49 protein-coding genes (1 of these 49 running past the window's edge) are annotated in these 57,671 nt (G+C 34.5%); 30 read left to right on the top strand and 19 right to left on the bottom strand.

All coding sequences use genetic code 11. The features are described 5' to 3' along the window. Window positions 1-148: the 5' end (the start) of a TrmH family RNA methyltransferase gene (locus H603_RS0108315; protein ID WP_026708154.1), read on the bottom strand. Its footprint begins 515 nt before the window's first position; only the first 148 of its 663 coding nucleotides appear in the window; its start codon is at window positions 146-148; its stop codon lies beyond the left edge, outside the window. 216 nt (window positions 149-364) lie between these two features. Here H603_RS0108315 and H603_RS0108310 point away from each other — a divergent pair, with 216 nt between their 5' ends. The 3 genes from H603_RS0108310 to H603_RS0108300 all read left to right on the top strand — a co-directional run bounded on the left by H603_RS0108310 (window position 365) and on the right by H603_RS0108300 (window position 4,934). Then, window positions 365-1,057 (top strand): SIR2 family NAD-dependent protein deacylase, encoded by a 693-nt coding sequence (locus tag H603_RS0108310; protein WP_026708153.1) that lies wholly within the window; start codon window positions 365-367, stop codon window positions 1,055-1,057. A gap of 67 nt (window positions 1,058-1,124) precedes the next feature. Next, window positions 1,125-2,471, top strand: coding sequence for an adenylosuccinate lyase (gene purB / locus H603_RS0108305; RefSeq protein ID WP_026708152.1), 1,347 nt, complete (start codon window positions 1,125-1,127; stop codon window positions 2,469-2,471). Between the two features lie 225 nt (window positions 2,472-2,696). Further along, window positions 2,697-4,934, top strand: a complete 2,238-nt coding sequence (locus H603_RS0108300) for a cation:proton antiporter domain-containing protein (RefSeq protein WP_026708151.1) — start codon at window positions 2,697-2,699, stop codon at window positions 4,932-4,934. A 59-nt stretch (window positions 4,935-4,993) separates the two neighbouring features. Here the strand turns inward: H603_RS0108300 and guaB are convergent, their stop codons facing one another. From guaB to H603_RS0108280, 4 genes are all read right to left on the bottom strand, one after another. Continuing rightward, window positions 4,994-6,466 carry an IMP dehydrogenase gene (guaB, locus tag H603_RS0108295; protein ID WP_026708150.1) on the bottom strand — a complete coding sequence of 491 codons (1,473 nt, stop codon included), beginning with the start codon at window positions 6,464-6,466 and terminating at the stop codon, window positions 4,994-4,996. Window positions 6,467-6,775: 309 nt separating this feature from the next. Then, entirely contained in the window at window positions 6,776-8,173 is a 1,398-nt protein-coding gene (locus H603_RS0108290; RefSeq protein WP_026708149.1) for a DUF5723 family protein, read from the bottom strand. Next, window positions 8,170-8,718, bottom strand: coding sequence for a hypothetical protein (locus tag H603_RS0108285; protein ID WP_026708148.1), 549 nt, complete (start codon window positions 8,716-8,718; stop codon window positions 8,170-8,172). The genes H603_RS0108290 and H603_RS0108285 overlap by 4 nt, the downstream gene beginning before the upstream one ends. 85 nt (window positions 8,719-8,803) lie before the next feature. After that, window positions 8,804-9,667 (bottom strand): beta/alpha barrel domain-containing protein, encoded by an 864-nt coding sequence (locus H603_RS0108280; RefSeq protein WP_026708147.1) that lies wholly within the window; start codon window positions 9,665-9,667, stop codon window positions 8,804-8,806. 199 nt (window positions 9,668-9,866) lie between these two features. Here H603_RS0108280 and H603_RS0108275 point away from each other — a divergent pair, with 199 nt between their 5' ends. Beyond that, window positions 9,867-10,478 (top strand): RNA polymerase sigma factor sigma-70 region 4 domain-containing protein, encoded by a 612-nt coding sequence (locus tag H603_RS0108275; RefSeq protein ID WP_026708146.1) that lies wholly within the window; start codon window positions 9,867-9,869, stop codon window positions 10,476-10,478. After that, window positions 10,475-11,179 carry a DUF3307 domain-containing protein gene (locus H603_RS0108270; RefSeq protein ID WP_026708145.1) on the top strand — a complete coding sequence of 235 codons (705 nt, stop codon included), beginning with the start codon at window positions 10,475-10,477 and terminating at the stop codon, window positions 11,177-11,179. The genes H603_RS0108275 and H603_RS0108270 overlap by 4 nt, the downstream gene beginning before the upstream one ends. A gap of 57 nt (window positions 11,180-11,236) precedes the next feature. Here H603_RS0108270 and H603_RS0108265 read toward each other — a convergent pair whose 3' ends face one another. Beyond that, entirely contained in the window at window positions 11,237-12,259 is a 1,023-nt protein-coding gene (locus H603_RS0108265; protein ID WP_026708144.1) for a quinone-dependent dihydroorotate dehydrogenase, read from the bottom strand. Window positions 12,260-12,405: 146 nt separating this feature from the next. On the opposite strand from H603_RS0108265, the gene H603_RS0108260 reads away from it, so the two are divergent. The 6 genes from H603_RS0108260 (at window position 12,406) to H603_RS0108235 (ending at window position 18,177) form a co-directional block, all read left to right on the top strand. After that, on the top strand, window positions 12,406-12,951 hold the full coding sequence (locus H603_RS0108260; RefSeq protein ID WP_026708143.1) for a phosphoglycerate mutase family protein: 546 nt from the start codon (window positions 12,406-12,408) through the stop codon (window positions 12,949-12,951). A gap of 98 nt (window positions 12,952-13,049) precedes the next feature. Then, complete coding sequence (gene pepT, locus H603_RS0108255) at window positions 13,050-14,324, top strand: peptidase T (RefSeq protein WP_026708142.1); 1,275 nt, start codon at window positions 13,050-13,052, stop codon at window positions 14,322-14,324. Window positions 14,325-14,517: 193 nt separating this feature from the next. Next, entirely contained in the window at window positions 14,518-14,982 is a 465-nt protein-coding gene (locus H603_RS0108250; RefSeq protein WP_026708141.1) for a hypothetical protein, read from the top strand. Window positions 14,983-15,057: 75 nt separating this feature from the next. After that, entirely contained in the window at window positions 15,058-15,915 is an 858-nt protein-coding gene (locus H603_RS0108245) for a transporter family protein (RefSeq protein ID WP_026708140.1), read from the top strand. 88 nt (window positions 15,916-16,003) lie between these two features. Next, window positions 16,004-16,705, top strand: a complete 702-nt coding sequence (locus H603_RS0108240; RefSeq protein ID WP_026708139.1) for a response regulator transcription factor — start codon at window positions 16,004-16,006, stop codon at window positions 16,703-16,705. A gap of 2 nt (window positions 16,706-16,707) precedes the next feature. Further along, the gene (locus H603_RS0108235; protein WP_035675718.1) at window positions 16,708-18,177 is read left to right on the top strand and encodes a sensor histidine kinase; all 1,470 of its coding nucleotides are present in this window, start codon (window positions 16,708-16,710) and stop codon (window positions 18,175-18,177) included. A gap of 53 nt (window positions 18,178-18,230) precedes the next feature. Here H603_RS0108235 and yajC read toward each other — a convergent pair whose 3' ends face one another. The 3 genes from yajC to H603_RS0108220 form a co-directional block, all read right to left on the bottom strand. Next, window positions 18,231-18,503 (bottom strand): preprotein translocase subunit YajC, encoded by a 273-nt coding sequence (gene yajC / locus H603_RS0108230; protein ID WP_026708137.1) that lies wholly within the window; start codon window positions 18,501-18,503, stop codon window positions 18,231-18,233. 30 nt (window positions 18,504-18,533) lie between these two features. Further along, window positions 18,534-19,445, bottom strand: coding sequence for a transcription antitermination factor NusB (gene nusB / locus H603_RS0108225; protein ID WP_026708136.1), 912 nt, complete (start codon window positions 19,443-19,445; stop codon window positions 18,534-18,536). Between the two features lie 201 nt (window positions 19,446-19,646). Continuing rightward, window positions 19,647-20,753: a Glu/Leu/Phe/Val family dehydrogenase gene (locus H603_RS0108220; protein ID WP_026708135.1), complete on the bottom strand. Its 1,107-nt coding sequence runs from the start codon at window positions 20,751-20,753 to the stop codon at window positions 19,647-19,649. Window positions 20,754-20,955: 202 nt separating this feature from the next. On the opposite strand from H603_RS0108220, the gene H603_RS0108215 reads away from it, so the two are divergent. The 5 genes from H603_RS0108215 (at window position 20,956) to H603_RS0108195 (ending at window position 25,925) form a co-directional block, all read left to right on the top strand. Next, window positions 20,956-22,716 carry an ABC transporter ATP-binding protein gene (locus H603_RS0108215; RefSeq protein WP_026708134.1) on the top strand — a complete coding sequence of 587 codons (1,761 nt, stop codon included), beginning with the start codon at window positions 20,956-20,958 and terminating at the stop codon, window positions 22,714-22,716. A gap of 71 nt (window positions 22,717-22,787) precedes the next feature. Next, window positions 22,788-23,171 carry a PUR family DNA/RNA-binding protein gene (locus H603_RS0108210; protein ID WP_026708133.1) on the top strand — a complete coding sequence of 128 codons (384 nt, stop codon included), beginning with the start codon at window positions 22,788-22,790 and terminating at the stop codon, window positions 23,169-23,171. Window positions 23,172-23,269: 98 nt separating this feature from the next. Next, on the top strand, window positions 23,270-24,154 hold the full coding sequence (locus H603_RS0108205) for a mechanosensitive ion channel family protein (protein WP_026708132.1): 885 nt from the start codon (window positions 23,270-23,272) through the stop codon (window positions 24,152-24,154). Between the two features lie 589 nt (window positions 24,155-24,743). Continuing rightward, window positions 24,744-25,103 (top strand): DoxX family protein, encoded by a 360-nt coding sequence (locus H603_RS0108200; protein WP_035675716.1) that lies wholly within the window; start codon window positions 24,744-24,746, stop codon window positions 25,101-25,103. Beyond that, window positions 25,104-25,925: a sulfurtransferase gene (locus tag H603_RS0108195; RefSeq protein WP_026708130.1), complete on the top strand. Its 822-nt coding sequence runs from the start codon at window positions 25,104-25,106 to the stop codon at window positions 25,923-25,925. It begins immediately after the preceding gene. Between the two features lie 92 nt (window positions 25,926-26,017). Here H603_RS0108195 and H603_RS0108190 read toward each other — a convergent pair whose 3' ends face one another. Next, window positions 26,018-26,359, bottom strand: coding sequence for a tRNA-binding protein (locus H603_RS0108190; RefSeq protein ID WP_026708129.1), 342 nt, complete (start codon window positions 26,357-26,359; stop codon window positions 26,018-26,020). 96 nt (window positions 26,360-26,455) lie between these two features. Between H603_RS0108190 and H603_RS0108185 the strand changes: the two genes are divergently transcribed. After that, window positions 26,456-27,013, top strand: coding sequence for a thioredoxin family protein (locus H603_RS0108185; protein WP_026708128.1), 558 nt, complete (start codon window positions 26,456-26,458; stop codon window positions 27,011-27,013). 80 nt (window positions 27,014-27,093) lie between these two features. Here H603_RS0108185 and H603_RS0108180 read toward each other — a convergent pair whose 3' ends face one another. The 8 genes from H603_RS0108180 to H603_RS0108145 all read right to left on the bottom strand — a co-directional run bounded on the left by H603_RS0108180 (window position 27,094) and on the right by H603_RS0108145 (window position 38,254). After that, window positions 27,094-28,008 carry a glycerophosphodiester phosphodiesterase family protein gene (locus H603_RS0108180; RefSeq protein WP_026708127.1) on the bottom strand — a complete coding sequence of 305 codons (915 nt, stop codon included), beginning with the start codon at window positions 28,006-28,008 and terminating at the stop codon, window positions 27,094-27,096. 3 nt (window positions 28,009-28,011) lie between these two features. After that, window positions 28,012-28,962, bottom strand: coding sequence for an alpha/beta hydrolase (locus tag H603_RS0108175; RefSeq protein WP_026708126.1), 951 nt, complete (start codon window positions 28,960-28,962; stop codon window positions 28,012-28,014). Between the two features lie 47 nt (window positions 28,963-29,009). Continuing rightward, window positions 29,010-31,514, bottom strand: a complete 2,505-nt coding sequence (locus tag H603_RS0108170; RefSeq protein WP_026708125.1) for a TonB-dependent receptor — start codon at window positions 31,512-31,514, stop codon at window positions 29,010-29,012. A 284-nt stretch (window positions 31,515-31,798) separates the two neighbouring features. Beyond that, window positions 31,799-32,731: a peptidylprolyl isomerase gene (locus H603_RS0108165; RefSeq protein WP_026708124.1), complete on the bottom strand. Its 933-nt coding sequence runs from the start codon at window positions 32,729-32,731 to the stop codon at window positions 31,799-31,801. A gap of 43 nt (window positions 32,732-32,774) precedes the next feature. Further along, window positions 32,775-33,959, bottom strand: a complete 1,185-nt coding sequence (locus H603_RS0108160; protein ID WP_026708123.1) for an MFS transporter — start codon at window positions 33,957-33,959, stop codon at window positions 32,775-32,777. A gap of 134 nt (window positions 33,960-34,093) precedes the next feature. After that, window positions 34,094-34,762 (bottom strand): peroxiredoxin-like family protein, encoded by a 669-nt coding sequence (locus tag H603_RS0108155; protein ID WP_026708122.1) that lies wholly within the window; start codon window positions 34,760-34,762, stop codon window positions 34,094-34,096. Between the two features lie 114 nt (window positions 34,763-34,876). Then, window positions 34,877-35,872 (bottom strand): alpha/beta fold hydrolase, encoded by a 996-nt coding sequence (locus H603_RS0108150; RefSeq protein WP_026708121.1) that lies wholly within the window; start codon window positions 35,870-35,872, stop codon window positions 34,877-34,879. Window positions 35,873-36,130: 258 nt separating this feature from the next. Then, on the bottom strand, window positions 36,131-38,254 hold the full coding sequence (locus H603_RS0108145; protein ID WP_026708120.1) for a M3 family metallopeptidase: 2,124 nt from the start codon (window positions 38,252-38,254) through the stop codon (window positions 36,131-36,133). 246 nt (window positions 38,255-38,500) lie between these two features. On the opposite strand from H603_RS0108145, the gene H603_RS0108135 reads away from it, so the two are divergent. From H603_RS0108135 to uvrB, 10 genes are all read left to right on the top strand, one after another. Next, window positions 38,501-41,023: a M14 family metallopeptidase gene (locus H603_RS0108135; RefSeq protein WP_026708119.1), complete on the top strand. Its 2,523-nt coding sequence runs from the start codon at window positions 38,501-38,503 to the stop codon at window positions 41,021-41,023. A gap of 163 nt (window positions 41,024-41,186) precedes the next feature. Further along, window positions 41,187-41,867 (top strand): tRNA (guanosine(37)-N1)-methyltransferase TrmD, encoded by a 681-nt coding sequence (trmD, locus tag H603_RS0108130; RefSeq protein WP_026708118.1) that lies wholly within the window; start codon window positions 41,187-41,189, stop codon window positions 41,865-41,867. Between the two features lie 156 nt (window positions 41,868-42,023). Continuing rightward, window positions 42,024-42,374: a 50S ribosomal protein L19 gene (gene rplS / locus H603_RS0108125; RefSeq protein ID WP_026708117.1), complete on the top strand. Its 351-nt coding sequence runs from the start codon at window positions 42,024-42,026 to the stop codon at window positions 42,372-42,374. A gap of 273 nt (window positions 42,375-42,647) precedes the next feature. Further along, entirely contained in the window at window positions 42,648-44,870 is a 2,223-nt protein-coding gene (locus tag H603_RS0108120; protein WP_026708116.1) for an NADP-dependent isocitrate dehydrogenase, read from the top strand. A 129-nt stretch (window positions 44,871-44,999) separates the two neighbouring features. Beyond that, window positions 45,000-47,381: a TonB-dependent receptor gene (locus tag H603_RS0108115; protein WP_026708115.1), complete on the top strand. Its 2,382-nt coding sequence runs from the start codon at window positions 45,000-45,002 to the stop codon at window positions 47,379-47,381. 3 nt (window positions 47,382-47,384) lie between these two features. Next, window positions 47,385-48,206 carry a DUF4249 domain-containing protein gene (locus H603_RS0108110; protein ID WP_026708114.1) on the top strand — a complete coding sequence of 274 codons (822 nt, stop codon included), beginning with the start codon at window positions 47,385-47,387 and terminating at the stop codon, window positions 48,204-48,206. 98 nt (window positions 48,207-48,304) lie between these two features. Then, a complete protein-coding gene (locus H603_RS0108105) occupies window positions 48,305-48,967 on the top strand; it encodes a thiamine diphosphokinase (protein WP_026708113.1) in 663 nt (220 codons plus the stop codon). Between the two features lie 101 nt (window positions 48,968-49,068). Further along, the gene (rlmF, locus tag H603_RS0108100) at window positions 49,069-50,013 is read left to right on the top strand and encodes a 23S rRNA (adenine(1618)-N(6))-methyltransferase RlmF (RefSeq protein ID WP_035675711.1); all 945 of its coding nucleotides are present in this window, start codon (window positions 49,069-49,071) and stop codon (window positions 50,011-50,013) included. Between the two features lie 324 nt (window positions 50,014-50,337). Then, complete coding sequence (locus tag H603_RS0108095; protein WP_026708111.1) at window positions 50,338-53,424, top strand: TonB-dependent receptor; 3,087 nt, start codon at window positions 50,338-50,340, stop codon at window positions 53,422-53,424. Between the two features lie 123 nt (window positions 53,425-53,547). After that, window positions 53,548-55,539 (top strand): excinuclease ABC subunit UvrB, encoded by a 1,992-nt coding sequence (uvrB, locus tag H603_RS0108090; protein ID WP_026708110.1) that lies wholly within the window; start codon window positions 53,548-53,550, stop codon window positions 55,537-55,539. Here uvrB and H603_RS0108085 read toward each other — a convergent pair. Continuing rightward, entirely contained in the window at window positions 55,536-55,937 is a 402-nt protein-coding gene (locus H603_RS0108085) for a hypothetical protein (protein ID WP_026708109.1), read from the bottom strand. The two genes, uvrB and H603_RS0108085, sit on opposite strands and share 4 nt — an antisense overlap. 55 nt (window positions 55,938-55,992) lie before the next feature. Between H603_RS0108085 and H603_RS0108080 the strand changes: the two genes are divergently transcribed. The 3 genes from H603_RS0108080 to H603_RS0108070 all read left to right on the top strand — a co-directional run bounded on the left by H603_RS0108080 (window position 55,993) and on the right by H603_RS0108070 (window position 57,239). Continuing rightward, entirely contained in the window at window positions 55,993-56,217 is a 225-nt protein-coding gene (locus tag H603_RS0108080) for a hypothetical protein (protein ID WP_026708108.1), read from the top strand. A gap of 6 nt (window positions 56,218-56,223) precedes the next feature. After that, window positions 56,224-56,592, top strand: a complete 369-nt coding sequence (locus H603_RS0108075) for an STM3941 family protein (protein WP_026708107.1) — start codon at window positions 56,224-56,226, stop codon at window positions 56,590-56,592. A 101-nt stretch (window positions 56,593-56,693) separates the two neighbouring features. Continuing rightward, entirely contained in the window at window positions 56,694-57,239 is a 546-nt protein-coding gene (locus H603_RS0108070; protein ID WP_035675708.1) for a hypothetical protein, read from the top strand. The last annotated feature ends 432 nt before the right edge of the window (window positions 57,240-57,671 follow it).

Here is a 57,671-nt window from a genome sequence, read left to right as displayed (position 1 = left end):
TTACGGCACTGGTATTGTGCATTTGAAAAATGTCTTCAACAGCAATTGTAAAATGATTGGTTCTATTTTCTAGCACTTTTAAGAATTTCTCTTTGCGATTATCAGTTAAAATATTTTCAAGAAATTCTAGGTACTTTAAATCAGTCATACTTTTTTATTTGCTGCAAAAATAGTAAAAAAGACTAGCTTTATACTTTCTAAAGCAAGTTGAGATTACTACTCTTGCTTTATTAAGAACAAAATATAAAAATTCATCCAATTTGCGTGAGGGATTGTCGCGGCATCCTTTATGAGCTTTGTAAGCGAGTAAAGATATAGCAGAAAGCCCGGTCGCCCTTGCGAACACGCCCAAATTAAATATACAATGAAGAAGAAGTTAGTGGTTTTAACAGGAGCAGGAATTAGTGCCGAAAGTGGTATAAAAACCTTTAGAGACAGTGATGGATTGTGGGAAGGACATAATGTACAGGATGTTGCAACACCAGAGGGTTGGCGTAAAAACCCAGCGCTTGTACTCGATTTCTATAACCAACGTCGCAAACAACTCAAAGAGGTAACACCTAATGCTGCGCACCTGATTCTAGCTAAGTTACAAGAAGATTTTGATGTGCATATTATTACGCAAAATGTTGATGATTTACACGAACGAGCCGGAAGTAAAAAAGTATTGCACTTGCATGGCGAACTTTTAAAAGTGAGAAGCACTGTAGATTACAATTATATTCTGGATTGGAAAGAGGATTTAAATTTTGAGGACGTCGATCCTAATAATCACCAACTACGTCCGCATATTGTTTGGTTTGGTGAGGAAGTTCCAGCTCTAGAAGAGGCAGTCGAAATCACAGAACTAGCAGATTATTTTGCCGTAATAGGAACCTCGTTACAGGTATATCCAGCGGCAGGATTAATTGACTTTACAAAAGCCAATACACCCGTTTTTTATCTAGACCCCAAACCAATCAAAATTCCGAATTTAAGAAACGAATTGCATGTGATTACCGATATTGCTTCAAGCGGAATGCTTGAATTACAAAAGATGTTGCATCAATTTATTTAAAAATTATTCCTTTTCTAAATTGCTTTTAAAGGTTTATATTTGTGCTTTTCCAATAAATAACACACCAATGACTACTTTAAACGAATTGAATGCTATATCACCAATCGACGGACGATATAGAAGTAAAACCCTTTCATTAGCGCCATTTTTCTCTGAAGAGGCTTTGATCAAATACCGCGTATTAGTTGAAATCGAATATTTTATCGCTTTATGTGAAGCGCCTTTGCCACAACTTGCAGCTGTAAAACCAGAGTTGTTTGAAAGCTTGCGTAACATTTACAAAAATTTCTCAACTGAGGATGCGCTTTGGATTAAAGAAACTGAAAAGGTTACTAATCATGATGTTAAAGCAGTAGAGTATTTTATTAAAGATGCTTTTGAAAAATTAAATTTATCACAATACAAAGAGTTCATCCATTTTGGATTAACATCTCAAGATATTAATAATACAGCAATTCCTCTTTCGACAAAAGAAGCTTTTGAAAAAGTTTACATGCCATCACTTATTGGATTAACGTCTAAATTAAAAGAGTTGAGTGTAGAATGGGCTGCCGTGCCAATGCTTGCACGCACACACGGACAACCGGCATCTCCTACTCGTTTGGGTAAAGAAATATTGGTTTTTGTTGAGCGTTTAGAAGAGCAAATGCGTTTGTTATTTAATATTCCGTTCGCAGCTAAATTTGGTGGTGCAACAGGAAACTACAATGCACATCACGTTGCGTATCCAAATATTGACTGGAAACAGTTTGGAAGTAAATTTGTAGAAGACAATTTAGGGTTACACCATTCTTTCCCAACAACACAAATCGAACATTACGATCATTTTGCAGCATTTTTTGATGCTTTAAAACGAATCAATACTATTATCATTGACTTGGATAGAGATATTTGGACGTATGTTTCAATGGAATACTTCAAGCAAAAAATAAAAGCTGGGGAGATTGGATCTTCGGCGATGCCACATAAAGTTAATCCGATTGACTTTGAAAATTCAGAAGGGAATTTAGGAATAGCAAATGCTATATTTGAACACCTTTCGGCAAAATTACCTTTATCACGATTACAGCGCGATCTAACAGATAGCACTGTTTTAAGAAATGTGGGTGTACCAATTGGACATACCATCATTGGTTTTGAAGCAACACTAAAAGGCTTGAATAAACTATTATTAAACGAACCTAAATTTCACGAAGATTTAGAGAAAAACTGGGCTGTAGTTGCTGAGGCAATTCAAACTATTTTACGTCGTGAAGGATATCCAAACCCATATGAAGCGTTGAAAGGATTAACAAGAACGAATGAAGCGATTGATAAAAAAGCAATTCACGGTTTTATTGCGACACTTGATGTTTCAGACGAAATAAAAGCTGAATTAATGAAAATCACTCCTAGTAATTTCCTAGGAATTTAAAAATTATTTTGAGAATCGCACAATCACAGATTTCGATTTTTTATATATGATAAAAGTGAGCTAAAACTCAGATTTTAAAAAAATATTCTTTAAAAAAAGCTATCTTTATCGATAGCTTTTTTTATGCTGTTTTAACGCTCGATTAATCGCTATCAGTAGAAAAAGGAACCTTAATATCAATTACTATTTTAGAAAGGGAAATAGTTTTACAAAAAAATAATAAATATGAGTGCCGCAGCAACAGTAGCAGAGACAACGACACATTTAGAACCACTAATAACAGATTTAGGATTAATCCTTATGACTGCAGGAATAGCTGTTTTGCTATTTAAAAAAATGAAGCAGCCATTAGTTCTTGGTTACCTTATTGCAGGTTTTTTAGCAGGAACGCACTTTGACTTTTTCCCATCAGTAAGCGACATTAAAAGCGTCGAAGTTTGGGCAGAAATTGGAGTTATTATTTTATTATTTAGTTTAGGACTCGAATTCAGTTTTAAGAAATTGATGAAGGTTGGTGGAACCGCCTCCATCACCGCCGTCACCCAAATTATATCCATGGTATTAATGGGATTCTTGGTGGGTAAATGGATGGGCTGGAGCCAAATGGATTCCATCTTTCTTGGAGTAATTCTATCCATATCTTCGACCACAATTATATTAAAAACCTTTGACGAACTTGGAGTAAAAGCCAAGAAGTTTGCGGGAATAGTTATAGGATCTCTTATTGTGCAAGACATTGTAGCCATTTTAATGATGGTGCTATTGTCGACAGTGGCAGTTAGCCAGAAATTTTCAGGTACTGAATTGATCATGTCAGTCTTGAAGCTGGTGTTCTTTTTAACTGCTTGGTTTATAGGCGGAATCTTTTTCATCCCGTCATTATTGAAAAAAGCAAAGGATCTATTAACCGATGAAATGCTTTTAATTATCTCACTTGCTTTATGTTTGATGATGGTAATATTAGCATCAAATGTTGGTTTCTCACCTGCTTTAGGTGCTTTTATAATGGGTTCTATTATTGCCGAGACAACACAAGCAGAACATATAGAGCATTTGGTTAAGCCAGTAAAAGATTTATTTGGTGCTATTTTCTTTGTATCTGTAGGTATGCTGATTGATCCTATAATGTTATACGAGCATGCGATTCCCGTAATCATTCTAACTTTTGTAACTATTTTTGGACAATCCATAAGTTCTACTATAGGAGCATTAATATCTGGACAACCTCTAAAACAATCAGTGCAAACGGGAATGAGTTTGTCACAAATTGGTGAGTTCTCCTTTATCATCGCTACTTTAGGAATGTCTATGAACGTAACTAGCGCTTTCTTATATCCTATTGTCGTAGCCGTTTCAGCAATTACAACATTTACAACTCCTTTTATGGTGAAATCGGCGGTGCCATTTTCTGAATTTTTAGAACGTAAATTACCTAAAAAATGGGTTAAGAAGATTGCTAGATACAGCACAAATGCACAAGCAATACGGTCAGTAAGTACGTGGCAAATCGTCATTAGAGCATACCTAGTTCAGATTATTTTGAACACAATAATTATTACGGCAATTATTTTGTTATCAGCAAATTTTGTTTTGCCATTAGTAGAAGAATCTAAATTTGGAAATGCTATAGCTGCATTAATAACCTTAATTGCTATTTCTCCTTTTTTATGGGCTCTATCGTTACGAAGAGTGGCCGTAGAACAAGTTGATGCTTTGTATAAAGAGCGAAAATATCGTGGCCCTATATTGATGATGATTTTCTTCAGAATTGGGTTGGCTATATTTTATATTGGTTTCCTTTTAAACATTTTCTTTTCTCCAGTAATTGCATTCTTCGCTTTAGTAGCTTCAATCGTAATTTATTTTTTCTTTCCGAAAAAGCTACACGCAATGTATCACAGGATTGAAAATCGTTTTTTGAAAAATTTAAACAACCGAGATTTAAAAAAGGTAGACCGTCGTCATGCCAATCTAACTCCTTGGGATGGACATATGTCTACATTTGAAATTGCACCAGAATCAAATCTAGCAGGAAAAACACTGCGCGAATTGCAAGTTAGAGAGGATCTGGGAATCAATATTGCTTTTATAAAACGTGGTGAGTTAACGATCCAGATTCCTAATAAGTTGGAGCGTTTGTTTCCAGGTGACGAAATTTGTGTTATTGGAACGGATGCTCAAGTGGAACAATTTGAATCCTATTTAAAATCGAATGAAATTAAAGATCCCGTAAAATCAGATAATAATTTAGTCTTGAAACAAATCGAATTGAGTAATAATGAATTCATTGGAGTAAGTGTGGGACAATCAAAACTAAGAGAGCGAACCAACGGTTTACTTGTGGGAATTGAGCGAAATGGCCAGCGAATACTAAATCCTGAATCGAATATTGTACTTCAAAAAGATGACATATTATGGATAGTAGGAAACAATAAATTAATGAATTCTTTATTCCCTGAATAAAAACAAAAAAGGCAAAAGTGAAAACTTTTGCCTTTTTTTATATTTACAGAATCTCTTAATTATCTTGAATAATTAGGAGCTTCTTTTGTAATGGTAACATTGTGAGGATGACTTTCATTGATTCCGCTAGCAGTGATACGAACAAAACGACCTGTTTCTTGTAGTGTAGGAATGTCTTTTGAACCACAGTATCCCATTCCAGCACGAAGACCACCAATGAATTGTAACATGCTTTCGTTTAACTCTCCTTTGTACGGTACACGACCTACAATTCCTTCAGGAACTAATTTTTTAACATCGTCTTCAACATCTTGAAAGTAACGATCTTTAGAACCTGTTTCCATTGCTTCTACAGAACCCATTCCTCTATATGACTTGAATTTTCTACCTTCAAAAATGATAGTTTCTCCAGGAGATTCTTTTGTACCAGCAAGAAGAGAACCTAACATCACACAGTCAGCACCTGCGGCCAAAGCCTTAGGAATGTCTCCTGTATAACGAATTCCTCCATCAGCAATTACAGGAACACCTGTACCTTTTAAAGCTGCAGCTACTTCAAGTACTGCAGAAAACTGAGGAAAACCAACACCTGCTACAATACGAGTAGTACAAATTGAACCAGGTCCAATTCCTACTTTTACACCGTCAGCACCATTTTCAACTAAGAATTTAGCCGCCTCTGGAGTTGCAATGTTACCTACGATAACATCAATTTGAGGAAATTTAGTTTTCACCTCTTTTAATGTATTTACTACACCTTGAGTATGTCCGTGAGCTGTATCAATAATGATAGCATCTACACCTGCATTAACTAAAGCTTCAGCTCTATCAATAGCATCACCAGTAACACCAATAGCTGCTGCTACACGCAAACGTCCAAAAACATCTTTGTTAGCAATAGGTTTTTGAGTTAATTTAGTGATATCTCTAAAAGTAATTAAACCAACTAATTTATTAGCTGAATTTACCACTGGAAGTTTTTCGATTTTGTATCCTTGTAACACTACTTCAGCTTGCTCAAGAGAAGTTCCCTCAGCAACGGTAACTAAGTTTTCACTAGTCATTACCTCAACAATAGGACGAGAACTGTTTTTTTCAAAACGCAAATCTCTATTGGTTACAATTCCTTTTAATATTTGGTTTTCATCTACAATTGGAATTCCACCAATTCCGAATTCTTTCATTGCGCTTTTTGCATCAGCAACAGTAGATGTCAGCGGCAATGTTACCGGGTCAATAATCATACCTGATTCAGCACGTTTTACTTTGCGAACTTTAGCAGCTTGTTGCTCGATAGTCATGTTTTTATGAAGTACACCAATTCCTCCTTCTTGCGCCATAGCAATTGCCATTGCACTTTCGGTAACAGTATCCATAGCAGCAGATACTATAGGAACGTTTAGTGTTATATTTCTTGAAAATTTAGATTTGATACTCACTTCGCGAGGAAGCACATTAGAGTAATTTGGAACTAATAAGACATCATCGTAGGTTAAACCTTCGCCGATGATTTTGGAGTTGTGTGCTATCATGGTGCAATTTCTAGTTGAATTGCGTGCAAATATAGCAAATTATTCGATATAAGGGATGCTTTTACTCCTTTTTATAATTATTAGTGGCTGTAACACCACTAAAACGTGAAATTACACTACAGATAATGCTGGTAGTATTGTAATAGCAGACTATGAATTTTAGCCCAGACTGAAATGGAAAGCCTATAAGAAGGAAATACTCCTTCTTTTTCTTAACCAGACAAAGCGACCAAAGGAAGCTCTTGTATTGATAAGAAAAAAGTATTTACTCTTATCGCTTGCAATGTAAGGCTGGAATAGCTCCAAATATTAATAAAAAGTCGTTCGTTCCTTAAGTAGAATATTGAACCCAAATTGCAGTGAAAAAGCATTCGCCTTAGCTATATCTCGCAATTCTAGTAAATTATCTGCAAGTAAATAGGCGTGCACTTTGCCCACATTTCCAGCGATCCCTAGACCTAAATTAGTATATGAATAAGCATCTATTGTATAGGTCGCTTTATACTGAAATCCGCTAGAAACAGTATGCTGATAAAATCCCGTCAAAGCTGCTGTTGGCGATTTTGGAAGCGTTTGGAAAAACAATTGCGCTCCAATAGCATTTCTATAATTGTCACTATCTGGCGAACAATTACAAGATTCGTCGTTTTTACCGTGATACGAATATTGATAGGATGCGTTAAATTTTATAGGACGTAATGTATTGTATTTTGTGGTTGTTGAGTCATAAACGACCGCTCTTTTAAATTCGTCATAGGTACTCCCTGATGTACTAGGCCCTGTAAAATTTGGGTTTATTCCATTGTACTGATAGAAACCCTTGTATGTATAATTTTTAACTTCTTTTGAATGGTTGATGAATCCTATGTCTAGCAGACTAGCCGTAACTTGGATGTTTTTTTTAGGATAGTACGTTGCCCCCAAGTCTAAACCTAAACCCAGATTCCCTCCAAACAATGCTTTTTTAATGATATCATTTGTAGTATTTCCGTCATAGTCGTCTTCGAAATATTTTGCTGCAGCTGAAGTATTTAAAGTAACATTTGAAGCAATCGTTTGGTCGTAAACATTAGGTCCCGTGCCTTCTTCAGTTAGAATGTAGCCGCTGTTTCTCGTTGTCCTAGCATGAGCAATGCTGGAGTAGATTTTTCCTCGAGCGCCTAGAGTTAATTTGTCAGACACTTCTTTTCTAAAGCCAAGATGAAAAACGGTCAATAGTTCTGCTTGTGCATTTAAATGCGACAAATCAAACCGCTTGCCTATATAATTACTGTTTCCATATAATGCCAGTATTGCAGGATCTTTGGGTACAAACGAAACAAAGTCAAACTCTTGATAAACGCCAAAAGACAAGTAATTTTTTTGATCCCAGCGTCCTATTTTGAAAGCTGCAGATAGAATTTCGACTTGCTCATTTATCAGGACACGATCATTGCTAGAAACTCTATCTAAGGTATTTCGTAGCTTATCATTGAAACTAGTACCGTCATTTGCAAATAAGTCATAAGCTGAGAAAGCTGTAGAACCAAAGTTAGCGCTCACTCCAGATAGTAATGGAATACCTACATAGCTGTTATGCTTTAAATCAACACCTGGATTTACCATAGCCGACTGTGGTATTGCAGTAAAATTGTATAATAGTTGCTTATTTTGAGAGGCAGCACTTAAACAACAAAAAAGTAAAATAATAGCATAGCTTTTTCTCATTGTAGTGCTAATTTTATGATTGCACTCGAACGAAACTTCAAAGTATCATTTACAACTGTAGGTGGTGAAGCTGGAGCTATCGAAGCGGTGAAATCGATACTTGTTGCTAATTTCAAGAAATCTAGATCAGATTTTAAGTAGGTAACTTCTTTTGATAATTTATTTACTCCGTCAAAATTATCATTTTGGTCAATTGTAATTCTTTCTAATATTTGATCAGCATCGTCTTTAAATTCGACAATAACTTCATATTTTTTAACATTAATACTTTCAACTTCAAAAAACAAAGTTGCTTCTAAAAGTCGGTTGCTAACTGATGCGTCTCTTAGTATATCGAATTTTGCGTTAACGGGGGTAGATGTAAATGGAGGTAAAGATGATATTGAACTAGGAATAGCTAACTCAAAATAAGCAAGGTTAGCCGCTATTTCAGGTTCAGCGCTAAAATCATTTAGTTGATCGAAATCAAGGTCGCTAGAGCAACTGTTTGCCAGTGCACAAAAAAGAATTACAGCGGCGAGTTTAAGTAAGTATTTTGGGTTCATTCTCTAATATTAATGGCACTAATATATATAATTAGAATGATTTAAGACTGAATTTAGTATTAAGTTATTTTATAATAATCGAAAACTAGTGGTATTCTCCAAATAACTTAGAAGCTTCGTTATATGCGCTCTCAAAGCTTAGCGGATTCAAGTTGGTTTGTACTTTATTTGCGGTGAAATAGGATAGTAATTTCTCTGTGGGCATGTTCCCAGTCAAGTCATCCTTTGCCATTGGGCAACCACCAAAACCTTGAATCGCACCATCAAAACGGGTACAACCTCCAGTGTAGGCAGCATCCACTTTTTCGAACCATTTATCAGTGGTCGTGTGTAAATGAGCGCCAAATTCCATGTCTGGATATTTCGGAATCAAATTGGAATACAAATAGTGAATAACATCAGGAGTTGAGCTTCCCACTGTATCTGACAGCGATAAGATTTTCACTCCCATAGTAGACATCTTTTCTGTCCACTCCCCTACTATATCAACATTCCAAGGGTCTCCATAAGGATTTCCAAAACCCATAGATAAATAAGCTACTACTTCTTTTTTTGACTGATCAGCAATTTCTAAAATTTCAGTAAGTGTCACTAGAGATTCGGCAATTGTTTTGTGCGTATTTCGCATTTGGAAATTTTCAGAAATAGAAAAAGGAAAACCTAAATATTGAATTTCGGGATGTTGTGAAGCCATCTCAGCTCCACGCGTATTGGCAATAATTGCTAGAAGTTTACTTGTTGTTTGAGACAGGTCTAATTGTGATAAAACAGTTGCAGTATCGACCATTTGCGGTATTGCTTTTGGAGAAACAAAACTACCAAAGTCTAAAGAATCAAAACCCACACGCAAAAGCGCTTGCAAGTAGGCAACCTTTTTATCTGTTGGGATAAAGGGCTTGATACCTTGCATAGCATCACGAGGACATTCAATTATTTTTACTTGCTTCATATAGCTTCAAAGATAGAAAAACAATTAACATTACTAAATTTCTCTATTTAAATTTTAATATTTTTAACGAATCTCTATTTTACGTAATAATTCGCAATATTACACAATACCGTAATAATAACATATATTACATAAATATGTAATATATTTACAATTGTAAATACTATGATTTCGATAAAAATTTTAATTACATTTGGATATGACAAGCATCATCACTGGAGACATCATCAATTCACGTAAACAAGATTCCACAGACTGGATAATAGGACTAAAGGCTATATTTAATACTGTAGGAGCTAGCCCACAAGTATGGGAAATCTATCGTGGAGACGAATTTCAAATAGAGATAATTGACCCTAGCTTGGCATTACATTATGCGCTATTAATCAAATCTTACTTAAGAAGTATAAATCTAGATGCTCGAATGGCCATTGGCGTGGGCGATAAAAATTACACTGCTCAATCTATATCTGAGAGTAACGGTAGTGCTTTTGTACGTTCTGGAGCACTATTTGAAACATTGAAAAAACAAAAAGTTAATTTGGCTATCGCTACAGTAGACGATTCCCTTAATGAAGAACTTAATTTAATGCTTCGGCTTTCACTGAGTTTTATGGACTTCTGGTTAGTTCAATCGGCCGAATTTACCTTTATATCTTTGAAAAACCCAGAGTTATCTCAGGAAGAAATAGGACGCTTATTAGAGATTAATCAAGCCGCTGTAAGTAGACGAAAAAGCCGTGCTAAATTTGACCTCGTTTTAGCTTTAGATAATTATTTTCGAAAAAAAATAAAACTACATAACGTATGATATTACTAGTACAATTGTTTTTGGCGCACATTCTGGGTGATTTTTTATTGCAACCTACATCATGGGTTGTTGATAAAGAAACGAGAAAACACAAAAGCAAATACTTGTATTATCACATTGCTCTGCATGGTCTTTTAGCCTGCGTGATTGTTGGAAAATTAAATTTTATCCTCTTTGGAGTTAGCCTAGCTACAGCACATGGAATCATAGATTTTATCAAACTTAAATTTCAAAAAAGTAAAACAAAACGGCTTTGGTTCTGGTTGGATCAACTAGCGCATTTATTTACTATAGCAGTTGTTTTTAGAGTATATACAAATACTTCTATAAACTTATTTGAGTTTATAAATACCAACTTACTTTTAATTACGGCACTAGTTTTCTTAACAAAACCTACATCCATTTTAATTAAAAATGCAATTTCGATTTGGACTCCAGAAAACAAGGACAAAAAGGAGAGTTCGCTCTCTAATGCTGGAAACTACATAGGAATATTAGAAAGATTGTTTGTATTCACTTTTATTATAACAGGGCATTTTGAAGCGATTGGATTCTTGCTGGCGGCAAAATCCATTTTTCGCTTTGGAGATTTAAAGGAGGCCAAAGATCGAAGACTTACTGAATATGTTTTGATAGGAACATTACTCAGTTTTGGGATAGCGCTCGGAACTGGTTTACTATTTGAAATGCTATCTTATTAAATAAAAAAAAGGTCCGTTATGAATTGCATAACGGACCTACTTATATTGTGATAAAAATTACTTCATCTTTTCTAATATCTTTTTATTAATCGCTTTTACTAAGGCTGGACCTTCATATATAAAACCAGTATATAGCTGGATTAAGCTCGCACCGGCATCTAATTTTTCTATAGCATCTTCAGCTGTATGAATACCTCCCACTCCAATAATGGGAAACGCTTTATTACTTTTTTCAGATAAAAAACGAATTACTTCAGTCGCTCTATCTCTTAAAGGCTTCCCAGACAAACCTCCCATTTCGCTTTTATTAACCGACTGTAGCCCTTCTCTAGAAATTGTAGTGTTGGTCGCAATCACTCCCGCAATTTTAGTTTCGGCAACAATATCTATGATATCTAGTAATTGTTCGTTAGTTAAATCAGGAGCAATTTTTAAAAGAATTGGTTTTTGCTTTGGCTTAGCCACATTCTTATTTTGTAGTGTTTGCAACAACTGTGTTAAAGGCTCTTTGTCTTGCAGCGCACGTAAATTTGGTGTGTTTGGCGAACTCACATTCACTACAAAATAATCTACGTGATCATATAATGCATCAAAACATATTTCGTAATCACTTGTAGCATCCTCGTTAGCTGTGATTTTATTTTTACCAATGTTACCACCTATTAGTACACCATTATTAGCTTTTAATCTTTCAACTGCTTCAAGAACACCGCCATTATTAAATCCCATTCGATTAATAATCGCTGAATCTTCTTTTAATCGAAACAAACGCTGTTTTGGATTACCGTCTTGTCCCTTAGGCGTCAATGTTCCTATTTCGATAAAACCAAAACCAAAGTTAGACAACTCCTTATACAATTTTGCATCCTTATCAAAACCAGCTGCTAATCCTACCGGGTTTTTAAATTTCAAACCAAAAACTTCACGTTCTAGTCGTTTGTCGTCTACCAAATAAAGAGAACGATACAGCGCCGAAAATCCTGGAATTTTTGACGTAGCACGAACTAACGAAAAGGTAAAATAGTGAATTTTTTCTGGATCGAAAAGGAAAAATAATGGGCGAATAAGTTGTTTGTACATAGCTTTTTAGTTGTGTGTGCAAAAATAGAATTATCTGTCTAATAAATAGATAATAATGCCTAAAAAAGAAAGCACGCAATTATGCTGCCTTAAATAGTCATGTTTTCAATATTATACAATAAATTAGCATTTCTAAAATCCTTACTATGAAAAAATTTATTTGTTTGTTTTTACTTTTAGCTTCGATTACTGTTTTTGGTCAATCAAATAAAGAAATCAGAATTGTTCTTGTACGCCACGCTGAAAAAATGACTAACGATCCTAAGGAAAAAGATCCTGAACTAACCGAAAAAGGACTTCAGAGAGCGGAAGACTTAGCGAAAGAATTAGCGGATACAGGGGTAGATGCAGTTTATAGTACCGATTACAAACGAACACGCAATACAGCACAACCAACGGCAACTTTGAATAAAATTCAAGTACAAATTTATGACGCTAATAAACTAAAAGAGTTTGCTAAAAAGGTTTTAGAGGAAAATGTAGATAAGACTGTTTTAATAGTAGGACACTCTAACACTATTCTTGAAACAATGGAAGCACTTGGAGGAACGAGACCTATAGAAGCGATTGAAGATCACGAATACGATAATGCTTTTTTAATGTTAGTAAAAGCAGATGGCAGTATAAATGTAGGTATGCTTAAATATGGTGCAACTAGTTCTCCCACAAAAGATCCTCAAACGATGCACTAGGAGTTCGCATACAAGTAATTTAGCGACCTTAAAGACCGTTTTAACACCTCAATTCTAAATAAATATTATCTTTGTTATCCAATACAAAAATAAATTTTATGCAACATATTATTGATCGCTTCATCAGTTATGTAACGGTAGACACTGAGTCAGATCCAAATTCTACAACCACTCCAAGTACTGCAAAGCAATGGGATTTAGCCAATAAACTTGTAGATGAGTTGAAACAAATTGGTATGCAAGATGTTACAATTGATGATAAATCATATATCATGGCAACGCTTCCAAGCAATGTGGAACATGAAGTACCTACAGTGGGATTTGTTGCGCATTTTGATACTACTCCTGATTTTACTGGAGCAAATGTAAAGCCACAAATTGTTGAAAATTATGATGGAAAAGACATTGTATTAAATGCAGCAGAAAACATCATTTTATCCCCAAGTTATTTTAAAGATTTACTACAGTATAAAGGACAAACACTTATCACAACTGATGGTACAACACTATTAGGAGCAGATGATAAGGCAGGAATTACTGAAATTGTTACGGCAATGGAATTCCTAATCAATAATCCTGAAATCAAACACGGAAAAATTAGAGTGGGTTTCACACCTGATGAAGAAATTGGTCGTGGAGCACACCATTTTGACGTAGAGAAATTTGGTGCAGAATGGGCATACACTATGGACGGAAGTCAGATAGGCGAATTAGAATATGAAAATTTTAATGCGGCTGGTGCCAAAATCACCTTTAAAGGAAAGAGTGTACATCCTGGTTATGCCAAGGGAAAAATGATCAACTCGATGCTTATTGCAAATGACTTTATCAACGCCTTACCAGAAGATGAAACGCCACAAGAAACAAAAGGTTACGAAGGATTTTATCACGTTCACCATTTAAAAGGTAGCATCGAGGAAACAGTTCTAGAACTTATTATTAGAGATCACAGCAAGAAAAAATTCGAAAAACGCAAAGAAAAAATCGAAAAAATCACTGCTAAGATCAATAAAAAATTCGCGAAGCAATTTGGCGAAGACATTGTAATTGCTGAGATCAATGATCAGTATTACAATATGAAAGAAAAAGTTGTTCCAGTAAAGCATATCGTTGACATCGCCGAAAAAGCAATGAAAGAAGTAAACATTAAACCTTTGATCAAACCTATTCGTGGTGGTACAGATGGTTGTCAATTATCATATATGGGATTACCTTGTCCTAATATTTTTGCTGGTGGTCACAACTTTCACGGTAAATATGAATATGTACCAGTAGAAAGTATGCAAAAGGCAGTTGAAGTAATTGTAAAGATAGCGGAACTAACAGCGCAGCCTAATTACAGTTTACCAATTCCAAAATCAAAAAAGAAATAACAATACTACTTGTTTTATTTTTAACACAAATGCCCATCAGAAAAGATTCTGATGGGCATTTTTTTTTCATGTCTCTACATTTTTAAAGCAAAATGTGAGAAATATTCTTTTGTTATTCTTTCAGAACATTTTCGTGATACTTCTCGATGATATTTGCATCAATGAAATTAATCACAAACTTAAAATTAGAATTATGAAAAGAATTTTTACTACAATGATCGCATTAGCTTTAGTTTCAATTTCAACTGTTGCTTGTTCTTCTGACAACAATGAAACTGTAGAAGTACAAGTAGATACAGCAAACCCAGTAGGTGCTTTCACGGCAATTAAGACAGGAACTTTAACAGCTCAAAATGGTACTCCAACAAAAGGTTTAATTGAAACTGGAGTTGACAACAGCAACACCACTTTTGTACACTTAGGATCAGATTTTACTACAGAATTAGGAACGGGTACCGCTACAATTTATTTATCTAGAACAGCGACTTTTACTGCTAGTCCTGGTACAGGAAATCCTGATTTAAAATTAATTGGAATTGTAAACAAGAACGGAGAAGCTTTTTACAAAGTTGATGGAACGATTCCAGCAGGATTAGACTATGTAATCGTATGGTGCGGTTCAGCAAACATCCCGTTTGGAAATGGATTATTGAAATAATAATAAACTTTTTTTAAACAAAAGACATTGATTAAACCATCAATGTCTTTTGTTTTTAAAATAAAATAAAAAGACATGAAAAAAATCTCTACTATATTTTTACTGTTAGCTTTCATATTAACGATACCTACTAACGCTCAAAGCGGTTGGACAAAAGCAAAAAATGACTATTTCTTTAAACTAGATTATAGTTCGTATAAATCATCTGATTTTAGAAACAACGATGGAAAAAGTCTCAAAACTAGCGATTTTTCGCAAAAAGCCGTTTCTATCTATGGAGAATATGGAATAACAGATCGTTTGACAGCGATTACATCAATTCCATTATTTAAACAAAACGGTTACGAAACGACAAATAATGTTAGCGGCTTTGGTGATGTTAGATTGGAATTAAAATACCAACTACTACAAAAATCATTTCCCCTTTCTATTTCTGTAGCACCCGAATTACCTACCGGAAGAGCCAATAATTTTGCAACAAACAATCAAAATCCATTAGATCAAATCAACTTACCATCAGGAGATGGTGAATTTAATGTTTGGACAACACTAGCGGTATCACATTCATTTGCACCATCAAAATTGTATGCAAGTGCTTTTAGCGCTTTCAATTACAGGACGACTTATCAAGATCGTGATTTCCAAAACCAGTTTCAATCAGGTGTTGAAGTGGGCTATAAATTATTTGATAAATTATGGATGAATAGTAAAGTACTTATACAAACAGGCGTTGGTAAAGGACCGCAATTTGCTGATTTCATTCGAGGCGATGGAACGACATATACTGCTGTATCTGTAGGAGGAATGTATGAACTAGGAAATAATTTTGGAATCACTGCGCAATATTTTAATACTAATAGTGCAATTGTAAAAGCAAAAAACGTCTATACTAACAATATCCTTTCATTTGGAATTGTTTATAAAAGAAAATAGCTTTTTATAAATAAAATAATAAGTTGTATTTTACCACTCTGATCACCTTAACCGCCTTGCTGCGCATCAATACGTAACTACAAAGACTATGAAAAACATTTTAATTATCGAAGACGACCCTTCTATTGTTGAACTCGTCGAAATTCACTTGAAAGACATACATGCTGAATTAACAAAAGCATACACTGGTTTTGACGGTTTAGACCTAGTGAAAGCAAATCATTATGATGTTATTATTTTAGACTTAATGTTACCCGATATCAATGGCATCGAAATATGCAAACGCATTCGAGCAGATAAAAACACCACACCTATCATGATGCTCACAGCGCGTAGCGAAGAAATTGATAAAATTATTGGATTAGAGACCGGAGCCGATGACTACTTGACAAAACCATTTAGCATTAGAGAATTTATAGCGCGAGTAAAAGCACTAATTAGACGCAACGAAATGTCGACTCCCGAACCTCTGCCGGTGCCTGAAATATTACAACGACATAATTTAACTATGGACACGCTAAAAAGGAAGGTTACTCTAGCAGATGAAGTGGTAGATCTTACGCCTAAAGAATTTGATTTATTACATTTGTTCATGTCCAATCCGGGTATTAGTTATTCTCGTGAAACGCTACTTAATACCGTATGGGGTTACGAGTTTTCAGGCTACGAACATACGGTGAACTCACATATCAACAGACTCCGAACAAAAATAGAACCCAATCTTACCAATCCTAAATTTATATTAACAACTTGGGGAATTGGTTACAGATTTTCAGATGAAATTGTATAAGCATGGAAAAGAAAAAATTTAATCCATTATTTTGGAAAATATCGGTAGTTTTCTTCTTTCTACTAGCGATTGTAGGTGTAGTACATGTGTACATTAGTTATAAATATTCGACGGAATACTTGGAAGAAGTCGACCAACGTTTAAATCGAGATACCGCTAAGAACATCATAGAGAACTCGACTCCTTTTTATAATGGTCAAGTAATAAAGCCCGCTTTAAACGAAATGTTTCATCACGTTAGAGCAATTAACCCCAATCTCGAAGTCTACCTTGTTAATCCCACAGGACAAATACTTGCGTGGTATCCGCCAGAGAAAAACTTAAAATCTACCACAATTGACCTGGCACCTATCAAAAGTTTTATAAATGATAAAGAGAAAAAATTTATAAAGGGTGACGATCCTCTAAACCCTAGCACACAAAAAGCGTTTTCGGCTCATCCGTTGACCATGAACAACATGCTATACGCTTATATTTATGTGGTTTTAAATGGTGAAAAAGAAATGCCCACTACAGATGCTCTTTTTACCAGCTTCTTGTTACAAATTAGTTTTAGAACTATGGGTGTAACGTTATTTTTTACTTTTGTAATAGGGCTTCTAATTATTAATACAATTACTCGAAATTACAGCAAGATTCTTCATGTCATGCAGCAATTTAAACAAGGAGATTTAACTGCTAGAGTTGATTTAGAAACCATTGGTAGCGAGAAACCACTAGCCGAGATTTTTAATGAAATGGCTGATATACTAACTAATAATATCAATAAGCTAAAGGAAGTTGAAAACCTAAGAAGAGAACTCATTGCTAATGTATCTCATGACTTAAGAACGCCAATTGCGATTATTAGAGGTTATCTTGAAACATTGCAAATCAAAGAAAATTCGATATCTGCCGAAGATCGAAAGCGATATATTGATACAGTAAGCAAGAGCTCAGAAAAACTAGAAAAACTGGTGAATGAGTTGTTTGAGTTATCTAAGTTAGAAGCAAATCAAATCAAACCAGAGAAAGAGCCTTTTATCATTAGTGAGTTAGTTAACGATATTGGGACTAAATATAATCTTATTGCTAAAACAAAGAACATCACTATTGAAACTTTTTTATCGAAGGAATTAGCTCCTGTATTTGCTGACATCTCATTGATCGAAAGAGTGATTCAGAACCTACTTGACAATGCAATTAAATTCACCCCTGAAAACGGACACATCACTATAGTAACAGAAAAATGCCATAATGATCATGTCAAAATTTCGATTAGTGATAACGGTATAGGTATTCCTGACAAAGATCGAGAACGTATTTTTGCGAGATACTACCGATCTGATAATTACAGTGACATCAAGAATAGTACTGGTTTAGGCCTCGCAATAGTAAAGAAGATTCTTGACTTACATGATGGTACTCTAGAAGTGCAGAGTATTGAAGGCAAGGGAAGCAGTTTTATTTTTAGATTAAAATGCAGTTCATAAAAACAAAAAAACCGATGCTTGCACATCGGTTTTTTTTATTCCAAATATTGAAATTATTTTTTTGCTAAAGCAGCACTCATTTCCATAGAAATTGCAGTACGCTCCATTTTTAACTTTCCAGCCATAGTTTCAACAACTACAGTACCTTCTGATAGTTCAGCAACTCTACCGTGTAAACCACTTTTAGTAATAATTTTATCTCCTACTTTTAAAGTGCTTTCAAACTCTTTTTCGTTTTTTGCTCTTTTTTGTTGTGGTCTAATCATGAAGAAATAGATCACTACAAACATTAAAATAAAAGGCGCAAATTGAGTTAAGTTTTCCATAGTTTTAAATTCTGTTTTTGTTTATTAATATTACATTAAACCACGACCGGTTTTTTGCATTTTTTTATTCGATTCTAATTCTTTAACTAGGTTATCTAGAATTCCGTTGATAAAAATACTACTTTTTGGAGTAGAGTACTCTTTTGCAAGCTCTAAATATTCGTTTAAAGTAACTTTAACTGGAATTGAGGGAAATTTTAAAAATTCACAGATAGCCATTTTTAAAATGATCGTATCTACCTCAGCAATTCTTTCACTATCCCAATTAGGTGTTTTATCAACAAATTCTTTAGCAAGCTCTGATTCGTTCAGAATTGTTTTTCGAAACAAATCTTTTACAAAAGCCTTATCTTCAGCATCTTTATATACTTTAGGAACTGTAAAATCATCATCCACTATAGGCTTCATTGACTTTAACTGTTTTAAAATATGCGTGTTAACTAAAGGAATATCATCTATCCAAGTTAATTGATCATCTTCTAAAAATTCGTACAATTTCTCATTAGGAGCAATAACTTCACCAAAAAGGTTTGCAATTAGCTGTCTATCTTCTTCAAATGTCGATCCTTCTTTACTCATATAATCAATATAATATGGACTTGTTTTAATTGCAGTCAATAATAAAGAAATATAATCTTCATGAAGTGTCCAAGCATCTATTTTTCTTGTCTCTAAAGCAATACTCAAAGAATTGTTTTCGGCAAGAATTTGGAAGATACTGTTCTTAACAAATTTTTCATTAGGGTTGCGTTCTTGCGGAGTTGCAAGGTGTTTCAGGCTTGATTTGTGTAAAAACTCAGCCTCTTTTTTACAGATTTCCATTAAAGAAGAAATCATCGTAAGGTATAAATCTTGAATATTATCGATACTGTAGAAAAGGAATTTTTCCTCTTTCTCTAAGTTATCTGAGCCATTTTGATGCATCGCATAAATGGATTGCATCACCTTCACGCGAATGTGTCTTCTATTTACCACCTTGTAAGAACTTTTATTAAATTAGGGTGCAAAAATAAGAATTTCATTTTTTAAAATAAAATATATAAATGCTTATTTTAAAAAAGTATTCCGTGCTAGCACTCTTAGAATGACAAATTAATTATCATTTTAAAAGCACCACACGGAATAATAATAAATCATAGCAAATTATTTTCTACTGTTTTCTAGCTTTCTTTGATCAATACGATCTTGTGCAATTTTAAGTGCAGCATGATGAGTAGTGATGTTATTTGCAACAGCATAATCCAAAATTTCTAAAGTCGTGTTGTAAATATTCTCAGTTTTTGTCATAATCTCAGCTTTACCATAATGCTCTAACTCAGCATAAACATTGATGATTCCACCTGCATTAATTAAAAAATCAGGTGCATATAAAATACCACGTTCTTGTAATCTAGCTCCGTGAATATCTTCGTTTGCTAATTGATTGTTTGCCGCTCCAGCGATAACCTTAGCCTTAATTTTATCAATTGTAACATCATTGATCGTTGCTCCCATTGCACATGGCGCATAAATATCTACATCAGCAGTATATAAATCGGCTCCCGTGTATATTGTTGCACCATATTTATTTCCTACTTCGTATAATTTTTCCTCATTGATATCAGCAATTATTACAACAGCACCTTCTTTTGTCAAATATTCTACTAGAGTCTCCCCTACGTGTCCTATTCCTTGAACTAATATTCTTTTTCCAGCAAGTGAGTCTGATCCAAATTTATGTTTTGCAGCAGCTTTCATTCCCATGTAAACTCCGTAAGCAGTAACAGGAGAAGGATTTCCTGAACCACCTCTTTCTTCAGAGATTCCTGTTACATAAGGAGTAACATCTCTCACAATATCCATATCTTTAGTTTCCATTCCTACATCTTCTGCAGTAATGTAACGCCCGCTCAATCCGTGAACAAATTCACCAAACTTGCGCATTAATTCAGGTGTCTTTTTAGTCTTAGCATCACCGATAATTACCGCTTTACCTCCACCGATATTTAATCCTGTGATTGCTGCCTTATAAGTCATCCCGCGAGACAATCTTAAGACGTCGTTTAACGCCTCCCATTCATTAGCATAATCAAACATTCGAGTACCTCCTAAAGCTGGCCCCATAACTGAATTATGAATACCAATAATTGCTTTTAAACCCGTATCTTTGTCGTTGCAAAATACAATTTGTTCGTGATCATTAAATGATAATTGTCCAAAAACTGGATCCATTTTTTGAAGGTCCTTTCCAGTTGCAAAAGTTGCATCCATATAGCTTTATTTTAAAGTGATATTATTATGAATTTGTCAAAAAGACAAATCAAAATTACACAAAATATGCATATCTTTCATTTTTTTATGATAAAAATGCATTTACACTAAGAAAAGTAGCTTTTTTAATAAATTAAAAATTGCAATTCCATAAAGGATTGCACAATAAAACATCAATTTCAATAGAGAATTTCACAAAAAAATGAAAGAACTAAGTTATTTAAATAAATATTTTGTAAAATATAAATACAGCTTTTCACTAGGAATTATATTTACAATCATTGCTCAAATATTCATGCTTTTCACTCCTAAATTGATTAGCCAATCTTTTAAGGTTATTGAGGAGTTTTCAAAAGACACATCTGTATCTTCTACAGTCATTAGAGAAGAGTTAATTTCGAATGTACTATTAATTGTGGCCACTACTATTGTAGCTGGATTACTAACGTTTTTAATGAGACAAACACTTATTGTGATGTCTCGTCATATCGAATTTGATTTAAAAAATGAAGTTTTTAGACAATATGAAAATTTAAGTCAAAACTTCTACAAACAAAGCCGAACAGGAGATTTAATGAATCGCATTAGTGAAGACGTCTCAAAGGTTAGAATGTATGTAGGTCCTGCAGTCATGTATAGTATTAATACAATTATACGTTTTGCAATTGTAATTATATACATGTACAATGTATCTCCGCGATTAACTGCTTATACGTTGTTGCCCCTGCCACTGTTGTCTTATGGTATTTTTAAATTAAGCACCGAAATCAATAAGCGAAGTACTATTTTTCAGCAATACCTTTCTAAAGTCTCTAGTTTTTCGCAGGAGATATTCTCAGGTTTGCGCGTAATTAAAGCTTATTCCTTAGAGCAGCAACATAGCAACAATATGGTTAATCTTGCTAACGAAAGTAAAAGTAAGAGTTTGAACCTAGCAAAAGTGCAATCACTTTTTGGTCCATTAATGATGGCGCTTATTGGAATTAGTAACTTGGTAGTTATTTATTTTGGAGGATTAATGTATATCGATGGAACCATTCAAAGCATTGGTACAATCGCCGAATTCATTTTATATGTAAACATGCTTACTTGGCCAGTAGCTTCGTTGGGATGGGTATCATCCATGGTTCAAGAGGCTGAGGCTTCTCAAAAAAGATTGAATGAGTTCTTGAAAATCCAACCTGAAATTCAGAACAACACTACAGAACGCTCCATAATTGAAGGTGCAATCTCATTTAATGACGTAAGCTTTACCTATGCAGATACTAATATTACCGCATTAAAAAACATTTCATTTACAGTTCAAAAAGGAGAGACTCTCGCCATATTAGGGAAAACTGGTTCTGGAAAATCAAGTATCTTATCTTTAATTTCGAGACTTTACGATGTAACTGATGGCGTAATCAATATCGACGGCAAAAGCATACAAAGCTTGAATTTAAATGATTTACGTAATAACATTGGTATCGTTCCTCAAGACGCTTTCTTATTTTCTGATTCGATAAAGAATAATATAAAATTTGGTAAAGAAGACGCTACAGATGAGGAAGTAATGAATGCTGCGAAAAGCGCTGTGGTACACAATAATATCATGGGTTTCAATAAAAAATACGACACCGTACTTGGTGAACGTGGAATTACCCTATCAGGAGGACAAAAACAACGTGTATCTATCGCAAGAGCAATTATTAAAAACCCTCCTATATTACTATTTGATGACTGCTTATCAGCAGTAGATACAGAAACAGAAGAGACTATTTTAAATAATTTATTCGAAATTTGTAAAGACAAAACAACGATAATTGTAAGCCACCGTGTTTCTTCCGCAAAGAATGCAAACAAAATTATTATTCTAGAGGATGGAAAAATTATCCAACAAGGAGCTCATAATCAATTACTAAATGAAGAGGGCTATTATGCTTCCCTATATCTTAAGCAACTTTCAGAAAAAGAATTGCCTTAATTGTTGTATAATACATTAATTTTTATGATTTTTGGTTACTACTTAACAACCATTAATTGAGAGAACGGATTATGAGAGAAAATGACATATTAGAAAAAGAAGAAATTTTTTCTAAGGTTTTACGTGCAGGAAGAAGAACCTACTTTTTTGATGTAAGAGCGACAAAAGCTGATGATTACTACATCACAATTACTGAGAGTAAAAAATTCACTGAAGAGGATGGCTCTTTTCACTTTAAAAAACATAAAATATATTTATATAAGGAGGATTTCGCCTCATTTTCAGAAATACTAAATGACATGACTTCTTACGTTTTAAATCACAAAGGGGAAGAAGTAATATCAGAAAGACACCAAAAGGATTTTAAAAAAGAATACGTACTTGAAAAAGTAGAGATGGAAGAAGCTATACCAAGCGTATCAAGCTTCACCGACATAGATTTTGATGATATCTAAAATTAATTGATACTAAAACGCATTTTAAAGTCCAGAGACCTAACGGTTTTTAGGGCTTTTTAGTTTAAATGACATTTGAAATTTTAATCGAAAAAAACATGAAAGAAATTTTTGAAAAAAACTTAGAAAAATACAGCGAGTTAATAGTTCCGTGGCTACTTACAAGTGGCGTAAAAATTATTTTTATTACTATCGCAACATTTATAATTCACAAAATACTTGCTAAATTTATAGCTAGAGCAGTTAAAATAGCTGTAAGACCTGATCACTTTGGTTCTCCTGAAGCAGAGGAAAAAAGAGAGAATACATTAATTCAAATTTTTACCACAACGGCTCAAATCGCACTAATCATTATGGCTACCTTAATGATTTTACAGGAATTTGGTATTGAGATTGCTCCTATTCTAGCTGCCGCCGGTATTGTTGGTCTGGCCTTTGGATTTGGTGGGCAATATTTAATACGTGACGTTATTAGCGGTTTGTTTATTATTCTTGAAAATCAGTATCGCATAGGAGACGTTGTTAGTTTTGACAATGCTAGTGGTGCTGTGCAGGAAATTAGCCTGCGCAAAACAACGCTTAGAGATATGGATGGTACTGTACACCACATTCCTCACGGAGAGATTAAAAAAGTATCTAACTTATCTAAGGATTTCTCTAGAATAAATTTAGATATGGGTGTAAGTTATAATTCCAATTTAGAACATGTAATTACGGTCATTAACAAAGTTGGAAACGATTTAGCTGCTGATCCACAATGGCAAACGGTGATTCTCGCACCACCTTTATTCTTAAGAGTAAATGAATTTGCTGACTCAGCTATAATGATGAAAATTTTAGGCGAAACACTACCAAGTAAACAATGGGAAGTAACCGGAGAACTTCGTAAACGTCTCAAAGCTGCTTTTGACAAAGAAGGAATCGAAATCCCTTTCCCTCAAATGGTAGTACATCAGCCTCAGCCTATTGAAGCTGAAAAATAATTAACAATCACACATTATTTTGAATGCCTGAAAACTCAGTTTTTCAGGCATTTTTTTTATCAGCAATTTATTAAATCAACATGTACTTCGTCAAGGAGAATTTTGATTATATAGTAGCAGTGAAATAACTGGTTTTATGCATTACCACCGCTGCCTGCATATCGCTATTTATATATTGTTTTTACAGAATCGTGTTCAAGAAAAGATTAATTGAATACTTGAACCTTTAGCATAACTCCTGCTACTATCAACATAGCGCTGGTTTACTTTTCTTTCTAATAATAGGTATATTTTTAATTGAAGAATAAAACGACATGTTATATTTATAAACTGAATCAGTATATGGAAGTTGAGCATTATTTAATGATATTTGAAACCAATTGTAAGCAGCAGATTGTAACTTGCTTCAATCATTACTTTTCTAACTCTATAAATTCCACTAAATAATATAGATTACAACTAAATCACAATTCTTTTCGTTACAAATAATACCATAACCTATAGCTATTAAAATAGAAGTTTGTAACCTCATCAAGTAGCAAAACAATTAGAAACAAATTTAAAACTAGAATCAAACCTAAAAACTATTATGACAAACAAAATTATTTACTGGACTGCTACGATATTATTATGTTTATTAATGCTCATGTCTGCTGGAATGTACCTTTTTAATACTACCATGGTCGAAGGAATCTTCAAAAGTTTAGGCTACCCTACTTATATCATTTACCCTCTAGCTTTCGCCAAAATTTTAGGTGTCTTGGCAATTTTGATTAAAAAATCCACATTTTTAAAAGAACTAGCTTATGCCGGTTTCTTTTTTGATTTTGTACTAGCTTTTAGTGCGCACATTAATGTTAAAGATGGCGGCCACTTAACTGCTTTGATAGCAATAATATTAGTTATCATTTCCTATATTTATGATAAAAAAGTTTTTAAAAACCTCTAAATGAAATCATCAATTGTATCTGTGAAATGGCTTGCTAATAATTTACAAGACCCAACGTTGATTATTCTTGATGCAAGTCAGCAAGTTAATCAGGCAAAGGTAGCTTCACAATTTCAAGATGTTCAAATTAAAGACGCTCGATATTTTGACATTAAGAATGACTTTAGTGATATAACAAATCCTTTACCAAATACGCTTCCTACTGCGCACATATTTACAGCAGCAGCACAAAAACTCGGAATAAACAGCGATAGTAAGATCGTAATTTATGACAGCTTAGGAATTTATTCTAGTCCGCGAGCTTGGTGGTTATTCACCATCATGGGACATGAAAATGTGTGGGTTCTTGATGGCGGCCTTCCCGCTTACGCAAAAGAGAATCTACCATTAGAACCTACAGCAAAAAGAGTCTATGCACACGGGAATTTTGAAGCTCATTTCAATCCCGAAACCGTTAGAACTAAAGAACAAGTTCTAGAAAACATCCAAACGAAGGAAGCGATATTAATTGATGCGTGTTCTAACGATCGCTTTACTGGAGAAACTGAAGAACCAAGAGAAGGATTGCGTAGTGGTCATATTCCGGGATCAAGTAACATTCCATATCCCAATGTGCTTCGTGACGGTCACTTTTTGACTGAAGAAGAATTGGTTAAAGTATTACCGCAACACAACAAACCAATATATTTTAGTTGTGGTTCAGGCGTTACAGCTTGTATTGTCTTGATGGCTTATGAAATTGTTGCCAACAATAATCCAAAAGCCATATATGACGGTTCCTGGACCGAATGGGGACAAATTGCAAGCCTACCTATTGAATAGAGCTACGAAAGTCAACTAAATTTATATCTTTATATGCTACTTACAAACGACTAATTCTATCTGAATCACTTTGGCGAAAGCCAGAAAATAACTTACCCTATTCGCAATCCGTTTTCTATTTTAAAATCTGGCGCTAGCAAAACAACATCGCCGTTGTCTCCAACGGCACCCAGAATGAGACACTCACTCATAAACTTGCCTATTTGCTTTTTAGGAAAGTTAACAACTGCTACGATTTGACGGTTTAATAAATCTGATTTTAAGTAACGTTTTGTAATTTGAGCAGATGTTTTTCGAATGCCTATATCAGCTCCAAAATCAATTGTCAGTTGGTATGCTGGTTTTCTAGCCTCTGGAAAATCATCTACTGCTAAAATAGTACCTACTCGCATTGCTACTTTTTCGAATTCTTGCCAACTCAAATTATTTTCCATCTCGACTTCTTTATGTATTACAACTAAAAATAATCATTTTAACTTAAAAGCAATCTGTTTTTAGTAACTTTAAGGTTCAAATATAAATACAGTACAATGGCTAGAACCACCTCAAATATGCTTCCGTTAGGAACAAAAGCACCTGAATTCTTCTTGAATGACCGCACCTCTGAAACAGGATGGTTCTCTTTTGCCGATTTAAAAGGTGAAAAAGGTACACTTGTTTTATTTATTTGTAATCATTGTCCATTTGTACATCATGTCATTGAAGAAGTGATTATGATTGCCAATGATTATCGTGTACAAGGATTGGGAATTATTGCAATATCCAGTAATGACGTGGTTAATTTTCCGCAAGATTCTCCAGCTTTAATGACGGAATATGCCTTTGAAAATGATTTTGAATTCCCCTATTTATATGATGAGTCTCAAGATGTAGCAAGAGCTTACCAAGCCGCTTGTACTCCTGATTTCTTTTTATTTGACAACCAAGACAAATTAGTTTACCGAGGCCAACTTGATGATAGTCGCCCCGGAAACGGAATTCCATTAAGTGGTAGCGATCTAAGAGGCGCCATCGATAGCGTAGTATACAATCGCACCTTAAATGAAGAGCAAAAACCAAGCATTGGTTGTGGTATTAAATGGAAATAAAAGGCATTCAAATTAGGATAAAAGATAAAAAGCGTCTCAAAAATTAATTTTGAGACGCTTTTATTTATTTAAACAACATTTTATTTTTTTCTAAATGGCAAAGCCAGATTTGGATAATCACTTATTAACCCATCAACTCCTATTTCTAATAATTCTTGCATTTCAGGTGCAGTATTCACTGTCCATGGAATCACTTTTACATTTTTAGTATGTATGGTTTTCACCTCATCTGCGTTCAGCAAAACATAATACGGACTATAAATTGTCGGCGTAAATCCCAAAAGCTCAATGTTTTTTTCAAAGTTATTTTCGAAAGTTAAGTATGACAGTGTAAATTCGGGATACTTTGAATGAATGTACTGTAATACTCGTATATCAAAACTTTGAATCACTACCCTCTCCTTCGGTACATTTTGTTCAATTTCACGTACTAATAAATCTGAAAACTCGGCAACACTTGGTTGAAACCCTTTTTCTTCATCTTCAATCGTACTCTTGATTTCGATATTGTACAAAATAGTAGGGTTTGCCTTTTCAGCCATTTTAAAAACAGTAGACAGCAGCGGTTTGCTTATTTTCTCTTTTTTCTGCTCTGGAAATAAAGTGTTCCCCAAACTTCCGACATCATAGGTTTGCAAATCAGCAACGTCATGCTGGTAAATATTATAGGCTAGCGCGTCTTGTTCACCAACTTGCTTTCCCGATTTATCAAGAGTAATTTTAGCGTTAAGCCAAGGTTCGTGAGAGACGATGAGTTGTTTATCTTTGGTCACAACCACATCAAGTTCTAGCGTATTTACATTTAACTCTAGTGCTTTTTTAAAAGCGGCTATAGTGTTTTCTGGTGCTAATCCTCTTGCTCCGCGATGTCCTTGCAATTCAAAATCATAGGTTTTCATGACGTTATTTTTAGTAACTGCATTAGTAGTATTTACCACTTTTTGACTACAACTAGTTGCAATAACTGCTGTAGCAATTAGAATGATTTTTTTCATCTTCTATAAATTTAAACCGTCTAAAAACTGTACCGTTTCATTGTACACTGATTTATAATCTTTTGATCTTAGATCTGAAGCTATAACGTGATTTCCAGATTCAGGAAAAGCAAATTTCTTTTTTTCATCTGTCGCAGTACCTAATTCTTCATACATTTTTAATATTGCAGGAACAGAGACCACTTGATCTTGCTCTTTCTCATTTTTATAATAATAGCCTACAAAGACAGGACAATCTACCTTTTTAAAAGTTTCTTTGGTCATGTTATCTTTAAGCATTTTAATTAAAGAAACATACCCATTTACATGATATGAGGTGCTCCAATATTTTGCTTCATCAGCAGCTCGTTTTTGTTTTTGGATTTCGCCACCATTCATTTTCACAAAGCCCTCTTTACCTTCTTTTGTTAATATAGCTGTCATTTGAGGATTTATTAAATCAATAAAAGGCGAGTATAAAACTAAGGCTGCAATATCTTTATCTGCTGCAGCTAACGTCAAGCTCAACGTTCCGCCTGTCGATGTACTTACAACTACCACTTTATTACCTAGTCGTTTTCCTATCGCTACCGCCTCTCTTGCAGAGGCAATATAATTTTCGGGAGTTAGGTATTCAAAACCATTTTCGCGCTCGATTCCGTGTTCCTTCAATCGCGATAAATATACATTGGCGTGGTATTTTTTGGCAAGCAGGCTCATTACGGGCTCGCCCTCTCTGCTACTTGCCCCAAATCCATGTAGGTAAACAAATGCTACTTCCGTTTTTTTATAATTTTTGGCATCAGCCCACAGGATCTTTGCCTCATTATCAGGTTTTACACCTTGGACTTTTGCCTCGCTTAGAGCGATAATGCGATCCATATTTGATAGTTTTTCATTGGGAGCAATCTCTTGACTTTGAGCCATTGTACTACACAAACTTACAAAAGCATAGGCTAATAAATATTTTTTCATTCTATTTTATTATTGAGTTTAGACTTTAATTATTCGAAAATAATACTTTAAAATTTGGCCGATGCTTGCACTCCAAATAATCTTGGCACACCCGCAATAAATGTTGGAATTCCAAAAGCACCACCTGTGTTTCCAGCATCTACAATGTATTTTTTATCGAATATATTGTTCATGTAAAAATTAAGTTCGTACTTTTTATTAATAATTAATCCTACTCTCGAATTCATGATTCCGTAACCTGCTTGCGAAATGTTAGGTAAATTTGTCTCTTCAAAAAACACCTTTGATTTATAAGTGTAAGAAGGTCTAAAAAAGATGTCTGTGCTTTTATTAATCGCCGCAGATAAATCTAATCCCGCTGAAACAGAATGTTTAGGCGTTAATCTAAACGTGTTTCCAGCCAGAGCTTGAGGATTTCCATTGGCATCAGTATTATCAAATGCAGCATCGATGTACCCATAATTTGCAAAAAAACTAGCATGTCTTGATAAAGCATATTGAAAAGCTGCTTCAAAACCAAAAGATGACGCGTTCCCGCTATCCTCTGTAGTCGATTGAAAAACACCATCAACAAATTTGGTTACACTGGTTTGAAAATTCGAATAATTATAAATATACGCATTAACATCAAATTGCAAGCTATTGTTCAAGAACAAAGATTTAGCTCCTACTTCATAAGACCATACAATTTCATTAGCTAAAATATTTGTATTTGCGGCAGTAATATTAATTACGTTAGGGCGACGGCCTCTAGATGTCGTACCAAAAAGTGTCACGTTATCATTAACCATATAATTTACAGCAAACCTCCCCACTACAGATAGAAAATTCTTGTTAGCCTCGATACGCGCACCATTAGTTCCTACAAAAAGATTATTGGGATAAGCTCCTGTCAAATAGCCTACATTAGAAGGTGCTGCAGCATCATCAACTTGGTATCCTGCATTACTGTTTTCCCAAGTTCCTCTCAAACCAGCGGTCACAGATATTTTTGAAGTTAAATCATAAGACGCATCTGCAAAGAGATCTCCTGAAGCATTTTTAGAGTAATTGGTATTTCCTTCAAAATTGCTTGCGCTGAGAGGAAGGCCGGCAGCGGGACCAAAAGTTGCCGGATCGTTTGGAATATTTGGTAAAAATTGCGGTATCCCGTTTACTACAAAATTAGCAGGACTTAATAGTAGCATCGCAAAACTTTGTTCGTTTAATTCCCAAGGAACGTATTGCTTTCCCTTTTCGGCAAAGAAATTACCCCCAAAGAAACCTCTAAATTTAGAATTGTTATCAAAATTGAAACGCAACTCTTGACTAAACTGTTTTCCTTCGGCTATTTCTTTAAAAAACAATGCTGGTGCAGCAGTTCCATCGGCATCAAAGGCTTCGTCAGAATTAAAATCTCTGTATGCTGTGGTGCTCGTTAAATCCCAGTTAGCATTAATATTGTGTTTTACAATCGCGGTTATTCCTTTCACCGATCTATCTACACCTAATTCATTTCCTCTTTCTAGATCAGCAAAACTATTTGGACTCAAATCTCCTCCTAGTGGCGCATAGCTTCCACTTTTAAAGGAAGTTCCTGGAGGTGTGTCTTTTTGCCAGTTTGCAATTACGTCAATTTTAGTTTTATTCGAAAAAATATATTTCAAAGCCGTTCTAAAAGCTAGCGTTTGTTTACCGTTTAAATCTCCTCCCGAACGATTTTCGATATAGCCATCTCTACCATTATAAATACCAGCAGCTCTAATAAATAATTTATCCTTCACCAATGGTGTATTAAAATAAGCTGTTGTTAAAACCTGATTGTAATTTCCGTAACCCACTTTTACTGATCCAGAAGTTTCATTTTTGGCTTTATTTTGAATGATATGCATCGCACCAATCTGGGCACCACGACCAAACAATGTTCCTTGTGGTCCTTTAAGTACTTCTACTCTTTCGACATCAAATAATTCTACAACAGAACCTCTTGATTTGCTAATAGAAACACCATCTTGAAATATTGATACACGCGGTTCTACTCGAGAATCCCCGCTATCACTTGTAATACCTCTAATAACAACGCCTGGATTATTGACACTTTGAATTTGCACTTGAAAACCAGGAACAAAATCAGATAGCGCATCATACTCATATGTTCCCTGCTTTGTTATAAAATCGCTACCATAAGAAGTCATCGCGATAGGCACATCTTTGTTTTTCTGTTCGCGTTTTTGAGCGGTAACAACTATACCTTCTAACATCGACGGAATCTCCTCTAACATAAAAGCGGCGGTATTTTGTCCAGATGCAACTGTAATATTTTGCTCCAGCGGGAAATAATTTTTATAAGTAACCGACAAATTATACTCTCTAGGTTCTAAATTCTCGATGCTGAATCGGCCCTCTTCATTTGAAGTTGTTTTTATCGCTGAACCTACGATTATAATTGTGGCTCCTTTAACTAATTTTCCTTGATCTGTTTTGACCGTTCCTGATAAAACTGCATTATTTTGAGCGTTCATTGTAAAGGCAAATAATAGTCCTATTACTGTAAAGAGATGCTTGAAGTTCATCGTTGTTGATACTGTTTAGATTAATAATTTAATTGCTCCAAAAGTATTTTTTATTGATCGAATGTAAATTAAGTCCGTATTACGGTACCATTAATAAAGTTGCCATTTGCCTAACAGTTTAACCCGTGCTTAACAATTCCCTAAAACTCATACTGATTTGCACTATTTACAGCATAAAAAAACGCCTCAAAATAAATTTTGAAGCGTTCTAATTTTATACTTTATTTTATTTCTTAAATCTGATTATCTCCACAAGTGAAAACTACTAAGATTTAAAAGTGGAATTATTTAACGTCCATTAATTCAACGTCAAAAATCAAAGTAGCGTTTGGTGGAATAACTCCTCCTGCACCAGCTGGTCCGTATCCTAAATCAGAAGGAATAACAAAACGTGCTTTGTCTCCTACTTTTAATAAAGCGATACCTTCATCCCATCCTTCGATTACTTGTCCTTGCCCTAATTTGAATTCGATTGGTTTTTTTCTTGGGTAAGAAGAATCAAAAACTTTTCCAGACTCTAAAGATCCTTCATAGTGTACAGCAACTGTTTTACCAGCTTCTGCTTGTTTTCCATCACCTCTTTGGATGAATTGGTAACGCAATCCGCTTTCTGTTTTTTCAAAACCTGCTGCTAATGTTTCCATTTTTGCTTCAGATTCTGCTTTTAAAGCTGCTTGCTTTTTCAAACGAGCTCCTTTTAAACCTACAAAAGCTTCGATAGCATTCCATTTTTGAGCTTCTTCACCTACTCTTACAATTTCAAGAGAGTCTAATTTGTCTCCTTGTGCAACTGCATCAACAACATCTTGTCCTTCGATAACGTGACCAAAAACAGTATGTTTCCCGTCTAACCATGAAGTTGGTACATGAGTGATGTAAAATTGAGAACCATTAGTCCCAGGTCCTGAATTAGCCATTGCTAAAATACCTGGTTTGTCATGTTTTAAACTTGGGTGAAATTCATCGTCAAATTTGTATCCAGGATCTCCAGTTCCAGTTCCTTGAGGACATCCTCCTTGAATCATAAAATCAGGAATAACTCTATGAAAATTTAAACCATCATAGAATTTTTGTCCTTGAGGTTTTACTTTATTTTCCATGTTACCTTCTGCAAGAGCAACAAAGTTACCTACAGTTCCTGGTGTTAATTCATGCTCTAATTTTACTAAAATCGTACCTTTTGCAGTATTAAATTTAGCATATATTCCGTTTTCCATCTTTATTTATTTTTATTGAATTGCAAATTTACAAATTAATTTTTTATCCTTTAACACTTTCGATACGTTTTGCCTTTGATTTGTACGTGTACGCATAGACTCCAAGAGCTAGCGCTGATAATAGCAAACAACCCAAAGTCACAGCATGCCATCCCCCATATTGCCACAAAAAGAGTCCGTATGCTGATCCAGCGGCAGTTCCTAAAAAACTAAAGGACATAAATACTGTATTCATTCTATTTCTAGCCTCTGGAAGTATCGAGTAAACACGGGTTTGATTAGAAATGTGTACTCCTTGCAAACCAATGTCGATCAATACTATCCCTATAACAATCCCCACAACACTTGCTCCTGAGAAGTAAAAAACACCGAAACTCAAAGCAATTAGCATACAGCCATAACCAACAGCTACTCTTGAACTCCCTTTGTCTCCTAATTTACCAACTAATGGTGCGGCCAATGCTCCTGAAGCTCCTACAATACCAAATAATCCAATGGTTGCGCTATTGAAATTGAAAGGATCAGTTGAGAGCAACAATACCATGGTAGTCCAGAATGCTCCAAACTGAGCAAAACTAAATACATTGATTAACGTTGCTTCACGTAGTAACGGCTGCTCTTTTATAAGTGTAAATAGCGAACTAATTAATTGCCCATACGATCCATTGAAAACGGGTTTGTTGTATGGAAATTGTTTTTTTATAATGAAAAATAAAAGCAAACATAGTCCTGAAGCAATCCAGAACATAGCGCGCCATCCGAGTACATCACCTATAAAACCGCTTAATGTTCTTGATAGCAATATCCCTACGAGGAGTCCGCTCATGATGGTTCCCACAACTTTCCCTCTCTCTTCGGGTGCGCTTAATGCTGCTGCTAATGGTAAAATAAGTTGTGGTACGATTGATGTGATTCCTATTAAAAGTGACGCAATTTCTAAAATCAAATAACTCTGAGCTGTTGCTGCAATAATTAATGCAATAACAGATGCAAAAGTCGTGTAGAGGATTTGGCTTTTTCGTTCTAGCTTGTCTCCAAGTGGTACCATAAAAAATAAACCAATGGCGTATCCGGCTTGTGTGAGGTAAGTGATTGTCCCAGCATCAGCATGGGGTATTTTAAATTCGTCTGCTATTAATACTATTAACGGCTGGCAGTAATATAAGTTGGCTACAATTAAACCTGTAGCCGCTGCCATAAATAAGACATTCTTTTTTGATAAATTCATCGCGCAAAAATACGTTGTAGTGGTAAAATAATATTTTTATAATCCTTGTCATTAATTTGTGTTTGCTTAAGAAAACAAAACACCCTCAAAAGTGAATTACTCCTGAGGGTATTTATTATTATTAAAAACGAATCTTATTTTTTAATTGCATCTAGTGCTGCAAATATATCCTTAGCTTCGGCTCTATTTCTATACTCAGCATCTAAGAAAGTATACACAATCGTTCCATCTTGATCGATTACATAAGTAGCTGCAAGAGGCAACTCATCAGACTCATCACCATTGAAACCGTGTAAATCAAATCCGTTTTGGTATGACTCAGCAACTGCATCTGTTAGTTTAAAAACGATTCCGTAATCCTTAGCTACTTTGTTTCCAACATCACTTAAAACTTCAAATTCTAATTGGTGTTTTTCAGCAGTAGACATAGATTTGTCTGGTAATTCAGGTGTTAAAGCTAAAAGGCTTGCTCCCTTTAAGTGAATTGTAGGCAATTGCTCTTGTAAATAATGTAATGTCATGTTACAGTAAGGGCACCAGCCACCACGGTACCAAGTTAAGACTACTGGTCCTTTTTTAAGGTATTCGCTTAGTTCTACTTCTTTACCAGTTGCATTAGTTAGTGTAAAATTTGGCGCCTTGTCATCATTCTTTTTTGCGTTAGACACTACGTTTTGACGTGTTACATCTGCGATACCTTCTGCGTATATTTCTTTTATTTGCTCAGGTGCTTTTGCTTCCCAAGTATTTTTAGCTTCATCTAATGTTGCCTGTAATCCTGTATTTTTATTTTCTGTGCTCATAATTTTTATTTTAATTGTTAAACAAAGGTAAGCGTATCCTATTTTCTAAATTTGCCTAAAAAGCTTCTTTTGTTGGCAAATTTCCCTGAAAACATTTTCCAAGCCCATCTTTTATTATTTTTCTAAGAATGCAGTTAATGGAGTAATAAATTTATCAAAACTCTCGATGTGTGGCATGTGACCAATGTTTGGTATTTCGACCAATTTAGCATTTGGTATTTTCTTTTGCGTCTCTTTACCTAGATTAGCATATAATCCCATTGTAGCTTGCACTTCTTTTGAAACTAATGGTTTTCCTAAAGCTGTTCTATCTCTAGTTCCAATAATTAGTAAAGTAGGTGCTTTTATATTTTGGAATTCATAGACTACAGGTTGTGTAAATATCATGTCGTATGTTAAAGCTGCGTTCCAAGCTATTCTTTCGAAGTCAGAATTTAAAGTCCAACCTGCTAATAAATTTACCCATTCGTCATATTCTGGTTTCCACTTTCCGTCGTAGTAACTGTCTAATTGGTATTTTTTAATTCGATCATAACTTTGTGTTAGTTCGTTTTTATACCACCAATCTACTTTTTGATACGGCACTTTTAGTTTCCAGTCCTCTAAGCCAATGGGATTTTCCAGAATCAATTTTTCAGTCGTTTCAGGATACATAAGTGCAAAACGTGTTGCTACCATTCCACCCATTGAATGTCCTAGAACTGCTATTTTTTTGATTCCTAACGTATCTAAAATTTGCTTAGTATTCTCGGCTAGTTGCTGGAATGTGTACTGAAAATTATCTGGTTTATCTGATTTTCCAAAACCAATTTGGTCAGGAACCACCACTCTAAAACCTTTTTTAGTCAAGGCATCGATAGTTGTTTTCCAGTAAGCTCCATTAAAGTTTTTACCATGTAATAAAAGAACGCTTTTACCATTGAAGTTCTCAGGTTTCACATCCATATATTCCATTTTAAGTTCCTGTTTTTGCACTTTTAAAGTGATAAAATGTACAGGATATGGATATTCATAGTTGGTTAAATTAATATCTAACCATTTCAATTGGTCTTTCTGCGCAAATGAAGTTGCAGTTATAAAAAAGAGGAGGAATAGTTGTTTTAATTTCATATTAGCTGTTGTTACAATTGTGATTGTAAATTTAAGTAGAAAGAATTCGTCTAAACAGACTTTAGGAAAACTTTACAATTTAGTTACCTTGGATCTTCTCAAGAAATGTAGGTTCTAGCCCAGATTGCAGCGACATCCTTTTATTGCTGTCTTTAAGCAAGAAAAGATAGAGTGAAAAGCTGGAAATTGCTCCTAAAAAGTTTACATAAAAAAAATGGCATCCTTGATGAATGCCATTTAGTTCTTGTTTTGTATTGACTATTTATCTGTTAAACCTGCGTTTCTCAAATAAGGTTCGATTTCCATTTTATGACCAATAAGTTCTTCAAAAGCTTTGTTTAAATCTACACTATTACCAACAGATAAAATGTATTTTCTAAATCTCTCAGAGTTCTCTCTAGTCAAACCACCATTTGCTTTCATCCAGTCATAAACGTTATAATCTAAAGTTTTTGACCAAGTGTAAGCATAATATCCTGCCGAATATCCACCTGAGAAGATATGCGCAAAATAAGGAGAATGGTATCTTGTAGGCACCTCATTTACTAGTAAACCATATTTTTCAAGAGCTTCTTTTTCAAAAACTAACGTTGGTTTAAAATCAGCTTCATTTTCAACACTATGCCAAGCCATATCTAAAGTAGCTGCAGCCAAAAGTTCTGTTACGTGATACCCGCTATTGAAAGATTCTGCTTTTTTAATTTTATCGATTAAATCTTGAGGAATTACTTCCTTAGTTTTATAATGTAATGCATAGTTTTTCAACACTTCAGGATCTAAAGCTGCGTGCTCATTGATTTGAGACGGAAATTCGACAAAATCACGTGGCACAGAAGTACCTGAAAGACTTGCGTAATTTTGATTAGCAAACAAACCGTGTAAAGTGTGTCCGAATTCATGAAACATTGTTGTTACATTATCAAAACTAATCAAAGAAGGATTTCCGTCAACTGGTTTAGAAAAGTTGTAAACGTTTACAATAACTGGTTTTTGTTTCAAGTAATGAGATTGTTTCACAAGGCTGTTCATCCAAGCTCCACCTTTTTTATTATCTCTAGTGTAGAAATCTAAATAGTAAATTGCCATAGATTTTCCGTCATTATCGAATACCTCGTAAGCAACAACATCTGGGTGGTAAACTGGTAAATCTGTACGTTGTTTAAAAGTGATTCCGTACATTTTTTTTGCAGCAAAGAATACTCCTTTTTCAAGCACTGTAGTTAGTTCGAAATACGGTTTTACTTGGCTCTCGTCTAAATCGTATTTTGCTTTACGAACCTGCTCAGAGTAAAAATCCCAATCCCAAGGCTCTAATTTGAAACCTCCGTTTTGAGCATCGATTAAATCCTGAATCTCTTTTGCTTCTACCTTAGCTTTTGCAACTGCAGGTGCAGCAATTTCAGCCAATAAATTCATCGCTCTCTCTGGAGTTTGAGCCATTTGATCTTGTTGTTTCCACTCGGCAAAATTCTTTTTACCCATCAATTTGGCTTTTTGCAAACGCAATTTTGCCATTTGCTCTAAAACCTCACGGCTATCGCCATCATCATTTTTCTCAGCACGTGTCCAAGATGATTTAAAGATTTTTTCTCTAGAAGCTCTGTTTGTCAAATTTTGTAATATAGGTTGCTGTGTTGTATTTTGTAATACGATTAAGTATTTTCCGTCGTGACCTTCTTCTGTCGCTTTTAATTTGGCAGCAGCAAGTTCACTTGCACTCAATCCATCTAGATCTGAAGCATTGTCGAATAAAACCGCTCCATTTTTACGAGCAGTCAATAATTTATCACCAAAAGAAGTACTTAGAGTAGCAAGTTCTCCATTGATTTTTTTCATTTTCTCTTTATCAGCATCTGATAAATTTGCTCCTGCAAGTTCAAAATCTTGAATATAACTTTCGGTCAATTTTTTATCCTCACCTTTAAGTGAATTCAAATCGATTGATTTAAATCGTTTGTACAATTTACTATTCAAATACATTTTATCGCTATGCGCTGAGAAAATTGGTGCATATTCTGCTTGCAAAGCTTGTAATGTTGGATTTGTGTTTGAGCTCGTTAGGTTGTAAAACATCCCTGTTGCTCTTTTTAAATCTTCACCAGATGTTTCAAGTGCTAAAACAGTATTTTGGAAAGTAGGTTTTGCAGCATTGTTTGCAATAGCCAATATCTCTTTATCTTGAACAGCAAGTCCATATTCAAAAGCAGGTTTAAAATGCTCGTCTTTAATCAAGTTAAAGCTAGGTGCTTGATATTGCAAAGCACTTTTTTGTAGTAAAGGATTAGTCATTTTCACAGCTTTATTTTGAGCACTAACCGTCTGTACAGAGGATGCCAGTACAAGCATAGAGCCCGCTAATATTAAATTAGAAAAAATCTTCATAGTTTGAGTTTAATTTATTTTCGATCATAAAAGTAATCAAAAAAAATGGGAGAAGGAGATTTGACAAGGGTTAAAGTTCTAAAATTAACAGCTTTATTGAACCAATTATTAGCTAGAAACTGCTCAAAAAAATAGTGCTATATTTGTCCAAATCTAAATTGAGAAACAGGTATTAAAGAACCAACTCACTGGAATACCAAGCAATTATCGCCCAAATAAATAACCAACACAACCAAATTAACTACTATGAAGCTACTCTACTATTTTACGTTTTTAATAGCATTTACAGCAAGCGCGCAAAAGCAAGAAAAGATTACTTTAGATTACTACCTGCCACAAAATGTTACTTACAATAAAAACATCCCCACTCCTAAAAGCTTTTTCAATTTTGAGTTAGGACAAATGCATACTGATCACACGCAGCTATCTTTTTACATGAAGGAGGTCGCTAAACTATCCAACCGAATTGCGATTGAAACTACCGGATTCACTTATGAAAACCGTCCGTTACAATTGCTGACTATTTCAAGTCCAAAAAATTTGGCTCGAATAAACGAAATCAATATGGCACATCTCGCCAATTTAACTGGAGAAAATAGCCAACAAACATTAGACGATATGCCAGTGATTGTGTATTTAGGATATTCGATACACGGTAATGAATCTAGTGGTTCAGGAGCTGCTATTGCGTTGACCTATTATCTTGCTGCCTGTGAGAGCCAAGAGCTAGAAAAGACACTTGAAAATACGGTGATTTTATTAGATCCTTGTTTTAATCCTGACGGAATTCAGCGATTTTCTACTTGGGTAAACAGTAATAAAAGCGCTAACTTAGTTACAGATCCTAACGACCGTGAATTCAATGAAGGCTGGCCTCGTGGAAGGTTCAACCATTACTTATTTGATATGAATAGAGATTGGTTGCCTGTTCAGCTTCCTGAGAGTCAAGCTCGCATTAAGACGTTTAGAAAATGGATGCCCAATGTACTTTGTGACTTTCACGAAATGGGAACCAATGCTACTTACTTTTTTCAACCGGGTGAACCTAGCAGAACCAATCCTTTAACACCTGAATTGAACCAAAAACTAACAATGAAAATTGCAGGTTATCATGCAAAAGCGCTAGATAATATAGGTAGCTCTTATTTTATCGAAGAGAACTATGATGACTTTTATTACGGTAAAGGGTCGTCTTATCCTGATATTAATGGATCGATTGGTATTTTATTTGAACAAGCGAGTTCTAGAGGACATGCTCAAGAAAGTGCAAACGGAATTCTAACATTTCCGTTCACTATTCGTAATCAATTTACAACTAGTTTGTCTACTTTGAAAGCAACCTCTGAAATGCGAACAGAGTTACTTTCTTATCAACGTGATTTTTACACTAAAGCAAGATCAGACAGCAAGAATAGTAAAGTTAAAGGTTATATCGTAGGTGATGAAAATGATGCTACGCGAGTAAACGAACTAGCAAAAATATTAAGCCAACACAAAGTCGAAATGCTAGCTTTGAAAAATGACATTACGGTAAACAATAAAAAATTCAAAAAAGACAATAGCTACATCATTCCCGTACAGCAGCAAAATAGTAAAATGATTAATGCTATTTTTGACCGAGAAACAAAGTTTAAAGACAGCTTGTTTTATGATATATCGGCATGGAGTTTTGACCTGGCTTTTAACGTGAATTTTGAAGGTTTGAATTCTCTGTCAGATGCAGGTTCGAAATATGAACCTACTCTAAAAGCAGGAATCGTTACCTCTAAAAGTGATATTGGTTATTTAATCGAATGGACAGACTATCAATCGCCTAAATTGCTCAACCAAATCTTATCGAAAGGACTTCGTGTAAGAGCAACATCGCAACCATTTACCCACAGCGGGCAAACATTTTCTTATGGTAGTTTGTTTGTACCGGTGCAGAATCAAGAGATGCAATCAGAGGCTATTTACAGTTACCTAAGCACCATTATTCCCGAATATAATTTTAATATAACGGCCGTTGAAACAGGTTTTACAGAAGGTATTAATTTAGGAAATCCAAATTTTGAAACGATTGAGCTTCCTAAGGTAGCGATGCTAGTGGGCAAAGGTGTTGACCCTTCAGATGCAGGTGAAATTTGGCACTTATTCGATCAAAAAGCAGCTATGCCTTTGACAAAAATTGATACGGATCAATTCCAAAATGTAAACTTGAACAGATACAACACTTTGATCCTAGTAAACGGGAATTACAGCGGTCTCTCTAAAGAATCAGTAAGTAAGATAGAACAGTGGGTACAAAATGGCGGCACTTTAATTGCTTATCAAGATGCGCTTAGATGGCTAACCGCTTGGAAAATGATCGATGTAAACTATATTAAACACAAAGAAGAAGCTAAGAATATCAGTTATGAACAAAGAGCTGATTTTAGAGGAGCACAATTAATCTCAGGAGCTATTTTTGAAACAAATTTAGATTTATCTCATCCTATTAATTTTGGTATGCCTAGAAACAAGTTACCTATGTTTAGAAATACATCAATACTAATTGAACCAAATGTAAATAGCTATGCTAATCCTATAAAGTACACTAAAAATCCATTACTCAGTGGTTATATATCTCCAGGCAATCTGGCTATATTAAAAGAAACAGTTCCTTTTCAAGCTTCAAGAAATGGTGACGGTAAAATTTTAATTTTTACTGACAATACTAACTTTCGAGCTTTCTGGTTGGGAACAGAAAAATTATTTTGGAATGCTGTTTTCTTTAGCAAGTTGATGTAAAATATTTTCCATTTCGCTAGCTTACGTAGTCTTTAGGCAATCTTATAAATGAAAGATACAATTGTGTTTTCATTTATAAGATTGCCTTTTTTAATTAAAACCTTTGTTCGAAAATAAATTTATCCCCGATAAAAAACTATTTTTACATTCGAAAAATAGAATTATGCGAATAGATATTGTTACCCTTTTACCTGAATTATTAAAGAGTCCGTTTGAAGCTTCAATTATGAAACGCGCTATCGACAAAGGACTTGTTGAAGTACATTTTCATAATTTGCGAGATTACACACTTAATAAACAAAAAAGTGTCGATGACTATCCTTATGGAGGTGGCGCAGGAATGGTGATGACAGTGCAGCCTATCGATGCTTGCATCACTCATTTAAAAAGTGAACGTGAGTACGATGAAATAATCTACATGTCACCTGACGGAGAAACATTGAATCAAAAAATGGCCAATAGTATGTCGATGTTCACGAACATCATTATATTATGCGGACATTACAAAGGTGTTGATCAGCGTGTTAGAGATCATTTTATCACAAAAGAAATCTCAATAGGTGATTATGTTTTGTCAGGAGGAGAATTAGGCGCCTTGGTACTTTCAGATGCATTAATTCGATTAATCCCGGGAGTTTTAAGTGACGAAACCTCAGCATTAACAGATAGTTTTCAAGATGGATTACTCTCTGGACCAATTTATACGAGACCTGCAGAGTACAAAGGATGGAAAGTTCCCGATGTGTTGCTTAGCGGTCATTCGGCAAAAATTGACAAATGGCGTGAAGATATGGCATACGAACATACAAAAACAAGACGCCCTGATATACTTGAGGAAGAATAAAATTAGTTTCAAGTTGAAAGCACTGAACGTTTGAATTTTAAATAAAATAAACTTTAAACTTTAAACATTTTTATTTACTTTTGCACCCACTTTAGACTAACCTCTGGCGAGATCCGTGAATGTTACTCTATTTTAAAAACCATAATTACAATTATCATGGCAGATTTAATGAAATTCGTTAAAGACGAATTAGTTACTAAAAAAGAATTTCCTGAATTCGGAGCTGGAGACACAATCACAGTTTACTACGAAATTAAAGAGGGTGAAAAAACTAGAACACAGTTTTTTAAAGGAGTTGTTATCCAAAGAAGAGGTTCTGGTAACACAGAAACTTTTACTATTCGTAAAATGTCAGGTGCAATAGGTGTTGAGCGTATCTTCCCTGTAAACTTGCCAGCTTTACAAAAAGTTGAAATCAACAAAAAAGGTTCAGTTCGTAGAGCTAGAATTTTCTACTTTAGAGAACTTACTGGTAAAAAAGCAAAAATCAAAGACAAAAGAAGATAGTTTACTATCCTTTTATGTGAAAAATCCCAACATTGTTGGGATTTTTTTTTGCCTATAAGTGAACTAAATCGATATCATTGTTTGAAATAAGCCCATTCCATCGTTAAAACAATAAATTCAACACTACCAAGTTAACAATCCTATAATTCAATTAATTCTAACTCAAACTGAGTCTAAATATGGTCTGATTTCATTATATTTGCATCGCTTAATTTTAAGCATACGATTCATTCAACATCCTTTTCATGAGGATACGATTATAAAAATATAAAGATGACACAGAAACCTAAGATTATTTACACGTTAACTGACGAAGCTCCTTTGTTAGCAACTTATTCATTATTACCTATTGTTGAAGCATTTACATCGACTGCAGGAATCGAGATTGAGACTGAAGACATTTCATTAGCTGGTAGAATTTTAGCAAACTTCCCAGAATTTTTGACAGAAGACCAAAAAGTTAAAGATGCATTGACTGAACTAGGGAAATTAGCAACTTCACCAGAAGCAAACATTATTAAATTACCTAATATCTCTGCTTCTGTACCACAATTGAAAGAAGCTATTGCTGAATTACAAGCACATGGTTACAAAGTTCCTAATTTCCCAGAAGAGCCTAAAGATGAGGAGCAAAAAGAAATAAAGAAAAAATATTCTAAAGTATTAGGTTCTGCTGTGAATCCAGTATTGCGTGAAGGTAACTCTGATCGTAGAGCGCCTAAAGCAGTAAAAAATTACGCTAAAGTAAACCCACATTCAATGGGAGCTTGGTCTTCTGATTCTAAAACTTCTGTTGCTTCAATGGAATCTGGCGATTTTTACGGAAGTGAAAAGTCAGTTACAATGAACGAAGTTACAGATGTAAAAATTGAATTCGTAGCCGAAGATGGTACTACAACTGTATTAAAAGAAAGCACTGCATTAAAAGTTGGAGAAATTATCGACAGCTCTGTAATGCATTTGCAAGCTTTAAAATCGTTTGTATCGAAAGCTATTGCTGAAGCAAAAGAGAAAAACGTTCTATTGTCTGTTCACTTGAAAGCGACAATGATGAAAGTTTCTGACCCAATAATTTTTGGAGCAATTGTAGAAGTTTACTTCGCTGCTGTATTCGAAAAATATGCTGCTTTATTCGATGAGTTAAGTATTGATACTCGCAATGGTTTAGGAGATGTTTATGCTAAAATTGCTGGAAACGCAAAACAAGCAGAAGTTGAACAAGCTATTAATGATGCTATCGCAAACGGTCCAGCCCTTGCCATGGTAAATTCTGATAAAGGAATTACAAATCTTCACGTGCCTTCTGATGTGATTGTTGATGCGTCTATGCCAGCAATGATTCGTACATCAGGACAAATGTGGAATAAAGATGGAAAAGCACAAGATACATTAGCTATTATTCCAGATCGTTCTTATGCTGGAATCTATACTGCTACTATTGATTTTTGTAAAAAGAATGGTGCTTTTGACCCAACCACAATGGGGAGTGTTCCTAACGTAGGTTTGATGGCTCAAAAAGCAGAAGAATACGGTTCTCATGATAAAACTTTCCAAATGACTGCTAACGGAGTTGTTCGTGTTGTAGACACAAAAGGAAACGTAGTTATGGAACAAAAAGTGGAAGCAAAAGACATTTTTAGAATGTGTCAAGCAAAAGACGCACCTATTCAAGACTGGGTTAAACTAGCTGTAAATAGAGCGCGTTTGTCTAGTACACCAGCAGTATTCTGGCTAGATGATCAAAGAGCTCACGACAGACAATTAATCGAGAAAGTAAACTTATACTTAAAAGATTACGATACTGAAGGTCTTGATATTCGAATCTTAAACCCTATTGAAGCTACTAATTTCACATTAGAAAGAATAAAAAAAGGAGAAGATACAATCTCAGTAACTGGAAATGTATTGCGTGATTACTTAACTGATTTATTCCCTATTTTAGAATTAGGAACTTCAGCAAAAATGTTATCAATCGTTCCTTTAATGAATGGTGGTGGATTGTTTGAAACTGGTGCAGGTGGATCAGCTCCTAAACATGTTGAGCAATTTACAAAAGAAGGCTATTTAAGATGGGATTCACTTGGTGAGTTCTTAGCATTAGGTGCTTCATTAGAGCATTTAGGTCAATCTTTAAACAATTCTAAAGCTATTGTATTATCAGAAACATTAGATGAGGCAAACGATTCTTTCTTAAGAAATGATAAATCACCTTCTAGAAAAATAGGCCAAATTGACAACCGTGGTTCTCACTTTTATTTAGCAATGTACTGGGCAGATGCCCTTGCTGCTCAAGATAAAGATGCTGAACTAAAAGCTATCTTCACTCCTATCGCAGCGGAATTGAAATCTAACGAAGAGAAAATTAACGCTGAGCTAATCGGTTCTCAAGGTAAAGCGCAGGAAATTGGCGGTTATTACCAACCAAATCATGAATTAACGAGTAAAGCAATGCGCCCAAGTGCAACGCTTAACGAAATACTTACTAAGATTGCTTAATAGCTAATTTTAAATAAAATAATTAAAGGCAACTGGAAACAGTTGCCTTTTTTATTAACGTATTATTAAGCTTTGTTTAATCCCAATTTTCTTATCTTTTCGCCCAGTTTACAATCTTAAAAAAAGAATATGTTTTCAAAAAGTGTCAAGACTATAATCATTGTATTATTTATTAGTTTCAGTTCCTTTGCACAATCAAAGTACACCTTGAGTGGTTCTATAACCGACGGCAGAAGTAATGAAACGCTTATAGGAGTCAACTTATACATCTCTGAGTTAAATGCGACGGTAAGTACAAACCAATATGGATTTTATTCTATCACTTTACCTGAAGGAAAATATACCGTAATTGCTAGTTATTTGGGTTTTGAAACCAATACTAAAAACATAGACTTAAATAACAACTTAAGATTGAATTTTGCTTTACTATCCAGTGGTGAAGAATTACAAGAGGTTGTAATAACTGACAATAGCAAGAAAACCAATATTCGATCTACCGAAATGAGTATAAATAAACTCTCTATTTCTTCGATTAAAAAAATGCCCGTGGTGCTAGGTGAAGTTGATGTTATTAAATCACTGCTATTATTGCCTGGTGTTACAAATGCGGGTGAAGGAGCATCTGGATTTAATGTGAGAGGTGGTGGTGCTGATCAAAATTTAATCCTGCTTGATGAAGCCACCATATTTAATTCTTCTCACGTTTTTGGATTCTTTTCTGTATTTAATCCAGACGCCATTAAAGATTTAAAACTATACAAAGGTGGTATTCCAGCAAATTTTGGTGGACGCGCCGCTTCTGTTTTAGATATCTATCAAAAAGACGGTAATAGTAAATCCTTCCATGCAAATGGAGGAATTGGACTTATATCAAGCCGCTTGTTACTCGAAGGTCCTATTGTAAAAGACAAAGGTTCGTTCTTAATTGGTGGTCGTAGTTCATATGCGCACTTGTTTCTAAAGTTGTCTGAGGAAAATAAAGATAATTCGGCTTATTTTTATGATTTAAATGCAAAGCTATCTTACAAACTGAACCCGAATAACAACTTGTATTTTTCAGGTTATTTTGGTAGAGACGTTTTTGCAATAAGCGAAAGTTTCAGTAATACTTATGGAAATACTACTTTAAATTTAAGATGGAATCACTTATTCTCTGATAAATTGTTCTCTAACTTCTCTTTAATTTATAGTGATTACTACTATGGCTTAGATCTTAATTTTATTGGTTTTAAGTGGGATTCTGGTATAAAGAACTACAATATTAAATACGATTTTAAAAACTACATTTCAGATAATTTTAAATTGAGTTATGGCGTAAATGCGATATACTATTCTTTCAATCCTGGGACTATTAAACCTTCAGATGAGGAGTCTGGTATCAATCCAGATCAATTAGATAAAAAATATGCATTCGAACCTGCCCTATACATTTCTGCTGAGCATGATTTATCCGAAAAAATTGCACTTACTTATGGGCTTCGCTACAGCTTATTTTATAGATTGGGACAATCCACTTTAAATCTTTATGAAAATGACAACCCGGTAATCTTTAATTCTGATCAACAAATTTATGAGAAAGCAACTCCTATTGGAACCAAATTCTATGACAAAAATAAAGTTTTAAAAAGCTTTGACAATCTAGAGCCAAGGTTGGCTGTGTCCTATAAATTTAATGATGATGTAGCTATAAAAGCGAGTTACAATCGAATGGTGCAGTATTTACAGTTAATTTCGAATACTTCGTCACCTACTCCATTGGATATTTGGATGCCAAGTGACAATTATATAAAACCTCAAATTGCAGACCAAGTCGCATTAGGGTATTTTAGAAATTTTAGCACTAATAAATATTCGCTTGAAGTAGAAACCTATTATAAAAAGGTGCAAAACCGATTGGATTATATTGATGATGCTGATCTTATTGCAAACGACGCTATCGAGCAAGTTATTTTAAATGGACGCATGCGCTCTTATGGACTTGAAGTAATGCTGAGAAAAAATGAAGGTCGATTAAATGGATGGATTTCGTACACATTATCAAAATCTGAGCAACAAACACCCGGGAGAACAGCCGATGAATTAGGAATAAATAATGGGGAATGGTACCGTTCTATTTATGATAAAACACACAATATTGCCGTGACAGCCTCCTACCAACAAAGTAAAAAGTGGACGTATGGCGCCAACTTTGCTTTACAAACAGGACAACCAGTTACCTATCCTAATGGGCAGTATTCTTATTTAGGCGTAATCATTCCTAATTACGGACTTAGAAATGACAACCGCTTGCCTACGTATCATCACTTAGATGTTTCGGCTACTTTAACACCTACAAAAAATCAAGGTCGCAACTGGAAAGGCGAATGGGTATTTAGTATTTACAATTTGTACAATAGAAAAAATGCTGCTTCAATAAACTTCAGCCAAAATTTAGATACTGGTGCCAATGAAGCTTTAAAAACTTCGATTTTTGGTATTGTTCCAGCAGTTAGTTATAATTTTAAATTTTAATTCATGAAAAAGATAGCCTCATACATAGTCATTTTAATGGCACTAACATTAAGCAGTTGCGAGGAAGTAATTGACGTTGAACTTGAAACAGCCGAAACGAGATTAGTTGTCGAAGCTCCTATTCTATGGCAAAAGAATACTAGCGGTAGAACGCAAAGAATCAAATTATCTACTACTACCTCTTTTTTTAATGAAGTTATCCCATCAGTTTCTGGGGCAAAAGTGACGGTTGCAAATAGCACAAATCGTGTTTTTAATTTTAATGAGGTAGACATTCCTGGTGAGTATTATTGCTCTAATTTTGTCCCTGAGATTAATGAAACCTATACTTTAACAATTGAATTGAACGGTGTTACATACACTGCGACAGAAAAATTGCAATCTGTGGCTCCCATTGATGAAGTAACTCAAGATGATGAGGGAGGAATTACTAGAGACGAAATTCAAATTAAAACGTTTTTTAATGATCCTGCTAACGAACTTAATTTTTACTTGTTCCAGTATGCGTATAAAGATGAATTATATCAAAACCTATCAACCACAGATGATGATTTTTTTCAAGGAAATAGATTCTTTAGCCTATCAAGCAAAGACGATATTGAGGTTGGGGACGAAGTGACGGTAACACATTATGGCATCTCAAAAACCTATTACAACTATCTCTCCATTTTAATTAAAATATCAGGCGGAGACAGTGGTGGTCCCTTTCAATCGCCACCCGCAACTGTAAGAGGAAATATTATCAATACCACAAACAAAGACAATTATGCTTTGGGTTATTTTTCTTTGGGAGAAATCGATAGTAAAACGTATACTGTTCAATAAAGCTATCTAACAATTAGCCATTAATCTCGTTTTTCACTATTCGAAAAGAGTCATACTATTTTTGCTTTATTTATCTTTACCTGCTTAATATATTACCTATGTCTTCACATCACATCGTAAGAGACGATCAAGAACCTGCTTTAATAATCGCTAATGGTGCTTCGTGTAATCCTGAATTATTAGGGCAATTGCTAGAATGGTCGCCACTAGTAATTGTTTTAGATTCGGCAATGGAGCGCGTCATGAAATTAGACATTAAAGTAGATGTTTTATTAGGAGATTTTGATCGAAATTTTGATCCTGAGTATTACCGAGAAAAACAGTATCCTATCGAAATTGTCCATACACCCAATCAAGACAAAACTGATTTAGAAAAAGCTTTTGACTATTTGATCGAAAGAAAAATTCCTGCAGTAAATGTTGTTTGGGCAACCGGAAAACGAACCGATCACACTATCACCAACTTGACCAATATCGTTCGCTATAGAGACTTACTCAAGATTGTAATTTTAGACGATCATTCTAAAGTATTTTTATTGCAACGTCGTTTCGAAAAGTGGTATACGGCTAAAACACCCATATCATTAATTCCGATAGGATTAGTAAGTGGCATTACCTCAACTAATCTATATTATCCCTTAGAAAAAGATGATTTAATGATCGGTTATAAAACCGGAAGCAGCAACCACGTCACAACTGACGGAATTGTCACCATCACACATGATGATGGCGATTTACTTATGATGGAATGCGCTGATTAATCTAATTAAGTGTAGCTCACTATAAATGTGCTACTTTTTATATACCTTGCCCCCGATTTTGATGAGATCGTTATTCTCGTCTTTACTGAAACACATTGAAAATGTCAAAGCAAATTACAGAGAAAACAAATTTACATCCTAGAAATCTACACCGTACACGTTACGATTTCGACATACTAATTGCCAACTGTCCTGAATTAAAACCGTTTGTAGCAATTAACGAACACAAAATTGAAACAATCGATTTTAGCGATCCTGCCGCAGTTAAAACATTGAATAGAGCTTTATTGGCTACATATTATGGTGTGAAAAATTGGGAAATACCTGAAAACTATTTGTGCCCACCTATTCCTGGCCGTGTTGATTACATTCACTATATCGCTGACTTACTTGCTAACAGTAACAATGGAGTGATTCCTACTGGCACTACTGTTGAAGGACTCGATGTAGGCCTAGGTGCAAACTGTATTTATCCTTTGTTAGGAAATGCAGTTTACGGCTGGAGTTTTGTAGGTACTGATATCGATGAAAAAGCAATTGACAGCTGCATGACTATTATCGAAAACAATCCTAGACTTATTGATGTCATCAGTTTGCAACAACAAACATCGGCTCGTTTTATTTTCAAAAATATAATTACCCCTCAAGATAAATTTGCATTTACAATTTGCAATCCACCTTTTCACTCTTCTCAGATTGAAGCAGAAAAAGGATCGTTGCGAAAAGTAAATAATTTACAAGACAAGAAAACTACAAAACCAGTACTAAACTTTGGAGGACAAAATGCAGAATTATGGTGTGAAGGTGGTGAACTAGGTTTTATCACACAAATGATTTATGAAAGTGCAAAGTATCCTATGCAATGTTTGTGGTTTACAACTCTAGTAGCAAAACAATCGCACTTGTCAAGTATTTATAAAACTTTAAACAAAATTAATGTTGCTACAATTAAGACTATTGATATGGCTCAAGGCCAAAAAACAAGTAGAATAGTGGCTTGGACTTTTTTAACAGAAGAGCAGCAGCAGGCTTGGAAATTTGAATAACTATTTAAAACGAAATTTTATAAGGAAAGTGGTTAACCAGTAACAGGTTAGCCACTTTTTTTATAGGTACATTTCATTAAAATACCGTTAGGAAGACGTTTTATTGGTAAGCGTATTGAAAAAACACTTCAAATTGGGAATCTAAGCCCCCGTTCATATCACATTTGCTCCATACAAAATGTTTTTTCGACTCCATATTTTTAGCAATTCAATAACAAATAGACTAAAAAGGTGATAGAATATATCTATTCACTATTTGTTAACATAGAAATAACAAAAAATTAAGATTGTTGTATTTTTGAAATGAAACCAAAAAGAAAACTCATGAAAAAAATTCTACTCTTAATGGCTTTAATTTTCAGCGGTATTATTACCGCACAGGAAGTTAAAGTATCTGGTGTCGTACGTGACGACACAGACGGTCCCTTACCAGGAACGTCAGTATTAGTGCAAGGAACTACTAAAGGAACTTCTACAGATGTGGATGGTAAATACACCATATTGGCAAAAATGGGAGACTTACTGCAATTCTCCTATGTAGGGCTTGAGACTAAGACAATCAAGGTTACCTCAACAACTATCAATGTATCATTAGCAGGTAGTGGAGAAACGTTACAAGACGTTGTCGTTCTTGGCTCGCGTAGCGCTGCTAGAACAGTAACAGAATCTGCGGTGCCTATTGATGTTATTAGCATGAAAGATATTGCTTCTCAAGGTCCACAAGCTAACTTGAACCAAATCTTGAATATGGTAGCGCCATCTTTCACATCAAATACAACAACTGTAGCTGATGGAACAGACCATATAGACCCAGCACAATTAAGGGGTTTAGGACCAGATCAAGTATTAGTTTTAGTTAACGGAAAAAGAAGACACACTTCTTCACTTGTGAATATTAATGGTTCGCCAGGTAGAGGATCAGTAGGAACGGATCTGAATGCTATTCCTGCCTTTGCAATAGAAAAAATTGAGGTATTGCGAGATGGTGCATCTGCACAATATGGATCTGATGCGATTGCTGGCGTCATTAACGTAAACGTAAAAAAAGCGACAAATAAACTTGACATCAATATTTTAGGCGGGACCCAACTTTCTGAGGGATCTAATGATCATAGAGGAGGAAATGATGGAAACAATGCCCAACTAGATGTGAACTACGGTACAGGTCTTGGTAAAGACAAAAGCTTTATCAACGTTACAGGAAGTTTTCAATTAAGAGGTCAGACAAGTAGAGCAAAAGACGCTACAGGAAACTTATTTAGCGCATTTAATGCTATCGAGCAAAGAGCGATTGAAAATGGAACTAATATAAATGCCCTATGGGGAAACATTAACAACACTCCTAATTCAGTTCAAATATTATCTACTATTAAAACATCGGCTTTAGGGGTAGATTATTTCACTGCAGGACAACAAGCTTCAATTCTTGGTGCAGCAACAATAGCTGACATGCAAACAGCGTTGAACTTTGATGCTACAGCAGGAGAATTAAAATATAGAAACTTAGAAAGAAATAATTTCAACATGAATGTTGGACAATCGTCTTTGCAAAGTGCTCAATTTTTTGTTAACGCTGCTTACCCGATTAATGACAATTTAGAATTGTATGCTTTTGGAGGAACTAGTCATAGAACTGGTGAAGCAGCAGGATTTTACAGAAAACCAAACCAGTCAAGAACCTACACGTTCTTATATCCAAATGGTTTCTTACCTGAGATTCATTCGACAATCAACGACATTTCTGCTGCTGCAGGAATTAGAGGTATAATTTTTAAAGATTGGAAATTTGACTTAAGTAATGCTTTTGGTAGAAATGGTTTTGACTATAATATCGAAAACACATTAAACTCTTCATTAAGAGAAAACTCTCCAACTAAATTTGATGCAGGTGGGTTGGCATTCTCTCAAAACACAACAAATTTTGATATTTCGAAAAAAATTAATCAATTTAATGTTGCCTTTGGAGCTGAAGTTAGACATGAAAACTTTCAAATTAAAGAAGGTGAACCAGATTCTTACAACCAATACGACATTAATGGTAACATCGTTAGAGCTACAACTGCAGACAATTTAAAAGCAACTGATTTTTACGGTAGTGTTAGAGCTGGAGGAGCACAAGTTTTCCCAGGTTTCAAACCTGCAAATGCAATTGACAAAGGTCGTACAAGTGGTGCTGTTTATGCAGATCTTGAATATGACGTAACAGAAAAATGGTTGTTAAACGGGGCACTGCGTTATGAAAACTATTCTGATTTTGGAGGTACAACAAACTATAAAATTGCTACTCGTTACAAACTTACAGACAATGTGAATTTACGTGGTGCCGTTTCTACAGGATTTAGAGCGCCATCGTTGCACCAAATTTATTACAACTCTACTGCGACACAATTCGTAGGGGGTGTTCCATTTGAAGTAGGAACATTCAGTAATGATTCTCCTGCTGCAAAATTATTAGGAATACCACAATTGAAACAAGAAGATTCGCAAAGTGCTAGTTTTGGTTTTACTGCTAAAATTCCAGAAGCAAAACTGACTATTACTGCAGATGCTTATATCGTGAAAATCAAAAATAGAGTGGTTCTTACTGACCAATTCTCAAGACCTAAATTAGAACAAGCTGATGGTGGTGTTGCTCCAAATTATTTTTATCCTACTGGAACTACACAAAGAGATTTGCAAAATCTTTTTGATGAAGCAAATGCAACTGCTGCAACATTTTTTGCAAATGCAATTGACACACAATCAAAAGGTGTTGATGTTGTAATAAGCCATAAAGCAAATATTGGAAATGGTTTAACATTGAAAACTGATTTATCAGGAACGATTTCTAAAACAAATAAAGTTGGAGACATCAAAGGTTCTCAAATTTTAGAGGATAACGGACAAACAAACAGATACTTCTCTGAAACAAGTAGAATATATCTTGAAGAAGCCGTACCAAGAGCAAAAGCGAACCTAACAAATACATTAGCGGTAAAGAAATTTGATTTCTTCTTGAGAAACGTATATTTCGGTCAAGTGACTGATCCAAATATCGTAGATGCAAATGGAGATGGAAGAATCAACGCTATTGTAGTCAATAACCAAGTGGTTGAAAATGAACACCCAACTTGGGATGCTAGAATTGTAACTGATTTATCAGTAGGATACAAAATCTCGAGCACGACTAAAATCGTAATAGGTGCTAATAACATCTTTGACATTTACCCTACTAGAAATTTAGGACCACAAACAATCGCTGAAAGAGCATCTGGAATTGATGCTATTGGAAACATAGTCTACTCTCCTACTACAGGATCAAATAATTCAATTGATTTGTCAAACGGAAATCAATTTACGTATTCAAGAAACACATCACAATTTGGACAAAACGGAAGATTTGTTTTTGCTAGATTGAGTTTGAGTCTTTAATAAACTTTTTTAATTTACTAAACCACCATGCAATCATGGTGGTTTTTTTTTAGATTTTAGTTAAGATAAGATTGATTTTAAACTTCGTAACTTTGCATTATATTAATGTGTCCCAATCAAATTATGAATTTTCAAGTAGTATCAGATTATCAACCAAAAGGAGATCAACCATTAGCAATTGACAAATTAAGTCAAGGAATAGTTGATGGCGAAAAATTTCAAACTTTACTAGGAGTTACAGGATCTGGTAAGACTTTTACTGTTGCAAATGTTATTCAAGAGGTGCAACGACCTACGCTGGTACTTGCTCATAATAAAACATTGGCGGCGCAACTATATTCAGAGTTCAAACAGTTTTTCCCTAACAATGCTGTTGAATATTTTGTTTCCTACTACGATTATTATCAACCTGAAGCGTTCATGCCCGTAACGGGAGTCTTTATCGAAAAGGATTTGTCTATAAATGAAGAGTTAGAAAAGATGCGTTTAAGCACTACTTCTTCCCTTCTATCAGGTCGTCGTGATATTCTTGTCGTAGCTTCTGTATCTTGTTTATATGGTATTGGGAATCCAGTCGAATTCCAAAAAAATGTAATCGAAATTGAAAAAGACCAAGTAATTTCTAGAACTAAATTACTGCATCAATTGGTGCAAAGTTTGTATTCAAGAACTGAAGCTGATTTCAACCCTGGAAATTTTAGAATTAAAGGAGATATTGTAGAGGTCTATCCTAGTTATGCAGATGATGCTTTTCGAATTCACTTCTTTGGTGACGAAATTGAAGAGATAGAATCGTTTGATGTCAAAGATGCTTCTGTTATTGAAAAATTTGAAAAACTGACCATTTATCCAGCAAATATGTTTGTAACGTCTCCAGATGTTCTACAAGGTGCTATTTGGGATATACAGCAGGATTTAGTGAAACAAGTCGATTATTTTAAAGAAATTGGAAAACATCTTGAAGCAAAAAGATTAGAAGAGCGTACTAATTTTGATTTAGAAATGATCCGCGAATTAGGGTATTGTTCTGGTATCGAAAATTACTCTCGTTATCTTGATGGCCGTTTGCCTGGCACAAGACCTTTTTGCTTGTTAGATTACTTCCCTAAAGACTTTTTAATGGTTGTAGATGAGAGCCACGTTACACTATCGCAAGTACATGCTATGTATGGTGGTGACCGTAGCCGAAAAGAAAATCTAGTAGAATACGGTTTTAGATTACCTGCTGCCATGGACAACCGTCCTTTGAAATTTGATGAATTTGAAGCGATGCAAAATCAAGTAATCTATGTATCGGCTACTCCTGCTGATTATGAATTACAAAAAACTGAAGGTGTTGTAGTAGAACAAGTGATTCGTCCTACAGGATTATTAGATCCTATAATCGAAATTCGTCCTAGCTTAAATCAAATTGATGATCTTATTGAAGAAATACAAGTAAGATGCGAACTTGACGAGCGTGTTCTTGTTACTACTTTGACAAAAAGAATGGCAGAAGAATTAGCAAAATATTTAACTAAAGTGAATATTCGTTGTCGCTATATTCACTCTGACATAGACACCTTAGAGCGTATCGAAATTATGCAAGACTTGCGTAAAGGATTGTTTGATGTACTTATTGGTGTCAACTTACTTCGTGAAGGTCTTGATTTACCAGAAGTTTCTCTTGTGGCAATTCTAGACGCTGACAAAGAAGGCTTCTTGAGAAGTCACCGTTCTTTAACGCAAACAATTGGTCGTGCTGCAAGAAACTTAAATGGTAAAGCGATCATGTATGCTGATAAAATAACGGCAAGTATGCAAAAAACCATTGATGAAACTGAATATAGAAGAACGAAACAGATCAATTACAATACCCAAAACAACATCACGCCACAAGCATTAAATAAAAAGATTGAAAGTGCTTTTGTCAAAAGCCCGCTAATTGAGCAGGAATTAGGACATAGCCTATCTGCGGCTGCCGAACCAGAGAATTTATATTTATCTAAACCTGAAATTGATAAATTAATCAGAGAAAAACGTAAGTCTATGGAAAAAGCAGCAAAAGATCTGGACTTCATGCAGGCAGCTAAATTACGAGACGAAATTAAAAATTTACAAAAGCAGACTGACTAGTCGTGAAACTCTTTATATATTTTCAATAATGCTTCCGGAGAAATAACCGTGTTAGGCATTTTTTCCATTTTGCGCAACACCTTTTTTGTCGCATCTGGGTTGATTCCCATACTAATCGAAATTTGGTGAATAGTATTCGATTCGTTCGTATTTAAAACTTTCCCTTGGTGCATTAAAAAAGCTAAGCGGTAGAATTGCTGCATACGTCTAAATCCCGTCTTTGCACTTATTACTGGCAAATCTAAAAGAAATAAATTATTAAAATCTCCTTTTTCTAAATCTAAAGCGTTAGCGATAACAAATAGAAAATCATAATCTTTTTTTGGCAATACACCATCTTCAGTAGAAAATGCGATCATATCTAAGATCAGATTCTTTTTTTCTTCGTAAGTTTCCATTATATTTTTTTTTAGCTAAAATATCCTTTTTAATACTAAATCCCAAGAACAAATCATGATTAAACAATTTTGGCTGTTTTTTATAGTTTTTTTGATCAGTGGTAGTAATCAAGCGCAAAATATCACAGATCCAAATCAATTGGATGTTTTCACTGTTGAGTCACCACAATTGCACGCAACAAAGAAAATTTGGGTTTACGTTCCTTACAATTATAAAACCACTCAAAAAAAGTATACAGTTGGTGGCAATATTTTCGCAAATCGTAGAAAAAAGACATAATCAAAAATGACAGAACTAAAATTATACAAATCTAACTCGAAAGGATTAAAAATTCTTGCCTTAAGCTTACCTTTTGTATTAATAGGAATTTGGATGATTTCTGAAAAGCAAAATGGAACTTTTGATTATTATATGGGTTGGTTTATGACTTCATTTTTTGGTTTTGGTATTCCAATTAGCATTTTTACTTTATTAGACAAAAGACCTCAAATTATAATAAATGAAAACGGAATTTGGGACAGAACGACAAAACAGAATGAAATAAAATGGGAGCAAATTAAAGAGAGTTATTTACTTGAAATTTATAATCAAAAATTTATATCAATAGTTGTCGACGAAACATTTGTGTTAAAAAAAATACTTTTAGTTGGCTAAACAAACTAAATAAATATGTTGGTGCTCAAGAATTGAACATAAATTTGAGTCAAATAAAAATTGACGAAAATAAACTGACAGATTTTATCAACAATATTAGAATGTCAGAAAAAAATCTTCGAAATAATCAAATCCAAAACTTCAATTCTAATTTAACATTAAATACAGTTTCAAATGGTCAAAAATATATTGCTTATTTGCTAATTTTAATTTGTATGCTTATTGCTTCTTTGAGTAATTTTTATATGTTTTGGGTAATTATGATTATGATGGCAATTGGAGGTTTAATAGCAAGATGGTATAGAGGAACAAATAATAATTCCCACTTTAGAAAATACTCTGAATTAATTGCCTATTTAGGTTTTGCAAATATGGTTTTAATTGGTCTTGCTTTTAAAACTTATGATTACACAACAAATAAAATTGGAATTAAATTGACAAATAAAATAGAAACTTATAAAACTGAATATGGAAATTATCCAAATGAAATAAAAACGTTAAGCGAAAAACTCGACTTAAACTTAATTGAAAAATATATTGCTGACAAAATAGTCTATCAAAAAACAGAAAATGAATATATTTTAGAACTTAAATTCTTAAATCACAACTTGAAAGAATTTGACAATGAACTAAAAGAATGGAATTAATACTGCCACCAACAACCATTCCTATGTAAAGCATCGTTTAGTTATTAACAACTTTTGAGAGGGTTATATGTAAGGTGTTTTTCGAGTATTGAATTCTATCCCAATGGCTTATTGAAAAAGTTGGAAACAACTTTTTGTCCGCCGAAGGCTTAGGACTGAAAAAGTTATTCTAACTTTTTCAATGATGCCAAGAATTAATTCCTCTTTTGTTTCATATTGTTTCCTTTTATAATCTTAAAGCTCACACTCCTATATGTGGTCTGCTTTTGGCAGCCACCAGCATCAGTATGATTGTAAGACCCAAGAGCTTCGATCGAACTAGCGAAGCAATAAATAAAATAGCTACCGACTTTGAGATGTGGCTTCATTTAATTGAACCACCATGGCTGTTTTGTAGTCTATTTTTCTTGTATGATTGAGCTTGTTAAGAAG

It is taken from the genome of Flavobacterium frigidarium DSM 17623, from assembly GCF_000425505.1.
GTDB lineage: Bacteria > Bacteroidota > Bacteroidia > Flavobacteriales > Flavobacteriaceae > Flavobacterium > Flavobacterium frigidarium.
Note: the sequence above shows the minus strand (reverse complement) of the source record. Positions and strands in the feature narration are given on the sequence as shown.

Coding starts and splice junctions, on each gene's coding strand:
- H603_RS0108120 (WP_026708116.1), top strand. CDS start 42,648: ATGACACAGAAACCTAAGATTATTTACACGTTAACTGACGAAGCTCCT.
- H603_RS0108275 (WP_026708146.1), top strand. CDS start 9,867: ATGACAAGCATCATCACTGGAGACATCATCAATTCACGTAAACAAGAT.
- H603_RS0108145 (WP_026708120.1), bottom strand. CDS start 38,254: ATGAAGATTTTTTCTAATTTAATATTAGCGGGCTCTATGCTTGTACTG.
- H603_RS0108185 (WP_026708128.1), top strand. CDS start 26,456: ATGGCTAGAACCACCTCAAATATGCTTCCGTTAGGAACAAAAGCACCT.
- H603_RS0108110 (WP_026708114.1), top strand. CDS start 47,385: ATGAAAAAGATAGCCTCATACATAGTCATTTTAATGGCACTAACATTA.
- H603_RS0108245 (WP_026708140.1), top strand. CDS start 15,058: ATGAAAAAAATCTCTACTATATTTTTACTGTTAGCTTTCATATTAACG.
- H603_RS0108290 (WP_026708149.1), bottom strand. CDS start 8,173: ATGAGAAAAAGCTATGCTATTATTTTACTTTTTTGTTGTTTAAGTGCT.
- H603_RS0108150 (WP_026708121.1), bottom strand. CDS start 35,872: ATGAAATTAAAACAACTATTCCTCCTCTTTTTTATAACTGCAACTTCA.
- pepT (WP_026708142.1), top strand. CDS start 13,050: ATGCAACATATTATTGATCGCTTCATCAGTTATGTAACGGTAGACACT.
- rplS (WP_026708117.1), top strand. CDS start 42,024: ATGGCAGATTTAATGAAATTCGTTAAAGACGAATTAGTTACTAAAAAA.
- H603_RS0108210 (WP_026708133.1), top strand. CDS start 22,788: ATGAGAGAAAATGACATATTAGAAAAAGAAGAAATTTTTTCTAAGGTT.
- H603_RS0108170 (WP_026708125.1), bottom strand. CDS start 31,514: ATGAACTTCAAGCATCTCTTTACAGTAATAGGACTATTATTTGCCTTT.
- H603_RS0108265 (WP_026708144.1), bottom strand. CDS start 12,259: ATGTACAAACAACTTATTCGCCCATTATTTTTCCTTTTCGATCCAGAA.
- H603_RS0108285 (WP_026708148.1), bottom strand. CDS start 8,718: ATGAACCCAAAATACTTACTTAAACTCGCCGCTGTAATTCTTTTTTGT.
- H603_RS0108200 (WP_035675716.1), top strand. CDS start 24,744: ATGACAAACAAAATTATTTACTGGACTGCTACGATATTATTATGTTTA.
- H603_RS0108235 (WP_035675718.1), top strand. CDS start 16,708: ATGGAAAAGAAAAAATTTAATCCATTATTTTGGAAAATATCGGTAGTT.
- guaB (WP_026708150.1), bottom strand. CDS start 6,466: ATGATAGCACACAACTCCAAAATCATCGGCGAAGGTTTAACCTACGAT.
- H603_RS0108310 (WP_026708153.1), top strand. CDS start 365: ATGAAGAAGAAGTTAGTGGTTTTAACAGGAGCAGGAATTAGTGCCGAA.
- yajC (WP_026708137.1), bottom strand. CDS start 18,503: ATGGAAAACTTAACTCAATTTGCGCCTTTTATTTTAATGTTTGTAGTG.
- H603_RS0108260 (WP_026708143.1), top strand. CDS start 12,406: ATGAAAAAATTTATTTGTTTGTTTTTACTTTTAGCTTCGATTACTGTT.
- H603_RS0108180 (WP_026708127.1), bottom strand. CDS start 28,008: ATGAAAAAAATCATTCTAATTGCTACAGCAGTTATTGCAACTAGTTGT.
- H603_RS0108085 (WP_026708109.1), bottom strand. CDS start 55,937: ATGGAAACTTACGAAGAAAAAAAGAATCTGATCTTAGATATGATCGCA.
- H603_RS0108165 (WP_026708124.1), bottom strand. CDS start 32,731: ATGGAAAACGGAATATATGCTAAATTTAATACTGCAAAAGGTACGATT.
- H603_RS0108115 (WP_026708115.1), top strand. CDS start 45,000: ATGTTTTCAAAAAGTGTCAAGACTATAATCATTGTATTATTTATTAGT.
- H603_RS0108095 (WP_026708111.1), top strand. CDS start 50,338: ATGAAAAAAATTCTACTCTTAATGGCTTTAATTTTCAGCGGTATTATT.
- H603_RS0108175 (WP_026708126.1), bottom strand. CDS start 28,962: ATGAAAAAATATTTATTAGCCTATGCTTTTGTAAGTTTGTGTAGTACA.
- H603_RS0108075 (WP_026708107.1), top strand. CDS start 56,224: ATGACAGAACTAAAATTATACAAATCTAACTCGAAAGGATTAAAAATT.
- H603_RS0108105 (WP_026708113.1), top strand. CDS start 48,305: ATGTCTTCACATCACATCGTAAGAGACGATCAAGAACCTGCTTTAATA.
- nusB (WP_026708136.1), bottom strand. CDS start 19,445: ATGCAATCCATTTATGCGATGCATCAAAATGGCTCAGATAACTTAGAG.
- H603_RS0108215 (WP_026708134.1), top strand. CDS start 20,956: ATGAAAGAACTAAGTTATTTAAATAAATATTTTGTAAAATATAAATAC.
- rlmF (WP_035675711.1), top strand. CDS start 49,069: ATGTCAAAGCAAATTACAGAGAAAACAAATTTACATCCTAGAAATCTA.
- trmD (WP_026708118.1), top strand. CDS start 41,187: ATGCGAATAGATATTGTTACCCTTTTACCTGAATTATTAAAGAGTCCG.
- H603_RS0108240 (WP_026708139.1), top strand. CDS start 16,004: ATGAAAAACATTTTAATTATCGAAGACGACCCTTCTATTGTTGAACTC.
- H603_RS0108300 (WP_026708151.1), top strand. CDS start 2,697: ATGAGTGCCGCAGCAACAGTAGCAGAGACAACGACACATTTAGAACCA.
- H603_RS0108080 (WP_026708108.1), top strand. CDS start 55,993: ATGATTAAACAATTTTGGCTGTTTTTTATAGTTTTTTTGATCAGTGGT.
- H603_RS0108135 (WP_026708119.1), top strand. CDS start 38,501: ATGAAGCTACTCTACTATTTTACGTTTTTAATAGCATTTACAGCAAGC.
- H603_RS0108250 (WP_026708141.1), top strand. CDS start 14,518: ATGAAAAGAATTTTTACTACAATGATCGCATTAGCTTTAGTTTCAATT.
- H603_RS0108070 (WP_035675708.1), top strand. CDS start 56,694: ATGTCAGAAAAAAATCTTCGAAATAATCAAATCCAAAACTTCAATTCT.
- H603_RS0108205 (WP_026708132.1), top strand. CDS start 23,270: ATGAAAGAAATTTTTGAAAAAAACTTAGAAAAATACAGCGAGTTAATA.
- uvrB (WP_026708110.1), top strand. CDS start 53,548: ATGAATTTTCAAGTAGTATCAGATTATCAACCAAAAGGAGATCAACCA.
- H603_RS0108155 (WP_026708122.1), bottom strand. CDS start 34,762: ATGAGCACAGAAAATAAAAATACAGGATTACAGGCAACATTAGATGAA.
- H603_RS0108195 (WP_026708130.1), top strand. CDS start 25,104: ATGAAATCATCAATTGTATCTGTGAAATGGCTTGCTAATAATTTACAA.
- H603_RS0108190 (WP_026708129.1), bottom strand. CDS start 26,359: ATGGAAAATAATTTGAGTTGGCAAGAATTCGAAAAAGTAGCAATGCGA.
- H603_RS0108270 (WP_026708145.1), top strand. CDS start 10,475: ATGATATTACTAGTACAATTGTTTTTGGCGCACATTCTGGGTGATTTT.
- H603_RS0108160 (WP_026708123.1), bottom strand. CDS start 33,959: ATGAATTTATCAAAAAAGAATGTCTTATTTATGGCAGCGGCTACAGGT.
- H603_RS0108280 (WP_026708147.1), bottom strand. CDS start 9,667: ATGAAGCAAGTAAAAATAATTGAATGTCCTCGTGATGCTATGCAAGGT.
- H603_RS0108220 (WP_026708135.1), bottom strand. CDS start 20,753: ATGGATGCAACTTTTGCAACTGGAAAGGACCTTCAAAAAATGGATCCA.
- purB (WP_026708152.1), top strand. CDS start 1,125: ATGACTACTTTAAACGAATTGAATGCTATATCACCAATCGACGGACGA.